The sequence below is a fragment of the Pseudoxanthomonas broegbernensis genome (assembly GCF_014202435.1).
Taxonomy (GTDB): Bacteria; Pseudomonadota; Gammaproteobacteria; order Xanthomonadales; family Xanthomonadaceae; genus Pseudoxanthomonas; species Pseudoxanthomonas broegbernensis.
Genome location: NZ_JACHGU010000002.1, coordinates 669949 through 725965 on the forward strand (window position 1 = coordinate 669949; position 56017 = coordinate 725965).

The following is a 56017-nucleotide window of genomic DNA, read 5'->3' on the forward strand; positions in this document are numbered from 1 at the left end:
GCAGCGCACCGTGGGCATCGGCGTGGTGACCCCGGAGCAGGCGCGTGCCTGGGGCATGACCGGAGTGATGCTGCGCGGCTCGGGCATCGCCTGGGACCTGCGCAAGAAGCAGCCCTACGCGAAGTACGGCGCGGTCGATTTCGACATCCCGGTGGGCACCGAGGGCGACTGCTACGACCGCTACCTGGTGCGCGTGGCCGAGATGCGCCAGTCCAACCGGATCGTCGCCCAGTGCGTGGCCTGGCTGAAGGCCAACCCCGGCCCGGTGATGGTGCAGAACTTCAAGGTCGCTCCTCCCTCGCGCGAGGAGATGAAGAACGACATGGAAGCGCTGATCCACCACTTCAAGCTGTTCTCCGAGGGCTATTGCGTGCCGGCCGGCGAGACCTACGCCGCGGTCGAGGCGCCCAAGGGCGAGTTCGGCTGCTACCTGGTCTCCGACGGAGCCAACAAGCCGTTCCGCGTGCACCTGCGCGCGCCCGGCTTCGCCCACCTGTCCTCGATGGACGCGATCGTGCGCGGCCACATGCTCTCCGACGTGGTGGCGATGATCGGTACCTATGATCTTGTATTCGGCGAGGTGGATCGATGAAGGCCACCGGTAATTTCGAGAACGCGCGCAACGTCGACCCGATGGTCGTCCTCAGCGACGGCACCCGCGCGCACATCGACCACTGGTTGACCAAGTTCCCGCCCGACCGCAAGCGGTCGGCGGTCATTCAGGGCCTGCACGCGGCCCAGGAGCAGAACAACGGCTGGCTGAGCGACGAGCTGATCGCCGCGGTGGCCAAGTACCTGGAAATCCCGCCGGTGTGGGCCTACGAGGTGGCGACCTTCTACTCGATGTTCGAGGTCCAGCAGGTCGGCCGCAACAACGTGGCCTTCTGCACCAACATCAGTTGCTGGCTCAACGGCGCGCAGGACCTGGTCGCGCACGCCGAGAAGAAGCTGGGCTGCAAGCTGGGCGAATCCACCGCCGACGGCCGCGTCTACCTCAAGCGCGAGGAAGAGTGCGTGGCCGCCTGCTGCGGCGCCCCGGTGGTCGTGATCAACGGCCATTACCACGAGAAGCTCACCGCCGAGAAGGTGGACGAGCTGCTCGACGGACTGAAGTGAGGCGGCGGCAGATGGCGCATCACACCCCCAAGGTTTCCCCGGGCTACGGCCCGGTCGGCCCGGCCCCGAAGGAGCACCAGGCGGTCTACACGACGCTGCACTTCGACAAGCCGTGGTCGTACGAGAACTACCTCAAGACCGGCGGCTACCAGGCGCTGCGCAGGATCCTCGCCGAGAAGATCCCGCCGGCCGACGTGGTCGAGATGGTCAAGCAGTCCGGCCTGCGCGGCCGCGGCGGCGCGGGCTTCCCGACCGGCCTGAAGTGGAGCTTCATGCCCAAGGGCGAGATGCAGAAGTACATCCTCTGCAACTCCGACGAGTCCGAGCCGGGCACCTGCAAGGACCGCGACATCCTGCGCTACAACCCGCACGCGGTGATCGAGGGCATGGCCATCGCCTGCTACGCCACCGGGTCGACCGTGGGCTACAACTACCTGCGCGGCGAGTTCCACCACGAGCCGTTCGAGCACCTGGAGGAGGCCACCGCCGAGGCCTACGCCAACGGCTGGCTGGGCAAGGACATCCTCGGCTCGGGCGTGGACATCGACATCCACAACGCGCTGGGCGCCGGCGCCTACATCTGCGGCGAAGAGACCGCGCTGATGGAGTCGCTGGAAGGCAAGAAGGGCCAGCCGCGCTACAAGCCGCCGTTCCCGGCCAACTTCGGCCTGTACGGCAAGCCGACCACGATCAACAACACCGAGACCTACGCCTCGGTGCCGGCGATCGTGCGCAACGGGGCGGAGTGGTTCATGAACCTGGGCAAGCCCAACAACGGCGGCTGCAAGATCTTCTCGGTGTCCGGGCACGTCAACCGCCCCGGCAACTACGAGGTGCGCCTGGGCACGCCGTTCGCCGAGCTGCTGGAGATGGCCGGCGGGATCCGCACCGGCAACCGCATCAAGGCGGTGATCCCGGGCGGCTCGTCGATGCCGGTGCTGCCGGGCGAGACCATGATGGGCCTGACCATGGACTACGACAGCATCCAGAAGGCCGGTTCCGGCCTGGGCTCGGGCGCGGTCATCGTCATGGACCACACCGCCTGCATGGTTCGCGCCTGCCAGCGCATCGCCCGCTTCTACTTCCAGGAAAGCTGCGGCCAGTGCACGCCGTGCCGCGAGGGCACCGGCTGGATGTACCGCATGATCACCCGCGTGGTCGAGCACAAGGCCACCGTGGAAGACCTGCACACCCTGCGCGCGGCGGCCGGCCAGATCGAGGGCCACACCATCTGTGCCTTCGGTGAGGCCGCCGCCTGGCCGGTGCAGGGCTTCCTGCGCCACTACTGGCACGAGTTCGAGTACGCCATCGTGAACAAGCGCTTCCTCGTCGACGACGAGCGTGCCGGCATCGTGGTGCGCCCGGGCGAGGAGGTGACCGCATGAGCGCGTCGCATTTCCAGCTCCCCGGGCACGCCCGCGCAGCACGCGTGCGCACCCAGCCCCTCGATTCGAGGGGCGATGTCGCCTTCATGAAGGGTGTCGCCGCATGAGCGCCCAACCAGTGAACCCGAACCTGCCGCCGGACCACGTCACCGTCTTCATCGACGGGGTGGAGCTGGCCGCGCCCAAGGGCTCGATGATCATCCAGGCCGCCGACAAGGCCGGCATCCCGATCCCGCGCTTCTGCTACCACGACAAGCTGGCGGTGGCGGCCAACTGCCGCATGTGCCTGGTCGATACCGAGGTCGGCGGGCGTTCGGCGCCCAAGCCTTCGCCGGCCTGCGCCACCCCGGTGATGGACGGGCTGAAGGTCTTCACCCGCAACGAGAAGGCGCTGAAGGCGCAGCGCAACGTGATGGAGTTCCTGCTGATCAACCATCCGCTGGACTGCCCGGTCTGCGACCAGGGCGGCGAGTGCGAGCTGCAGGACCTGTCGCTGGGCTATGGCCGCTCGGTCAGCCGTTTCGTCGAGCGCAAGCGCGTGGTGCCGGACGAGGACATCGGGCCGCTGGTGGCCACCGAGATGACCCGCTGCATCCACTGCACCCGCTGCATCCGCTTCACCGGCGAGATCGCGGGCACCTACGAACTGGGCGGCATGTACCGCGGCGAGAGCCTGCAGATCGGCACCTACGACGGCAAGCCGCTGACCACCGAGCTGTCGGGCAACGTCATCGACGTGTGCCCGGTGGGCGCGCTGACCAACAAGGTGTTCCAGTTCCGCGCCCGGCCGTGGGAGCTGATCGCCCGCGAATCCCTGGGCTACCACGACGCGATGGGTTCCAACCTGTTCCTGCATACCCGCCGCGGCGAAGTGCTGCGCACCGTGCCGCGCGAGAACGAGGCGGTCAACGAGTGCTGGCTGTCCGACCGCGACCGCTACTCGCACCAGGGCCTGGGGGCCGCCGACCGCGCCACCGCGCCGCTGCGCAAGGTGGACGGGCAATGGCGCGAGGTTTCCTGGAGCGAGGGCCTGGCCGCGGCCGCGCAGATCCTGCGCGCTCATCGCGGCGATGCGCTGGGCGTGCTGGCCCATCCGGCCACCTCCAACGAGGAAGGCGGGCTGCTGGCACTGCTGGCCGCCGAGCTGGGCAGCGGCAACATCGACCACCGCATCGGCAACCGCGACTTCTCCGACGCGGCCGTGGCCGAGCCGTTCGGGCTGCCGCTGGCCGAGATCGAGGACGCCGATGTCGTCGTCCTGGTCGGCAGCAACGTCCGCCACGAGCTGCCGCTGCTGCATGCACGGCTGCGCAAGGCCCAGGTCAATCGCAACGCCCGCATCCACGCGGTCAACCCGGTCGACTTCGACTTCACCTTCGCCCTGGCGGGCAAGCAGATCGTGCCGCCGTCCCGCTTGGCGCAGGCGCTGGGCGACACCTCGCTGCGCCAGGCCGCGCAGGAGGCGACCCGTGCGGTGGTGATCGTCGGCGCCATCGCCGAGAACCACCCGCAGGCCGCCGCGATCCGCGCCGCCGCGCGCGAGTTCGCGGTCGCCACCGGTGCGGCGCTGTGCCGCATCCCGCAGGGCGCCAATGCCGTGGGCCTGGCCCGCGCCGGCGTGCTGCCGGACGTGCGCGCGGCGGGTGGACGGGATGTCGCCGGCATGTTCGCCGAGCCGCGCAGCGCCTACGTGCTGTACGGCATCGAGCCGGGCCTGGATTTCGCCGACACCGCCGCGGCGCTGAAGGCGCTCGATGCGGCCCAGGTCGTGGCCTTCAGCCAGTTCGCCTGCGAATCCACCCGCGCGGTGGCCGACGTGATCCTGCCGATCGGCGCGTTGCCGGAAATCGAGGCCACGCTGACCAACCTCAACGGCATCGAGCAGGTCGCCCATGCCGCCGGCAAGCCGCCGGGCCAGGCCCGCGAGGGCTGGCGCGTGCTGCGCGCGCTGGGCGGGGAGCTGGAGCTGGCCGGCTTCGGGTTCACCGACCTGGCCGGTGCGCGCGCGCTGCTGGAAGGCGGGCGCAAGGTGCAGGTCAAGCCCGGCTCCGCCGGCGATGTGGGCCAGGGCGGTCTCGAACTGGCGCTGGTGCCGGCCATCTACCGCACCGACGCGGTGGTGCGCCGCGCCGCCGCGCTGCAGGCCCATCCCCTCAACCGCGCCGCGTGCATCGTGTTGAACCCGGCCGACGCCGCGGCCGCCGGCCTGGCCGATGGCGCGATGGCCAAGGCCAGGGGCGCCAGCGGCACCGCCGCGCTGCCGGTGGAAGTGGACGGGCGGGTGGCCGCGGGCGCGGCCTGGATCGAAGGCGGCCACGGCGCCACCGCGCCGCTGGGCGCGGGCCGGGTCGAGGTGGTGGCTGCATGAACGAACTGCTGATTCAAGCGATTGGCCCGCTGCGCGAATGGTTCTACGGCCTGGGCGAACTCGGCCCGGCGCTGTGGATCGTGCTCAAGATCCTCACCGTCGCCATGCCGGTGATCATCGCCGTGGCGTTCTACGTGGTCTGGGAGCGCAAGCTGATCGGCTGGATGCACGTGCGCCACGGGCCGATGTACGTGGGCATGGGCGTGTTCCAGGCCTTCGCCGACGTGTTCAAGCTGCTGTTCAAGGAAGTCATCCAGCCGGCCAGCGCGCACAAGGTGATGTACATCCTGGCGCCGCTGATCGTGCTGGCGCCTTCGTTCGCGGCCTGGGCGGTGGTGCCGTTCGACTACAGGCTGGTGCTGTCCAACGCCAATGCCGGCCTGCTGTACCTGCTGGCGATGACTTCGCTGGGCATCTACGGCGTGATCATCGCCGGCTGGGCCTCGAACTCCAAGTACGCGTTCCTGGGCGCCATGCGCTCGGCCGCGCAGATGGTCAGCTACGAGATCGCGATGGGTTTCGCCCTGGTCGGGGTGATGGTCGCCGCCGGCAGCCTCAACCTGACCGACATCGTGATGGCGCAGTCGGGCGACGCCGGCTTCTTCGAATGGTTCTGGCTGCCGCTGCTGCCGCTGTTCGTCGTGTACTGGGTGTCCGGCGTGGCCGAGACCAACCGCGCCCCGTTCGACGTGGTCGAGGGCGAGTCGGAGATCGTGGCCGGGCACATGGTGGAGTACTCCGGCTCGGCGTTCGCGCTGTTCTTCCTGGCCGAATACGCCAACATGATCCTGGTCAGCTTCCTGATCGCGCTGTTCTTCCTCGGCGGCTGGCTGAGCCCGATCCAGGGCTGGGTGGTCGCCGACGTGTCGCCGTGGGTGGACTGGATCTGGAAGGGCGGCTGGCCGTGGCTGCTGGCCAAGGTGTTCTTCTTCGCCAGCGGCTACATCTGGTTCCGCGCCACCTTCCCGCGCTACCGCTACGACCAGATCATGCGCCTGGGCTGGAAGGTGTTCATCCCGCTGACCATCCTGTGGATCGCGGTCACCGCGCTGATGGCGTTCTATGGCGTGTTCGAGAAGGGCGCCTGATCCGATGAACAAAGTCGTCCACTACCTCAAGAGCCTGATGCTGCTGGAGCTGCTCCAGGGCCTGGGCCTGACCCTGCGCTACCTGTTCCGTCCCAAGTACACGATGATGTACCCGATGGAGAAGTTCCCGCAGTCGCCGCGCTTCCGCGGCCTGCACGCGCTGCGCCGCTATCCCAACGGCGAGGAGCGCTGCATCGCCTGCAAGCTGTGCGAGGCGGTATGCCCCGCGCTGGCCATCACCATCGACTCGACCCGGCGCGAGGACGGCACCCGCCGCACCACGCGCTACGACATCGACCTGTTCAAGTGCATCTACTGCGGCTTCTGCGAGGAAAGCTGCCCGGTGGATTCGATCGTGGAGACGCACGTGCTGGAGTACCACTTCGAGAAGCGCGGCGAGAACATCGTCACCAAGCCGCAGTTGCTCGCGATCGGCGACCGCCTGGAGGCGGAGATCGCCGAGCGCCGCGCGGCCGACGCCGCCTACCGCTGAGGCCACGATGGACTGGATCAAGATCGCCTTCTACGCCTTCGCCGCCGTGGCCGTCGCCTCGGCCGGCGCCGTGATCAGCGTGCGCAACCCGGTCAACGCGGTGCTGTGCCTGATCCTGACCTTCTTCTCCATCGCCTGCACCTGGCTGCTGGTCGGCGCCGAGTTCCTCGGCGTGGCCCTGATCCTGGTGTACGTCGGCGCGGTGATGGTGCTGTTCCTGTTCGTGGTGATGATGCTGGACATCGACGTGGACGCGCTGCGCGAGGGCTGGGTGAAGTTCCTGCCGGTGGGCGTGGTGGTGGCGGTGGTGATGCTGGTGCAGATGCTGGCCCTGATCGGGGTCAAGGCGCGCTCGGCAATGCCGTTCCCGGACAATGCCGCCGCCGCGGCCGCCGACACGTCCAATACCCGCTGGCTGGCCGAGCGCCTGTTCACCGACTTCATCCTGCCGTTCGAATTCGCCGCGGTGATCCTGACCGTGGCGGTGATCGCGGCGGTGACGATCACCCTGCGCAAGCGCACCGGAATCAAGAGCCAGAACCCGTCCGAGCAGTCGCGGGTCAGGGCGGGCGACCGCCTGCGCATGGTCTCGATGCCGGCCGAGCGGCCGGCCACGGACGCGCCGCCCGCCGATGGGCCGGGCACGGACGCGCAGGCCGGAACCCGGGAGGGCGGCGCATGATCACCCTTGGACACCTGCTGGCGCTGGGCGCGGTGCTGTTCTGCATCAGCCTGGCCGGCATCTTCCTCAACCGCAAGAACGTCATCGTCCTGTTGATGTCCATCGAGCTGATGCTGCTGTCGGTGAACGTCAACTTCGTCGCGTTCTCGCGCGAGCTGGGCGACGCGGCCGGGCAGATCTTCGTCTTCTTCATCCTCACGGTGGCGGCGGCGGAGGCGGCCATCGGCCTGGCGATCCTGGTCGCGCTGTTCCGCACCCGCGGCACGATCAACGTCGGCGAGGTGGATTCGCTGAAGGGCTGAGCCCTCGCGAGCCACTGGCTCGCGTGGCCCAGCGCCCGGCCAGGAAGGCCGGGCGGGACTCTCCGGAGGCCGCGCGGTACCGCCATGGATGGCGGAAGACCAATGAATGCGCGGCGTCCTGTTTTCGAGGCGACGCGCCGGCGAGAGTTTGGAAGTTGCGGCATGCGCAGGCGAGGACCCCGGTCCGCGTCCGCACCGACAGGCACGTACTGGATTAGACGGCACACCATGATCATCTCCAAAACCCACCTGCTGCTGATCGTGCTCGCCCCGCTGCTGGGCAGCATCGTGGCTGGCCTGTTCGGGCGCCAGGTCGGCCGCAAGGGCGCGCAGTACGCGACCATCCTCGGCGTGGCGGCGAGTTGCGCGCTTTCGTGCTGGGTGCTGTACCAACTGGTGGCCGGCGGCGCGTCGCCGTTCAACCAGAACGTCTACACCTTCTTCGAGGTGGGTGGCTATTCGGCCCACGTCGGCTTCATGGTCGACCGCCTGACCGCGATGATGATGGTGGTGGTGACCTTCGTCTCGCTGCTGGTCCACGTCTACACCATCGGCTACATGGCCGACGACCCGGGCTACCAGCGCTTCTTCAGCTACATCTCGCTGTTCACCTTCAGCATGCTGATGCTGGTGATGAGCAACAACTTCCTGCAGTTGTTCTTCGGCTGGGAAGCGGTGGGCCTGGTCTCGTACCTGCTGATCGGCTTCTGGTTCAAGCGGCCCAGCGCGGTATTCGCCAACATGAAGGCGTTCCTGGTCAACCGGGTGGGCGACTTCGGCTTCGTGCTGGGCATCGCCGGGGTGATGCTGTGGTTCGGCACCCTGGACTACGCCACGGTGTTCGCCAACGCGCCGATGCTGCAGGGAGCGGAGGTGCAGATCTTCGAGGGGCACGCCTGGGGCGTGGCCACCATCATCTGCGTGTGCCTGTTCGTCGGTGCGATGGGCAAGTCGGCGCAGGTGCCGCTGCACGTGTGGCTGCCCGACTCGATGGAAGGCCCGACCCCGATCTCGGCGCTGATCCACGCCGCGACCATGGTGACCGCGGGCATCTTCATGGTGGCGCGCATGTCGCCGCTGTTCGAGCTGTCGCAGGCCGCGTTGAACTTCGTGCTGTTCATCGGCGCGACCACGGCCTTCTTCACCGGCCTGATCGGCATCGTCCAGAACGACATCAAGCGCGTGGTCGCATATTCCACCCTGTCGCAGCTCGGCTACATGACCGTGGCGCTGGGCGTGTCGGCGTACTCGGCCGCCGTGTTCCACCTGATGACCCACGCCTTCTTCAAGGCGCTGCTGTTCCTGGCGGCCGGCTCGGTGATCATCGGCATGCACCACGAGCAGGACATGCGCAAGATGGGCGGGCTGCGCAGGTACATGCCGGTCACCTACTGGACCAGCGTGATCGGCACCCTGGCCCTGGTCGGCACGCCGTTCTTCTCCGGCTTCTACTCCAAGGACACGATCATCGAGGCGGCCGCGCACCACGCGCACGAGTCCGGCCACTGGATCGCGACCTACGGCTACTGGGCGGTGCTGGGCGGGGTGATCGTCACCAGCTTCTACAGCTTCCGCCTGTTGTTCATGACCTTCCACGGGCAGGAGCGCTTCCGCCAGGCGCATGCCGGCGGCCACGGCAGCCATGCGCACGGTGCCCCCGCGGCCCATGCCGATGGCGCCGCCCCACCCGATGCGCATGCGCACGACGGGGACCATGGCCACGGCGCGCACGAGCCGCACGAATCGCCGTGGGTGGTGACCGTGCCGCTGATCCTGCTGGCGATCCCGTCGATCCTGGTCGGCTTCTTCACCATCGGTCCGATGCTGTTCGGCACCGGCTGGCGCGGCGACCACGCCGAGGCGCTGGTCCCGGGGCAGGCGGTGTCGTTCTTCACCGGCGCCATCGATTTCCTGGACCCGGCGCGCGACACCGTGGCCGCGGTCGGCCGCGAGTACTGGCACGGCGCAGTCGGCTACGCGCTGCACGGCATGACGATGCCGGCGTTCTGGCTAACCCTGGCCGGCCTGCTGCTGGCGGCCCTGCTGTACCTGTGGAGGCCGGAACTGGCCGCGCGCGCGCGCGGCGCGTTCGCACCGCTGGTGAGGATCCTCGAGGAGAAGTACGGCTTCGACCACCTGTGGATCAAGGGCCTGGCCGGCGGCAGCGTGGCGCTGGGCCGGATCTCGCGCTGGATCGACAGCAAGCTGATCGACGGCCTGGTGGTCAACGGCAGCGCCCGCGCGATCGGGCTGGCGGCGCTGCTCCTGCGCCGGACCCAGTCCGGCTACCTCTATCACTATGCCTTCGCCATGATCATCGGCCTGATCGCACTGCTGGCCGTGCTCATGCGTTTCTGGCGATGAACTGACTGCACGGAAGAACGAGACGTGTCGAACACGCACCTGTTGAGTGTCCTGATCTGGCTGCCGGTCGTCGGCGGCGCACTGGTCCTGCTCCTGGGCAACGCCCGGGCGTCGGCGGCGCGCTGGTCGTCGCTGGCGGTGGCGGTGGCCACGTTCCTGTTCAGCCTGCGGCTGCTGGCGGGGTTCGACTACGGCGAACCCGGCATGCAGTTCGTCGAGCGCTACGCCTGGATTCCGGCCTTCGACGTCCACTACAACCTGGGCGTGGACGGCATAGCGGTCGCGCTGATCCTGCTGACCACGCTGGTCGGGGTGCTGGCGCTGATCGGCGCCTGGGGCGTGGTGAACAAGCGGGTGCACCAGTACGTATCCGCGTTCCTGATCCTGGAGGGCGTGACGGTGGGCATCTTCTCGGCCACCGACGCGATCCTGTTCTACGTGTTCTTCGAGGCCATGCTGATCCCGATGTTCCTGATCATCGGCGTCTGGGGCGGGCCGCGGCGCATCTACGCGGCGATGAAGTTCTTCCTGTACACCTTCCTCGGCTCGGTGCTGATGCTGGTGGCGCTGGTCTACCTGTACCTGAAGGGCGGCAGCTTCCAGTTGGCCGACCTGTACGCGCTGCCGCTCACGGCCAAGGAGCAGACCTGGGTCTTCTTCGCCTTCATGATCGCCTTTGCGGTCAAGGTGCCGATGTTCCCGGTGCACACTTGGCTGCCGGACGCGCACGTGGAGGCGCCGACCGCCGGCTCGGTGATCCTGGCCGCCATCGCACTGAAGATCGGCGGCTACGGCTTCCTGCGCTTCAACCTGCCGATCACCCCGGACGCGGGCCACGAGTGGGCATGGCTGCTGATCGCCCTGTCGCTCATCGCGGTGGTCTACGTCGGCCTGGTGGCGCTGGTGCAGGACGACATGAAGAAGCTGGTGGCGTACTCGTCGGTGGCGCACATGGGTTTCGTCACCCTGGGCACCTTCATCGCCTTCACCCTGGTGCGCGACTTCGGCTCGGTCGACGCCGCGCGCCTGGGCCTGCAGGGCGCGATGGTGCAGATGATCTCGCACGGCTTCGTGTCGGGCGCCATGTTCACCTGCATAGGCATCCTCTACGACCGGATGCACACCCGGCGGATCGCCGACTACGGCGGCGTGGCCAACGTGATGCCGTGGTTCGCCGCGTTCTCGATGCTGTTCTACATGGCCAATGCGGGCCTGCCGGGCACCAGCGGCTTCGTCGGCGAGTTCATGATCATCCTGGCCAGCTTCCAGAAGCACCCGGTGATCGCGTTCCTGGCCGCCACCACCCTGGTGATCGGCGCGGGCTACACCCTGTGGCTGTACCGGCGCGTGTACTTCGGCGAGGTCGGCAACGCCCACGTGGCGCAGATGAAGGACATCGGCGGCCGCGAGGCGCTGGTGCTGGGCGTGTTCGCCGCCGGCGTACTGCTGCTGGGCGTGTGGCCCAAGCCGCTGACTGACCTGATGGAACCGACGATCGCGAACCTGGCGACCCAGATCGCCACCAGCAAGCTGTAAGGATTTCCCCAAGATGACCACATCCTACGCGATGCCGTCCGCCGCCGAACTGCTGCCGCTGCTGCCGGAGCTGGTGATGATCGGCGGCGCCTTCGCGCTGTTGATCGCCGACCTGTTCATCGGCGCGCGGCACAAGGTCTGGACCCACTTCCTGTCGATCCTGGTGATGGTGGTGACGCTGGCGCTGCTGGCCAGCGGGGTCGGCGGGCAGGGCGAGGTGTTCGGCGGCATGTTCGTGCGCGACACCGCGGCGGACACCATGAAGATGGCCCTGGTGCCCATCAGCGGCCTGACCCTGGTCTACGGCTGGAGCTACCTGCGCGAGCGCGGGCTGTACCAGGGCGAGGTCGCGGTGCTGATGCTGTTCGCCACCGCGGGCATGATGATGCTGGTCTCGGCCGGCAGCCTGGTCACGGTGTACCTGGGCCTGGAGCTGCTGGCGCTGTGTTCCTATGCGCTGGTGGCGATCGACCGCGACAACGGCCTGGCCACCGAGGCGGCGATGAAGTACATCGTGCTCGGCTCGCTGGCCTCGGGCCTGCTGCTGTACGGCATGTCGCTGGTCTACGGCGCCACCGGCACCCTGATGCTGGACGGCATCCACGCGGCCGTCGCCGTCTCCGACGAGCGCACGCTGCTGATCGCCGGCACGGTGTTCATGGTGGCCGGGGTGGCCTTCAAGCTGGGCGCGGCGCCGTTCCACATGTGGCTGCCGGACGTGTACCAGGGCGCAAGCGCGCCGATCGCGCTGTTCGTCAGTTCCGCGCCCAAGCTGGCCGCGTTCGGCATGGCCTGGCGCCTGCTGGAGATGGGCGTCGGCCCGCTGGCCCCGGAATGGAAGTGGCTGCTGGCCGGCCTGGCCGCGGTCTCGCTGGTGGTCGGCAACCTGATGGCCATCGCCCAGACCAACCTCAAGCGCATGCTCGCGTACTCCACCGTCTCGCACATCGGCTTCCTGCTGATGGGCCTGGCCGGGGGCGATGCGCGCGGCTACGTGGCGGCGCTGTTCTACGCCATCGTCTACGCGCTGATGTCCACGGCCGCGTTCGGCGCGATCATCGCGTTGTCGCGGCAGGGCTTCGAGGCGGAGAACATCGACGACTTCAAGGGCTTGAACGCGCGCAACCCGTGGATGGCCTTCCTGGTGGCGTGCATCATGTTCTCGCTGGCCGGCGTCCCGCCGCTCCTCGGGTTCTGGATCAAGCTGACGGTGCTGGACGCGGCGGTGCAGGGCGGCCTGCTGTGGCTGGCCCTGCTGGGCGTGGTCTGCGCGGTGGTGGGTGCGTTCTACTACCTGCGCGTGGTCAAGGTCATGTACTTCGACGAGCCGGTCGGCGCGCCGCTGGCCGCGCACGGCGACCGCGTGCTGGGCGTGGTGCTGGGCGTGAACTCGCTGGCCCTGCTGCTGCTGCCGCTGGGGCTGAACCCGCTCATGGCCTGGTGCCAGCGCGCGTTCATGTGAACCGCCCGCTCCGAGCCACGCATGCGTGCGGGGCGGAACCGGAACCCCCGGCGCCTCGGTGCCGGGGGTTTTCCTTTTGTGCCGATGGCGGCGATGCGAACGGAACGGCTGGCCCGGAGTAGGGGCGACTTGGGTGCGTCGGGGCGGCGGCGGCGTAGCCTCTTCCGCGGATCGGCGGCCTTTCCCTGGCGCCACGCTCCGTGCGAGTCATCGGGCGGCCACGCCTGCGGATTTGGGATCGTGAAGGGCGCGACGACCCGTCTCGGAAACAGCCGGAATGGCGGAGCCCAGGGGGAGCAGGCATCGATTCAGCGTTTTCGCACCGTTCGGCTTGCAATAAGTGCGGCGAATCACCATAATCCCGCTTCTGCTGCGGGGTGGAGCAGTCTGGCAGCTCGTCGGGCTCATAACCCGAAGGTCGCAGGTTCAAATCCTGCCCCCGCTACCAAGTTCCGAGGTTGCGTTTTTCCCGGTTCCACCGGGAGTTCCGGAATCTCGAGCTCGGGCTTGTGACGACGCATGTTCCCGTCGTCACACCGATTCCAGCTACATCGGATGGGAAGCCCGGAAGGGCTTCTTGACTGACAAGAGGCCCGGATGGGCCTCTTGTCGTTTCCGGGCCCGCAAACCGCCGTCCGGTCCGTTTCACGCGTTGGAGTAGCCGCCACTGATGAGCGAGAAGACCAGCGAAATCGCCGAGCTGCTGGGCCCGACCGTCGCGTCGCTGGGCCTGGAGCTGCTGGGCGTGGAATACCTGCCGGCGCCCGGTGGCGCGACCTTGCGCCTGTACATCGACGTACCGGGCGGCGAGGGCGCGGACCCGGCCGCCGGTATGGGCGCCGCCGGCACGGACGCGCGCGTGGTCACGATCGAGGACTGCGAATCGGTCAGCCGCGAGGTATCCGCGCAACTGGACGTGGCCGACCCGATTTCCGGCAACTACACCCTCGAGGTGTCCTCGCCGGGCCTGGACCGGCCGCTGTTCGTCCCCACCCATTTCGCGCGCTTCGCCGGCGAGCAGGCCAAGGTTGCGCTGAAGCTGCCGCAGGACGGCCGCCGCCGCCTGCAGGGCACGATCCTGCGGGTCGAGGACGGCACGGTGGTGTTCGCGCTGGATGGCGCCGAGTTCGCGGTGGCCGCCGACAACATCGACCGGGCACGGCTGGTGCCGGACTGGGCGGCACTGGGCCTTGCGCCCTCGAAGAATTCGCCTTCCAAGGGCAAGCCCGCGGGCAAGTCCGGCAAGGCAGGCAAGCACCCCTCCAACAAGCCGGCGGCCGGCGAGCCGCACGCGGAGTAAATTGATGAGCAAGGAACTTCTTCTGGTAGTGGATGCGGTCGCCAACGAGAAAGGCGTCACGCGCGAGGTGATCTTCGAGGCGCTGGAAGCCGCGCTGGCCTCGGCGGCCAAGAAGCGCTACATCGACCAGGATGTGGTCACCCGGGTGGCGATCGACCGCAAGGACGGCAGCTACGAGACCTTCCGCCGTTGGGAAGTGGTGGCCGACGACGTGGTCATGGAGTCGCCCGACCGCCAGTTGCGCCTGATGGACGCGATCGACGAGGCCGACGGCGTGGACGTGGGCGACTACATCGAAGAGCAGATCGAGAACCCCGAGTTCGGCCGCATCGCCGCCCAGGCCGCCAAGCAGGTGATCGTGCAGCGCGTGCGCGAGGCCGAGCGCCAGCAGGTGGTGGACGCCTGGAGCGACCGCGTCGGCGAGCTGGTGACCGGCGTGGTCAAGCGCGCCGAGCGCGGCAACATCTACGTGGACCTGGGCGGGAACGCGGAAGCCTTCATCCCCAAGGAAAAGGGCATCCCGCGCGACGTGCTGCGCACCGGCGACCGTGTGCGCGGCTACCTCTACGAGGTCCGCAGCGAGCCCCGCGGCCCGCAGTTGTTCATCAGCCGCGGCGCGCCTGAATTCATGATCGAGCTGTTCAAGCTCGAGGTGCCGGAGGTGGGCCAGGGCCTGGTCGAGATCAAGGCCTGCGCGCGCGACCCCGGCGACCGCGCCAAGATCGCGGTCATCGCCCACGACACCCGTACCGACCCGATCGGCGCCTGCATCGGCATGCGCGGTTCGCGCGTGCAGGCGGTGTCCAACGAGCTCAACGGCGAGCGCGTGGACATCGTGCTGTGGAACGAGAACCCGGCCAGCTTCGTCATCAATGCGATGGCGCCGGCCGAGGTGCAGTCGATCATCGTCGACGAAGAAAAGCACTCCATGGACCTGGCCGTGGCCGAGGACCGGCTGGCCCAGGCCATCGGCAAGGGCGGCCAGAACGTGCGCCTGGCCAGCCGCCTGACCGGCTGGCAGCTCAACGTCATGACCCAGGACCAGGTCGCGGCCAAGTCCGAGGCCGAGCAGGCCGTGGCCCGCCAACTGTTCCAGGAGAAGCTGGAAGTCGACGAGGAAATCGCCGGCATCCTGGTGGCCGAGGGCTTCAGCACGGTCGAGGAGATCGCCTACGTGCCGGTCGGCGAGCTGCTGGCGGTGGAGGGCTTCGACGAGGACATCGTCGAGGAGCTGCGCGCCCGCGCCCGCGACGCCCTGCTCAACGACGCCCTGGCGGTGGAGGAGGAGCAACTGGACGGGAGCCTGCCGACCGACGACCTGCTGGCCCTGGAGGGCATGGACGAGGAGACCGCCCACGCCCTGGCCGGGCACGGCGTGCGGACCAGCGAGGACCTGTCCGAGCTGGCCGCCGACGAGGTGGTCGAGTTCGGCATCGAGGGGCTGGACGAGGCCCGCGCCGCGGCCTTGATCCTGGCCGCCCGCGCCGAGGAGATCGCACGTCTGGAGCGTGGCGAATGAGCCAGCGATGAACGCCGCCCTGCACCGAACAGGGCTTAGAATCCGCGTTTCCCTTGCTCTGCGCGAGGGGGCGCCAAACTAGAGCATAGGATCCGAATGTCGCAGCAAACCACCATCCGCAAGCTCGCCGAGCTGGTCAACACCCCGGTCGAGAAGTTGCTGGAACAACTGGCCGAGGCCGGCATGAAGTTCGGCGGTCCCGACCAGGTCGTGACCAGCGCCGAGAAGATCAAGCTGCTCGGCTTCCTGCGCCGGACCCACGGCAAGGCCAGCCCGCAGGCCGAGGAAGTGGCCGCGCCGAAGAAGATCACCCTGGCCCGGCGCAAGGTCCAGGAGCTGACCGTCGGCGGCGGCCGCAGCAAGACCACGGTCAATGTCGAGGTGCGGCAGAAGCGCACCTACGTCAAGGCGGCCGAAGCGCCGCCGCCGGCCGTCGGGGAAATGGCCGACGGCGAGCGCGCGGAGGTGCTGCGCAAGCTGGAGGAATCGCGCCAGCGCAACCTGGCCGAGCAGCAGCGCCTGGCCGAGGCCGACCGCGCCCGCGCCGAGGACCTTGAGCGCAAGCGCCAGGAGGAAGAGACCCAGCGCCTGGCCGAGGAACAGCGCAAGGCCGAGGAGGACCAGCGTCAGAAGGGCGTCCCCGCCGCGCCGCAGGACGCCGCCGACGCGGCCCCGCGCGCGGCCCGCCCGGCCGCCCCGCACCATCGACCGGCGCCGGATCGCGTCGCCCCCGGGCACAAGCACAAGCCCCGTGGCTCGCACGCCATGGTGGCCGGCATCGAGGACGACGAGGCGGCCAGCCGCTTCGCTGGCCAGTTGCATCTGTCCGCAGCCGACCGCGCGCGCCGTTCCAGCGCCCGCCCGGGCAGCCGTTCCAAGCCGCGCCGCCAGGAAGTGCGGGGCGGGGCGGGCGGCGGGGCCGGCGGCTTCGAGCGTCCGACCGCGCCGGTGGTGCGCGAGGTGGCGGTAGGCGATTCGATCACCGTGGCCGACCTGGCGCAGAAGCTGGCACTCAAGGGGGGCGACGTGGTCAAGGCGATGTTCAAGATGGGCGTGATGGCCACCATCACCCAGACCATCGACCACGACACCGCGGTGCTGGTGGTCGAGGAACTGGGCCACAAGGCCGTGCGCGCCGACAGCGACGATGCCGAGACCGAGCTGCTGGCGCACGTGGAGCAGGCGCAGGGCGACCGGACCCCGCGTCCGCCCGTGGTGACCATCATGGGCCACGTCGACCACGGCAAGACCTCGCTGCTGGACTACCTGCGCCGCACCAAGGTGGCTACCGGCGAGGCCGGCGGCATCACCCAGCACATCGGCGCGTACCACGTGGAGACGCCCAAGGGCGTGATCAGCTTCCTCGACACCCCCGGCCACGCGGCCTTCACCTCGATGCGCGCGCGCGGCGCCAAGCTCACCGACATCGTGGTGCTGGTGGTGGCCGCCGATGACGGCGTCATGCCGCAGACCAAGGAAGCCATCCAGCACGCGCGCGCGGCCGGTGTGCCGCTGATCGTGGCGATCAACAAGATCGACAAGTCCACCGCCGACCCGCTGCGGGTCAAGAACGAGCTGCTCGCCGAGCAGGTGGTGGCCGAGGACTTCGGCGGCGACACCCAGATGGTGGAGCTGTCGGCCAAGGTCGGCACCGGCGTGGACGATCTGCTGGACGCCATCTCGCTGCAGGCCGAGGTGCTGGAACTGCGGGCGGTGTCCGAAGGCCGCGCCAGCGGCGTGGTCATCGAGTCGGCACTGGACAAGGGGCGCGGGCCGGTGGCCACGGTGCTGGTGCAGGAAGGCCGCCTGAAGAAGGGCGACTACCTGGTCTGCGGCGTGCAGTACGGCCGCGTGCGTGCGCTGTTCGACGAGACCGGGAGCCAGCCCGATTCGGCCGGCCCGTCGATCCCGGTGCAGGTCCTGGGCCTGTCCGGCGTGCCGGACGCCGGCGACGACTTCGTCGTGGTCAAGGACGAGCGCCTGGCCAAGGACGTTGCCCAGCAGCGCGATGCCAAGCGCCGCGAGTCGCGCCTGGTCCAGAGCGCGGGCAGCCGCATGGAAGACATCATGGCCCAGATGGGCAAGGGCGAGGGCCAGCAGGTCCTCAACCTGCTGGTCAAGGCCGACGTGCAGGGTTCGGTGGAGGCGCTGAAGCAGTCGCTGACCGCGCTGTCCAACGACCAGATCCGGATCAACGTGATCAGCTCGGGCGTGGGCGGCATCACCGAGTCCGACGCCAACGTGGCCGCCACCACCAAGGCCACGGTGATCGGCTTCAACGTCCGTGCGGATGCTTCGGCGCGCCGGATCATCGAGTCCAACGGCGTGGACCTGCGCTACTTCTCGATCATCTACGACGTGATCGACCAGGTGAAGCAGGTCGCTTCCGGGCTGCTGGGCGTGGAGATCCGCGAGGAGATCATCGGCATCGCCGAGGTCCGCGACGTGTTCCGCAGCTCCAAGTTCGGCGCGGTGGCCGGCTGCATGGTCGTGGAGGGCGTGGTCAAGCGCAACAAGCCGATCCGCGTGCTGCGCGACAACACGGTCGTCTTCGAGGGCGAGCTGGAATCACTGCGCCGCTTCAAGGAGAACGTGGAGGAAGTGCGCAACGGCACCGAGTGCGGCATCGGCGTGAAGGAATACAACGACGTCAAGCCGGGCGACCAGATCGAGTGCTTCGAGCGCATCGAGGTGCAGCGCACCCTGTAAGCCGCACCTGCGCCGCACGACAGGGGGAAGGCCGTCCGGCCGTCCCCCGCGTTTTCCGTCCCGTCGCGCGCCCGTCGCGGCGGGTACGCTACCGTTGCACTGCACCGGCCGGATGTCGGGCCGAGGAGTCGAGCCATGCCCACCAAATCCTTCCAACGTACCGACCGGGTGTCGGCGCAGTTGCGCCGGGAGCTGGGCACCCTGGTCCACGAGGCCGTGCGCGACCACGGCCTGCCGTCGGTCAGCGTCTCCGACGTGGAGGTCACCCGCGACCTGGCCCACGCCAAGGTCTTCGTCACCGCGCTGCTGCCGGAGCGCTCGGCCGAGGCGGTCAAGGCGCTGAAGGTGCTTGCCTACGAGATCCGCATGGAACTGGCGCGGCGGATCAAGCTGCGCCACGTGCCCGAGCTGCATTTCCGCTACGACGATTCGGTGGACCGCGGCGAACGCATCGACGAGTTGCTGAAGGACAACCTGCCTTCCGATTCCGAGCCGTAGGCGCCGGCATCGGCCGGCTCCGCGGCGGCCGTCTCGCTGTCCCGAATCCGACGTTCCCTCGCCCGGGCCGGCCGCAGCCGGGCCCGTGGCAACCCGCGGCCGTCGCCGGCCCTCCCCGTCCTTGGTATCCATGACCTCCACCGGCCGCAAGCGCCCCCTCGACGGCATCCTGCTGCTGGACAAGCCGGCCGGGATCAGTTCCAACGCCGCCCTGCAGAAGGCCCGGTGGCTGTTCCGCGCCGAGAAGGGCGGGCACACCGGCAGCCTGGACCCGCTGGCCACCGGCCTGCTGCCGCTGTGCTTCGGCGAGGCGACCAAGCTGGCAGGGCTGCTGCTCGGCTCGGACAAGGCCTACGAGGCCGGCATCGTGCTGGGCATCGCCACCGATACCGACGACGCCGACGGCCAGGTGCTGCGCCAGCGCCCGGTGCCGGCGCTGGACCGGGCCAGTCTGGAGGCGGCGCTGGCGCCGTTCACCGGCCTCCTGCGCCAGCGCGCGCCGGTGTACTCGGCACTCAAGCAGGGCGGGGAGCCGCTCTATGCGCGCGCGCGCCGCGGCGAGGCCATCGAGGCGCCGGTGCGCGAGGTGAAGGTCCATGCCATCGAACTGCTCGACCACCGGGCCGATGGCCTGCGCCTGCGCGTGACCTGCGGCTCGGGCACCTACATCCGCAGCCTGGCCCGCGACCTGGGCGAGGCACTGGGCTGCGGTGCGCACATCGGCGACCTGCGCCGGCTCTGGGTCGACCCGTTCCGCGAGCCGCGGATGTGGACGCTGGACGCGTTGCAGGCGCTGGCCGAGGCCGGCGGCGAAGCGGCGCTGGACGCCTGCCTGCTGCCGCTGGAGGCCGGACTGGCCGGTTTCCCCCGGGTCGAACTGGCCGACGCCGAGGCGGCGCGTTTCGCCCAGGGCCAGCGCCTGCGCGGCCCGTGGACGCCGGCCGACCCGGCCGCGGTCTTCGCCGATGGCGGCCGCGCACTGGGGCTGGCCTGGGTCGAGCCGGGCGGGCGGCTCTCGCCGCAGCGCCTGTTCCGCGCCGCGGGCGATGCCGTGCGCACCGGGCGATGACGCCGGGACAAAGCTAACGCCTTGTCCGCAAAGGTACCGGAAGGTACAATTCGCGCGCCTTTTTCGGCAAATCCTTCCGCCTTCGAGGCGGCCATCCGCAAGCGGCGGGTCAGGCGGTGCGCCCAGCGCGTTCCTGCCGGCTACGCATCGAGAGAACCCACATGTCCATCGACACCCAGAAAGTCATCGCCGACAACCAGCGCGGCACCAACGACACCGGCTCGCCGGAAGTCCAGGTGGCCCTGCTGACGGCGCGCATCGAGCAGTTGACCGAGCACTTCAAGACCCACAAGAAGGACCACCACAGCCGCCGCGGCCTGCTGCAACTGGTCAATCGCCGTCGCAGCCTGCTCGACTACCTCAAGCGCAAGGACAACGAGCGCTACAAGAGCCTGATCGAAAAGCTCGGCCTGCGTCGCTGATGCATCATCCCGCCGCGGCGCAGAAATGCGCCGCGGTTTGCATTTCGGGCGCCTGAAGATCGCAGGCCCCGGCTCCGGCACCGTGCCGGGGCGCGAGGTTCGCCAAGGGCCGGAGTCTCCGGCCACCCGGCGGCGGCAAGGGCCGCAACCGGTCAATCCGTAAGCGAGTCATTTCCCAAGGAACCGACGTGGCAAAAATCACCAAAACCTTCCAGTACGGCAAACATACCGTGACCCTGGAGACGGGCGAGGTCGCCCGCCAGGCCAGCGGCGCGGTCATCGTGAAGATGGACGACACCGTACTGCTGGTCTCCGCCGTCGCCGCCAAGAGCGCGCGCGAGGGCCAGGACTTCTTCCCGCTCACCGTGGACTACCAGGAGAAGTTCTACGCCGGAGGCCGCATCCCCGGCGGCTTCTTCAAGCGCGAGGGCCGGCCGACCGAGAAGGAAACGCTGATTTCGCGCCTGATCGACCGCCCGATCCGCCCGCTGTTCCCCGACAACTACAGGAACGAGATCCAGATCATCGCGACCGTGATGTCGCTGAATCCGGAGATCGACGGCGACATCCCGGCCCTGATCGGTGCCTCCGCCGCCCTGGCCCTGGCCGGCACCCCGTTCAAGGGCCCGATCGGCGCGGCCAAGGTCGGCTACAAGGACGGCCAGTACATCCTCAACCCGACCGCCGCCGAGCTGAAGGAATCGCAGTTGGAGCTGGTCGTGGCCGGTACCGCCAACGCGGTGCTGATGGTCGAGTCCGAAGCGGCGCTGCTGTCGGAGGAAGTGATGCTGGGCGCGGTCACCTTCGGCCACCGCGAGCTGCAGAAGGTGGTCGGCGCGATCAACGAGCTGGTCGCCGAGGCCGGCACCAGGCCGTCCGACTGGGCCGCTCCCGCCAGGAACGAGGCCCTGGTCGCGGCGCTGAAGGAAGCCGTCGGCGGCCGCCTGGCCGAGGCCTTCCAGGTGCGCGACAAGCTGCAGCGCCGCGACGCCATCGCCGCGATCAAGAAGGACGTCGCCGAAGCCCTGGCCGGCCGCGTCGCCGCCGAGGGCTGGAACCCCGCCGAGCTGTCCAAGGAGTTCGGCGAGCTCGAGTACCACACCCTGCGCGACTCGGTGCTGGATACCAAGGTCCGCATCGACGGCCGTGCCCTGGACACCGTGCGCCCGATCACCGTGAAGACCGGCGTGCTGCCGCGTACCCACGGCTCGGCCATGTTCACCCGCGGCGAGACCCAGGCCATCGTGGTCACCACGCTGGGCACCGCCCGCGACGGCCAGATCATCGATGCGGTCAGCGGCGAGTACAAGGACAACTTCCTGTTCCACTACAACTTCCCGCCGTACTCGGTGGGCGAGTGCGGCCGCTTCGGCGCGCCCAAGCGCCGCGAGATCGGCCACGGCCGCCTGGCAAAGCGCGGCGTGCTGGCGGTGATGCCGACCCTGGAATCGTTCCCCTACACGATCCGCGTGGTCTCGGAGATCACCGAGTCCAACGGTTCCTCGTCGATGGCCTCGGTCTGCGGCAGCTCGCTGGCGCTGATGGACGCCGGCGTGCCGGTGAAGTCGCCGGTCGCGGGCATCGCCATGGGCCTGGTGAAGGAGGGCGACCGCTTCGTGGTGCTGTCCGACATCCTCGGCGACGAGGACCACCTGGGCGACATGGACTTCAAGGTCGCCGGCACCGCCGAGGGCGTGTCCGCCCTGCAGATGGACATCAAGATCGAGGGCATCACCGAGGAGATCATGAAGCAGGCCCTGGAGCAGGCCAAGGCCGGCCGCCTGCACATCCTCGGCGAGATGGCCAAGGGCCTGACCGCGCCGCGCGCGGAGCTGTCCGAGTACGCCCCGCGCCTGCTGACCATCAAGATCCACCCGGACAAGATCCGCGAGGTCATCGGCAAGGGCGGCGCCACCATCCAGGGCATCACCAAGGAGACCGGCACCCAGATCGACATCCAGGACGACGGCACCATCGTCATCGCCTCGGTCAATGCCGCCGCCGCGCAGGCCGCCAAGGCCCGCATCGAGCAGATCACCTCGGACGTGGAGCCGGGCCGGATCTACGAGGGCAAGGTCGCCAAGATCATGGACTTCGGCGCGTTCGTGACCATCCTGCCGGGCAAGGACGGCCTGGTCCACGTCTCGCAGATCTCCAGCGAGCGGGTGGAGAAGGTCTCCGACAAGCTCAAGGAAGGCGACCTGGTCAAGGTCAAGGTGCTGGAAGTCGACAAGCAGGGTCGCATCCGCCTGTCGATCAAGGCCGTCGAGGAAGGCGAGGGCGTGACGGAGTAATCCGCCGGCGTTCGACGACGCGACGAAGAGGGCGGGCCATTGGCCCGCCTTCTTTTTTCCCGTTCACTTCACCTGCTGCTTGCCCAGCTTGCGCACCAGCGTGCGCCGGTGCATGCCCAGCCGGCGCGCGGTCTCGGAGACGTTGAAGCCGGTCTCGGCCAGCACCTCGTGGATGCGTTCCCATTCCAGCGTCTTGATCGAGGTCGGGCGCTCGCCCAGGGCTACCTTGGCGTTGCCCTCGGCGCGGCCGAAGGCGGCCTCGATGTCGTCGGTGTTGGAGGGCTTGGCCAGGTAGTGGCAGGCGCCCAGCTTGATCGCCTCCACCGCCGTGGCGATGCTGGCGTAGCCGGTGAGCACCACGATCAGCATGTCCGGGTCGTGCGCGTGCAGCGCCTGCACGCAGGCCAGGCCGGAGCTGCCGCCGGCCAGCTTCAGGTCCACCACGGCGTAGCCGGGCGCGTAGTCGCGCAGCAGCGGTTCCAGGTCGGCCTGGCTGGCGGCATGGCGCACCTCGTAGCCGCGCCGCTCGAAGGAGCGCCCCAGGGTACGCGCGAAGGCGGCGTCGTCCTCGACGATCAGCAGGCGGCGCGGCATGGCGGTGGGGTCATTCATCGGTCGGTTCGTCCGGTTCGCGTCCTTCCAGGGCCAGTGCGGACAGCGGCAGCTCCAGCACCACCTCGGCGCCACGCGGGTGGCGATTGGCCGCATGCAGGCGGCCGCCGAAGCTGCGCGCCACGTTCAGCGAGAGGAACAGGCCCAGGCCGCCGCCGGGGCGTCCCTTGCTGGAATTGTAGGGCTTGCCGAAGTTGGCCAGCGCTTGCTCGGTGAAGCCGGGGCCGGCGTCGCTGACCTTCAGCCGCAGCCGTTCGCCGTCCTGGCCCTCGCGCACGGCTTCCAGTCCCACCCAGTCCGGCGACGCTTCCAGCGCGTTGTCCAGGATGTTGCCGACCATCTGCTTGAGGCCCGAGTCGGACACGATCGGCACGTCGCCGTCGAGCCGGCGGCGGTAGTCGAGCCGGTTCACCGGACGGGTGGCGGACCATTCCTCGACCAGTTCGTCTAGGAACGCGGCCAGCGTGGTCTGCGCCGGTGCCTCGCCGCGCGCGTCGCCGGCCGACAGCAGGATGCCGGTGACGATGGCCTTGCAGCGGCCCAACTGGGTCTGCATCTCGTCCAGGTCCTGCTGCAGTTCGGGATGGCCCTCGAACGGCGCCATCCGCCGCCAGTCGCCCAGCAGCACCGACAGGGTGGCCAGCGGCGTGCCCAGTTCGTGCGCCGCGCCGGAGGCCAGCAGGCCCATGCGCACGATGTGCTCTTCCTCGACCGCCTGCTGGCGCAGGCCGGCCAGGCGCGCGTCGCGGTCGCGCAGGATGCGTGCGGTGCGGCCGATGAACACGGCGGCCAGCACCGCGGTCAGCGCGAAGCACACCAGCAGCCCCTGCACGTATGGGTCGGCGATGCCGCGCGCCGGCTCGGCGGCCAGGGTCACCGGGCCGGTGAACGCGACCAGGCCCAGCACCCCCGCGCAGCTCGCGGCCACCACCACCCAGCCGGCCCAGGCCGGCAGCAGCACCGCGCCCAGCGCCACCTGCAGCAGGTACAGGAACACGAACGGGTTGGTGATGCCGCCGCTCAGGTGCAACTGCGCGGTCAGCGCGGCCACGTCCACCAGCAGCGCGAACAACAGGGCCAGGTCGCCCACGTCCTGGCGCGACCGCCAGAACAGCAGGCTGGCCAGGTTGAACAGCGCCAGGTAGGCGACGATGCCCAGCATCGCCGCCAGCGGCAGGCGGATGTGCAGGGCGAAATGGACGAAGGCGATGGTTGCCACCTGGCCGACGATGGCGATCCAGCGCAACTGGATCAGTTGCTGCATGTTGCGCACGCCGGCGCCACGGGTGGTATCGGTGCGGGCCGATTCGATCGCCTGCCGCTTGTCCGTGCCGGTCGCCGGTGCGAGGGAGTGCATCGGGAAACTCCGTGTGGCCTGTCGGGGGCGGGGGCGGCGCCGCTTCGAGGCGGAACGCACGCCACCGCGGGCCACCGACCGGGCCGCGCGAAGAAAACGGCACGTCGCCCGGACGGTGGTCGCCAAACCGTACCACCGTCGGGCCGGTACCGGGCCCGGGCATGCGTGCGGTCCCGCGTGGGCCCACCATGGTCGCGCGGCCTGCCGCCGCCGGCCGCCGGCGCCTACACAAGAGGCGCCGCGCACCGGCAGAATGGCGTCTTTCCGGCAATCCCCGCGATGCGATGACGCTGCCCCCTCCTTCGAACCCGCCATCCGCCGCCGCCGACCTGCGCCGCATCCGCTGGCGCTGCCGCCGCGGCATGCGCGAGCTGGACCAGTTGTTCGAGCGCTGGCTGGCGCATGCGTATCCGTCCGCATCCGAGGCCGAGCGCGGGGTTTTCCTACGCCTGCTGGATTGCGAGGACGATAGGCTCTGGCGCTGGTTCATGGGCTACGAGGCCTGTCCGGATGCCGAACTGTCCGCACTCATCGTCCGCATCCGCACCCTGCCGGCTTGAATGGCGGCCTTCGCGCTGGCTGTTGGCGGGGCTGCTGGTCCTCTCCCTCCTCACGCCGATGGCGGTGCTGGCGTCGGACCTTCCGCGCGCCGGTGCCTGGCCGCTGGCGCTGGCCGCCTGCGCGCATGGCCTGTGGCAGGCGTGGCGTGAAGCGCGCCGGGCGCCGCGGTACCTGGTCCTGGCCGTCGCCGCGCAAGGCGCCGACACCCTCGATGGCCGCCCGCTCCAGGCCTGCGAGCTGGCATGGCGCGGGCCATTGGCCTTCGTGCGCGCGGTCGACGCCCAGGGCCGCGCCCAGCGCCTGGTGTGGTGGCCGGACACCCTGCCGCCGGCGCTGCGCCGTGAACTGCGGCTGGCCGTGCGTGCGCGGGCCGTTTCGCGCGGCCACCGGTCGATGGCACCATAGATGCCGACAATCGCCGGGATGCGCCGGCACGGGACATCCCTTCGACCCATGTTCACCCCCGTCTCCGTGGCCATCGGCCTGCGCTACCTGCGCGCCAAGCGCCGCAACGGCTTCATCTCCTTCATCTCGCTGGCCTCCATCCTCGGCATCGCCCTGGGCGTGGCCGTGCTCATCACCACCATGGCGGTGATGAGCGGCTTCCAGAAGGAGATCCGCGACCGCCTGCTGCAGTTCGCCGCCCACGCCACGGTGATCGCCGACGGCGTGCCGCTGCAGGACTGGCGGCATGCGCTGGACGTGGCGGCGCGCGACCCGCGCGTGGCCGGCGCCGCGCCCTACATCGAGACCGAGGCGCTGCTGTCCGGTCCGCGCCGGCAGCCGGCGATGGTGCGCGGCGTGGAACCCGGGCTCGAGGAGAACGTCTCGGTGCTGGCGCAGAAGATGACGCGCGGCTCGGCCGATTCGCTCGCCGCCGGCGGGTTCAACATCCTGCTGGGCCAGGAGCTGGCGCTGTGGCTGGGCGTGGACGTGGGCGATACGGTGCTGGTGATGCTGCCCGAATTCCAGGGCTCGCCGGTAGGCGCGATGCCGCGGGTCAAGCGCTTCACCGTCAGCGGCATCTTCTCGGCCGGGCACAACGAGGTCGACCGCGGCCTGGCCCTGGTGGAGATGACCGACCTGCAGCGGGTGCTGCGCATGGACGGGGTCACCGGCGTGCGCCTGAAGCTGCACGACATGAACCGTTCCTTCGAGGTGGCCCGTGACCTGGCCCTGCAGTTGCCCGGCTTCTACCGGGTCAGCGACTGGACCCAGGAGAACGCCAACCTCTACCACTCGCTGAAGATGGAAAAGACGGTGATGGGCATCCTGCTGTCGCTGATCATCCTGATGGGCGCTTTCACCCTGGTGAACTCGCAGGTGATGCTGGTGACCGACAAGCAGGCCGACATCGCCATCCTGCGCACCCTGGGCCTGACCCCGGGCGGGGTGATGCAGGTGTTCATGGTCCAGGGCACGCTGATCGGCATCATCGGCACCGTGCTCGGCTTCGTCGGCGGGGTGGCCCTGACCTGGAACCTGGAGCGCATCCTGGACGGCATCGAGGCGCTGTTCGACATCACCCTGCTGCCGGAGGACGTGTACTACATCACCGGCCTGCCCACCGACATGCAGACCGGCGACGTGGTCACCACCCTGGTGATCGCCTTGCTGATGAGCTTCCTGGCCACCCTGTATCCGGCCTGGCGCGCCTCGCGCACCCCGCCGGCGGAGGCGTTGCGCTATGAGTGACGACCGGGACCGTCCGCCCGCGGCCGCGCAGGCGCGCGACGGCGAGGTGCTGCGCGCCGAGGCGCTGGGCAAGACCTACGCCGAGGGCAAGATGAAGACCCCGGTGTTCGACGGGCTGGACCTGCAGGTGGCCGCCGGCGAGACGGTGGCCATCGTCGGCGCGTCGGGCGCGGGCAAGAGCACCCTGCTGCACCTGCTCGGCGGGCTGGACACGCCCACCGCGGGCGAGGTGTACGTGGCCGGGCAGAAGATGTCGGCGCTGTCCGACGCCCAGCGCGGGCGCCTGCGCAATGGCGCGCTGGGCTTCGTCTACCAGTTCCACCACCTGCTGCCCGAGTTCACCGCGCTGGAGAACGCGATGATGCCGGTGCTGCTGGCCGGCGGCGGGGTGGCCGAGGCGACCCGGCGCGCCACCGGGCTGCTGGAGTCGGTGGGCCTGGGCCACCGACTGGCGCACAAGCCGGGCGAACTGTCCGGCGGCGAGCGCCAGCGCGCGGCCGTGGCCCGCGCCCTGGTCAACCGTCCGGCCTGCGTGCTGGGCGACGAGCCCACCGGCAACCTGGACGAGAAGACCGCCGCGCACGTGTTCGAGCTGATGCTGGAGCTCAACCGCGCCCAGCGCACCAGCCTGGTCCTGGTCACCCACGACCGCCGCCTGGCGCATCGCCTGGACCGCGTGCTGGAGCTGCATGCGGGCAAGCTGCGCCAGGTCGCCGCGTAGGAACGACGCGACCGCGCTGCGGCCGGCCTCTTGCAGGAGCCGTGTGCAGCCGGCGGCCGCCCGGCGGACCTGCCGGCTCTCTCCGTCCGCCTCAACGCATTGCCGATCGACGCCGGTGCCTACGGCAGGCGGATGTCGACCAGCCGCCAGCGCAGCCCCTGGCGCCGGAGCACGAACACGGTGCGGCGGCCATCGTCGTGCTCGACCGTGGCGGTGAAGCGCGACAGGGACTGGTAGCGAAGCTGCGCGCCCCGCAGGGGCCGGGCCGGTTCGGTGGCGGCCCAGGCATCGCCGCCGACGGTGCGCCCGCGGGCGCGCTGCCAGACCGCGTGACCCTGCAGCAGCGCGGCGATGCCGGCCGGCGTGGCCAGCGTATCCACGGCCATGCCGCCCGCGCCGCCGAGCGCCACCAGCGCCAGCGCGCCCAGCGGACTGGCGGCCGTGTCCTCGCCCGCGGCGCGCACCAGGCGGTCGTCCAGTTGGGCCTTGAGGTTGGCGCGCAGGCGCGGGAAATCGACGTGGCGCTGCAGCGCGGAGGCATCGCGGCGTTCCAGTGCGCGCTCGATGCCGCGCACCGCCAGCCACGGCCCGGCGGCGATCCAGGCCGCCAGCGCCAGTGCCAACAGGAGCGCGACGACGCCGACGCCGCGCAGCGTCCGCAGGCGCCCGGCCGGGGCGGGGTGCGTGTGCATGGGGTCAGAACTCCAGGTCCAGGGCCGCGCACAGATAGTCCACGAACGGGGCCAGCGCCACCAGGTCGGCCTCCACCGACTTGCGCAGCCCCGGGCGGGTCATGGCCGCATCGTCCAGCGGCCGCAGCAAGACCCAGTTGCGGTGCCGCAGGTCGTCGATGAACGCGAAGTCCGCCGGGAATCCGCGCGGCGGGCGCACCAGCATGTCGCCATCGTCCAGGGAATAGCGCCGGCGCAGCGCCGGGGCGTGCGCGGCCTTCCTCCAGGTGCCCGGGTTGTCGAGGATGAACTGGCGCACACGGCGCTGGGTGGGCGGTTCCGGGTGCCACAGGCCGGCGCCGACGAAGCTGTTGCCGGGCTGCAGGTGCAGGTAGAAGGAGGGCGCCGGCACCTCGCGGCGGCGCTCGTGGAACAGGCGCGCGCCCTGCCAGGGCTTGTAGGGCGACTTGTCGCCGGAATAGCGCACGTCGCGGTGGATGCGAAACAGCGAGCCGCCGACGAGGCGCGGGTCGGCCCGGTAGTGCGGGCTGACCGCCGCCAGCGCCGGCTGCAGGTCGGCGATCAGGCGCAGGAACGGCTGGCGCACGTGCGTTTCGTAGTCCTGGCGGTGTGCCTGGAACCAGGCCTTGTCGTTGTGCCGGGCCAGGCCGCGCAGGAACTTGAAGCTGGCGTCGCTGAAATGGCTTTTCATAGTCCGTCGCGCAGGTCCCGCCCCCAGTGTTCCAGCCGGTCCAGCAGCGCCAGCTTCGTCCCGTCGCCGGCATGGGCGGCGCGCAGGGCCTCGATCTGGGCGAAGTAGCCGGCGAAGGAATATTCGGACAGGCCGCTCTCCTCCACAAGGCGTTGGCGGCGGTAGGCGTCCCAGCGCTCGCGCTCGGCCGGCGACAGCGCCTGCGGCCAGTTGCGGGCGCGGTAGCGGAACAGCAACTCGGGCAGGCGCGCATCGCGGAAGTCGAAGCCGCGCGTGCCCAGCTCCGACGCCGTGGTGGCGCGCACCTGCGCGCACAGGCGGCGGTCGCCGTCGCCGCAGAAGCCGGCGTAGAGCGAACCGTCCACGTCGCCTTGCGCATGCTCGCGGCCGCCGGCGAACACCTGGCGCGCCTTCTCGGCCAGGGCGGGACCGTGCGCGCGCAGGCGCTGCACGCCGGCCAGCAGCGCATCGGCGTCCAGGCCCAGGCGCTGCAGGTCGCCGGCGCGCAGGTGCGCCCAGGGCACCAGCATCGGCGAGCGGTTCAGGTGCACTTCCTTCAGCGGCACGCGCGATACGCCCGGCGGCAGGTCCGCCACCGGGGTGTAGAGCCGGTCGGCGATGCCGGCCGCGTCCTGCTCCAGCAGCGCCTCCACGTCGCCGTCCAGGTCGAACACGATCACCCGGTTGGAGATGGACGGATGCGCGGCCAGCGGCAGCACCGCCGCCGCGCACATGCGGCTGGCCGGGTAGCGCTGGGACACGTGCAGCACCGGCTGCATGGCCATGGGGTCCAGCAGCGTGGCGGCGTGGCGCTTGTCGCGCAGTTTCAGGGCGTAGTCCCACAGCCGGGGCTGGGCCTGGCGCAGCAGCCGGGCCAGGCCGAGGGTGGCGTATACGTCCGACAGGGCCTCGTGCGCGTCGCCCTGGCGCACGCCGTTGGCCAGGGCCAGGTGTTCGAGCTTGAACGAGGGCGCGCCGTCCTCGCGCCGGGGCCAGGCCAGGCCGTCCGGGCGCAGGGCATGGGCCAGGCGCAGCACGTCCAGCAGGTCCCAGCGCGAGTTGCCGCCGCGCCATTCGCGCTCGTAGGGGTCGAAGAAGTTGCGGAACAGGGTGTGGCGGACGAACTCGTCGTCGAAGCGCAGCGAGTTGTAGCCCAGGGTGCAGGTGCCCGGCCGGGCCATCTCCTCGACGATGCGCGAGGCCGCCTCCGCCTCGATCATGCCCTCGCGCAGCGCCTGTTGCGGGGCGATGCCGGTGATCGTGCTGGCGATGGGCGAGGGCAGCAGGTCGTCGGCCGGCTGCACGAAGAAGCTGAGCGGTTCCTCGACCTGGTTCAGTTCCGCATCCGTGCGCACCGCCGCGAACTGGGCGATGCGGGTGCGCCGGGGATCGGCGCCGAAGGTCTCCAGGTCGTAGAACAGGAAGCTGTCGCTCATGGCAATCGCATCGTTCCGTGCATCGGAAAGGGGGGAGGATGCCCGCATGTGCCGGCCGCGCCGCGCCGCCCGCCGCGCATGCAGCGTCTCACCGCGCCTGCGCCAGCATCGGCAGGCGCGCATGGACGGTTGCGGCCAGCGCCTCCCAATCGATGCCGGCCAGGTCGTGGCGTCCGCGCGTGGCCTCCACCAGGATCTCGCGCTGGACCTCGCTGCGCTGCAGCGCCACCGCGTAGGGAATGCGCATGAACGTGACCATGGCGTAGTGGGGCACGAAACGCTGCGGATGGCGTTCCTGGAGCGCACGTTCCAGCTCGCGCTGCAGCAGGAAGTCCGGATCGTCCACCCGGTCGCGCATCTCCACGTAGTTCTCCAGCGCCATGGACTGGATCGCCGCGGCATTGGGCTTGCGCTCGGCCTCGAACGCGGCGAAGGCCCGCTCCAGCGCGCGGCGTGCCAGGCCGGGCGGCACCGAAGGCGGCACATGCCGGTCCAGCGCCTCGGCCAGCGCCACGCAATCCTCGAAGGCGCAGTTCATGCCCTGGCCGTGGAACGGCACCATGGCGTGCGCGGCATCGCCCAGCAGCACCGCGCGCCCGTCCAGGTGCCAGCGGTCCAGGTACAGGGTGCCGAGCAGGCCGGGCGGGTGGCGTTCCCAGTCCCGCTCCAGGTCCGGGATCAGCGGCAGGGCATCGGCGAAGTCGCGCGCGAACAGGGCATGCACCTCCCGGCCGCTGCGCACGCTGGCGAAGCTGGGGTCGTCCGTGCCGGGCACCGGGTGGTTGGGCAGGAACACGGTGACGGTGAAGGTGCCCTCGTCGTTGGGCAGCGCGATGCACATGTAGCGCCCGCGCGGCCAGATGTGCAGCGCGTTGGCTTCGATCCTGAAGCCGCCGTCCGCGCCGGGCGGGATGGTCAGCTCCTTGTAGGAGTGGTCCAGGAAGTCGGTGCGCTCGCCGAAGCCGGCCTTGCGCACCATCTCCGCGCGCAGCGCCGAGCCGGCGCCGTCGCTGCCGACCAGGGTGGAGAAGCGGATGTCCTCGGGCTGGTCGTCGCGGTCGTCGATCAGGCGCGCGGTGCCGGCGTCGAAGTCCACCGTGTGCAGGCGCCGGTGGAAATGGATCGTGGCGCCGGCGCGCTGAGCCGCCTCCAGCAGGGCGACATTGAGGTCGGCGCGGTGCACTGACCAGATCGCCTCCGAGTCGTCGCGGCCGTAGCGCTGCAACTGCAGCGAGCCGTCCAGGCCGTGGATCATGCGCCCGCGCATCATCACCGCCTGGCGCATCACCGCCTCCTCCACGCCGGCCACGCGCAGCGCGTGGCGCCCGCGCTCGGCCAGGGCCAGGTTGATCGAGCGGCCGGACTCGTAGCCCTTCACCCGCGGGTCGCCGCGGCGCTCGTAGACGGTGATCCTCCAGCCGCGCCGGGACAGCAGGATGGCCAGCAGCGAGCCGGCCAGGCCGGCGCCGATCAGGGTCAGTTCGCGCTTGTCGTGATTGCTCAACGCCGTGATTCCGCCATCGTCATTGCGTCGCCCCCGCGAAGGCGGGACTACACCCCACGCCAGTGCTCCACTTCCTCGACGAAGCGCAGCACGTCGCTGTAGCGGTTGTACAGCGGCACCGGCGCGATGCGGATCACGTCCGGCTCGCGCCAGTCGCCGAGGATGCCGGCGTCGCGCAGGTAGTCGAACAGTTCGCGCCCGCGGCCGGCCGCGGACCCGCCGCCGGTCACGCGCAGCGAGAGCTGGCAGCCGCGGCGCGCGGGCTCGGCCGGGGTGAGGATTTCGAGCGTGTCGCCCAGGCGCTGGCGTACCAGAGTGTCGAGGAAGCCGGTGAGCCTTTCCGACTTGGCGCGCAGCGCGGCCATGCCGCCGGCGCGCTCGAACTGGTCCAGGCTGGCGCGCAGCGGCGCCAGCGCCAGCACCGGCGGGTTGGAAAGCTGCCAGCCCTCGGCGCCGGCCGCCGGCACGAACTGCGGCGCCATGCGGAAGCGGGTGGCCGCCTCGTGCCCCCACCAGCCGGCCAGCCGCGGCAGGCCGGCATCGCCGTGGCGTTCGTGGACGAAGCAGCCGGCCACCGCGCCGGGGCCGGCGTTGACGTACTTGTAGTGGCACCACACCGCGAAGTCGGCGCCGGCGTCGTGCAGCGCCAGCGGCAGGTTGCCCACCGCGTGGGCCAGGTCGAAGCCGGCCGCCGCGCCCTGGGCATGCGCCAGCCGGCTGATGTCCGCCAGGTCGAAGGCCTGGCCGGTGCGGTACTGCACGCCCGGCCACAGCACCAGCGCCAGCCGCGGGCCGTACTCGGCGATGGCGCGCTCGATCGCGGCCATCGACACGGTGCCGCCGGGTTCGTCGGCCTCGACCTCGACCAGCGCGGTGGCCGGGTCCAGGCCGTGCAGGCGGATCTGCGACTCCACCGCGTGGCGGTCGGAGGGGAAGGCGCCGGCTTCCATCAGCACCGCCGGGCGCTCGCGCGTGGGCCGGTAGAAGCTGGCCAGCATCAGGTGCAGGTTCACCGTCAGCGTGTTCATCGCCACCACCTCGGCCGGCCGCGCGCCGACCAGCCGCGCCAGCGGCTCGCGCACCAGGGCGTGGTAGTCCATCCAGCGGGTATCGCCGCCGAAGTGCCCCTCGACCCCCTCGGCGCCCCACTTGTCCAGCACCTCCAGCACCTGCGCGCGCGCGCCGCGCGGCTGCAGGCCCAGGGAGTTGCCGACGAAGTACGTCCGCTCGCCATCGCGGTGCCTGGGGATCATGAACTCGCCGCGGAACGGGCGCAGCGGGTCGGCGGCGTCCAGGGCCAGGGCGTGGGTGCGAGCGTTGCTCATGGCGCGGCGGTGCCTCGTGCGCTCAGGTGACGTCGGCCAGCGAGTCCGGGCGGGGCTCGTAGCGTTCCGGGCGCGGGTTGAGGTGGCCGCAGTGGCCGCAGGTGCGGTGCTCGACGGAGCGGTAGAAGCGCTCGAACACCGGCGGCAGGTCGCGCTCGATGTCGTGCAGGTGGAAGTATTCCTCGTACAGCTTGTGGTTGCAGCGCTCGCAGTACCACAGCAGGCCGTCGTCCTCGTGCGCCAGGCGCCGGCGCTCGACCACCAGGCCGACGCTGCCGGGCATGCGCTGCGGCGAGTGCGGCACGCGCGGCGGCAGCAGGAAGACCTGGCCGGCGGGGATGGGGATGTCGCGCACCGCGCCCGGGCCGCCGTCGCGGTGCTCCTGTACGCGCAGCACCATCTCGCCCTCGAGCTGGTAGAACCACTCCGGGCCTTCGTCCCAGTGGAAGTCGGTGCGCGAGTTCGGCCCGCCGACCACCATCACGATGAAGTCGCCGTCGTAGATGCACTTGTTGCCCACCGGCGGTTCGAGCAGGTGGCGGTGTTCCTCGATCCAGGCGTGCAGGTCGAGCGGGGCGGGCAGGCTCATGGGCGATTTCCTCGTGGTTCCCGGAAGGCGTGCGGCTCAGCGCTCCCCGCCGTCGTCCTGGCAGATCCGCGCCAGCGCGGCCCGGTACCGCTCGGGCAGGGTGTCGAGCGAATCCACGTCGATGCCCAGGTCGTGGACCCGGCCGTCGCTCAGGCCGTAGACCCAGCCGTGCACGGCCAGCTTCTGGCCGCGCGCCCAGGCGTCGCGGATGATGGTGGTACGGCTGAGGTTGATCACCTGCTCCAGCACGTTCAATTCGCATAGGCGCGAGTGCTGGGCGTGGATGTCGCCGGCGGCGTGCAGGCAGCCGGCGTGGCGCTCGGCCACGTCGCCGACGTGGCGTATCCAGTTGTCCACCAGGCCCAGGCGCTGGTTGGTCAGCGCGGCCTGGACGCCGCCGCAGCCGTAGTGGCCGACCACCAGGATGTGCTTGACCTGCAGCACGTCCACCGCGTACTGCACCACCGACAGGCAGTTGAGGTCGGTGTGCACCACCACGTTGGCCACGTTGCGGTGGACGAATACCTCGCCCGGCGCCATGTCGATGATCTGGTTGGCCGGCACGCGCGAGTCCGAGCAGCCGATCCACAGGTACTCGGGCGCCTGCTGCTGCGAAAGCTGGGAGAAGAAATCCGGGTCCTCGGCGCGGAGGCGCTCGGACCAGGCCTGGTTGCGTCGGATCAGCTCGTTCAGGGTATGGGGCATGTGGGTATTGTCGCAGGTGGGGAAGGGCGCCGCGGGGCGGCGGGCGGGATCGGGGGGGCTCAGCCGTCGCGGCGCCCGGCCAGGCGCGCGGCCATCAGGTCGGCGATGCCGGCGGCGTTCTCGCCGGGAAGCCGGCGCAGGCCGGCGATGGCTCCGGCGATGTTGGCGGGCGGGTGGTTCTGGTTGAGCTTGAACTTCAGCTCGGTCCGTTCGGCCCGGAAGCGGAAGCCGACGATGCCGCGCAACTGGCCGCGCTCGCGCGGGTCGTCGTGCGCGTAGCGCCACCGGCCCCCCGCATCGGGTTCGAAGCGTTCCGCCAGGCGGGAGACGACCGAGGCCAGCGCGTCCTCGTCGTCCAGCGGCTCCAGTACGCCGTACAGGTGGGCGACGGCGTAGTTCCAGGTCGGCACGCGGGCCGCATTGCTCTTGTCCGGGTACCACCCGGGGGAGACGTAGTGGTGCGGGCCGTGCACGATCGCCAGGGCGCGGCCAGCATGCGCGGCCTGCGGATTGGGCCTGGCCCAGTGGCCTTCCAGGCGCACGCATCCGTCCTGGCGCGCGTACAGCACCGGCAGGTGGCTGGCGAAGGGCAGGCCGTCGCCGTCGCACGTGACCAGGGTGACGAACGGGTCGCGCGCGAGCAGCCAGTCCAACCCGCGGGGGTCGTCCTCGGCGAAGGCGCGCGGCAGGTACACCGTCAGGCCTGCTTGCCCAGGCTCACGGACATCAGGCCAACCAGTTCGGCGTCGCTGCCGGCGCGGGGCGGAGCGACCTCGTCCAGCGAGAAGCCGCGCTCCAGCGCGTCGTCCTCGTCCAGCCCGTCGAACTGGACGTAGCCGGCGTCCATCAGCATCGAGCGTGCGGTGTCCAGGCTGTCGTAGGCGTGGTAGCTGCCGTCGTGGTCCAGCACCTCGGCGGTGCCGGCCTCGCGTTCTTCCAGGCGGGCCCAGTGCAGGGTGCGGCCGAGCGTGGCCAGCCACCATGAGCGGTCGAGGCGGGCAGACGTCATCGCAGCACCTCCGAGGCCAGCCAGAGCGAACCGGACACGGCCAGGCCCAGGGCCATGGTGACCAGCGCCACCCGCGCCGGCGTGGCCAGCCCGGTGAGCGCCACGTCGCCGGTGGCGCGATAGCCGCCGCCCAGCAGCCAGCGCAGCGCGGCCGGGGCGAGGAAGGCGCCGGGGCCGAAGTCGGCGGCGGTGCCGGCATGGCGGTCGCGCACGTGGATCAGGGTCAGCGGCCAGAAGATGGCGAACGCGCTGAACCCGGCGATGGCCACGCCGAAGAAGCACAGGGCGAAGAACAGGATCATGCCGGGTCCTCCCTACTCGACACGCTCAGAACTCGGCATTGCCCGGCGCGCGCGGGTAGGCGATGGCATCGCGGATGTTGCTCAGGCCGCACACGTACACCACCAGGCGCTCGAAGCCCAGGCCGAAGCCGGCGTGCGGCACGCTGCCGTAGCGGCGGAAGTCGCGGTACCAGTCGTACAGTTCCGGGTCCAGCCCGAACTGGGCCATGCGTGCGTCCAGCACGTCCAGGCGCTCCTCGCGCTGGCTGCCGCCGATGATCTCGCCGATGCCCGGGGCCAGCACGTCCATCGCCGCCACGGTCCTGCCATCGTCGTTCAGGCGCATGTAGAAGGCCTTGATGTGCTCGGGGTAGTTCATCACCACCACCGGGCGGCCGACGTGCTCCTCGGTCAGCCAGCGCTCGTGCTCGGTCTGCAGGTCCAGGCCCCATTCGACCGGGAAGTCGAATTTCCGGCCGGACTTCTGCAGCAGGGCGATGGCGTCGGTGTAGTCGATCCGCTCGAACGGCGCGTTGACGAACGCCTCCAGCTTGCTGACCGCGTCCTTCTGCACTCGCTCGGCGATGAAGGCCATGTCGTCGGCGCGCTCGGCCAGCACCGCGCGGAACAGGTACTTGAGGAAGTCCTCGGCCAGGTCGGCGTCGGCGGCCAGGTCGGCGAAGGCGATCTCCGGCTCGATCATCCAGAACTCGGCCAGGTGCCGGGTGGTGTTGGAGTTTTCGGCGCGGAAGGTGGGGCCGAAGGTGTAGACCTTGCTCAGTGCCAGGCAGTAGGCCTCCACGTTGAGCTGGCCGGAGACGGTGAGGAAGGTCTCCTTGCCGAAGAAGTCGCGCGCGAAGTCCACCTCGCCGTCCTTGCCGCGCGGCAGGTTGGCCAGGTCCAGGGTGGAGACCCGGAACATCTGCCCGGCGCCCTCGGCGTCGGAGGTGGTGATGATGGGCGTGCTGATCCAGTAGAAACCGCGCTCGTGGAAGAAGCGGTGCACCGCCTGGGCCAGGCAGTGGCGGATGCGGGCGACCGCGCCGAACAGGTTGGTGCGCGGGCGCAGGTGGGCGAACTCGCGCAGGTATTCCAGCGAGTGCTGCTTGGGCTGCATGGGGTAGGTGAGCGGGTCCTCGACCCAGCCCACGACCTCGACCTTCGAGGCCTGGATCTCGAACGCCTGGCCCTGGCCCTGCGACGGCACCAGGGTGCCGGTGGCGACGACCGAGCACCCGGCGGTGAGGTGCTTGACCTCCGACTCGTAGTTGCCCAGCGACGCGGGGGCCACCACCTGGATCGGGGCGAAGCACGAGCCGTCGCTCACGTTGACGAAGCTCAGCCCGGCCTTGGAGTCGCGCCGGGTCCGTACCCAGCCGCGCACCGTGACCTCGCCGCCGGCGGGGATCCTGCCCGCGAGCGCATGTTCGACGCTGACCAACGTCATGGCTTGAATCCTTCTGGCGTGAGGCCCATGTTAAGGCCCATAGGGAGAATGGGCGGAAGTGTAGCGGCTGCGGCCGCGTGGGCGCGAGGCGCATGGCCGCCGGCCGTCGCCACGCGCCTGCCTGAACACCCGCCGCGGCGACGCCGGCGCGGCGTCCCGGCACGCCTATAATCGCCTTGCAACCGCGGAGGTTTTCCCATGGCCGTCACCCTCACTCCCGTCGCCCTGGACCGTGTGCAGCGTTTCCTGCAGCGCGACCCGGCCGCGCTGGGCCTGCGCTTCGGCGTGACCCGCACCGGCTGCTCCGGCTGGGGCCACGTGGCCGACCTGGCGCGCGACCGCCGCGACGACGATGCGGTGTTCGAGCAGGACGGCGTGCGCATCTACGTCGACGCGGGCAGCCTGCCGCTGGTGGACGGCACCGAGATCGACTTCGCTCGCCAGGGGCTGAGCGAGACCTTCGTGTTCAGGAATCCCAACGCCAGCGCCGAATGCGGCTGCGGCGAGAGTTTTACGACGAACGAAACACATCGCCCGGCAGAGTCGGGTGTTGTGTAACTCTTTGATTGTCCCTTCGCAATCAGTCTTTTGAGATCATCTTTTCCTGCTCAAAGTCGACGGGCGAGATGAACTCGCTGCCGTTGTCGGTCTGGAGGCGTTGTGACAGGCCACGCGGGTGCCTTAGCCGTTCCATGACCGCCACGACGTCCTCACCCTTGAGCTGCTGGTCGACCTCGATGGCCAGGCTCTCCTTGGTGAAGTTGTCCACGACCGTCAGGGCCCGGAAGCGGCGACCGTCGAACAGGGCGTCGGCCACGAAGTCCATGCTCCGGGCCTGGTTGGGCGCCGTCAGCACGGCGCGCTCCAGGCGATGGGCCGCGGCCTTGCGCCGACGAGGCCGCTTGCGCCGCAGGTTGAGTCCGGCCTGGCAGTACAGCCGGTACACGTGCTTGTGGTTGGCCCTCCAGCCTTCCCGGCGCAGCAGCACGAAGATCCGGCGGAAGCCGTAGCGGACCCGTGTGGCGGCGATCTCCTCGATCCGTCGAAGCAGGGGCGCATCATCATTCTCCCGGGGTTGGTAGTACCACGCCGAACGGCTCTGCCTGACGACCTCGCAGGCACGGCGCACGCCGATGCGGTACCGGTCGAGCAGATGGCGCACGAGCGTCTTGCGCTGCGTGGGCCTCAGAGCTTTTTTGACGAGGCATCCTGCAACATGACCTTGTCCAGGCTCAAATCGGCGACCTGGGCCTGCTTCAGGGCGAACGCGATCTGCTCTTCGGTGAACTTCGACTTCTTCATGGCGACGGGCCTCCTCGGGGCCTGAGTGTCGCCGAATCCTCTATTTCTGGATGGTCCAAATTACAGGGAGGAGATCACATGGCGTCGGCTGTGGTCGCGGCACCCCATGAGCGTTAACAATTCACTCGGGCCGACGCCGCTTCGCGGCGTGGCTTAGTTCAGGCGTGGCCCGTGTCCGCTTCTGGCCGATGGCTGCCGTAGGCTCGTGTATTTACACAGCTAGCCTTTAAGTCGCCCAACGTTGCGAGCAACACCATCGAATCGAGTGGCGACGGCTCGAAACCCACTTGCCGATAGAACGCTGCAGCGTCTTCGGATAGCGCGTGCACAAGCATTCCGCGTATGCCGATGGTTTCCGCGGCTTGCAGCACGCGCAAGCCGGCATCACGCACCAAGGCTCGGCCAATGCTTTGCCCCTGCAGAGACTTGTCCACCGCAAGGCGGCCCAATACGACAACTGGAATCGGGTCCGGCATGTTGCGCCGGAAACGTCCCGTTGCTGCATCCACGGCAACGGCGCTCGATGCCAGCGCGTAATACGCCAGGACGCGGCGCGCATCGCAAGCAACGAATGTCCGCGATGCGCCGCTGACCTGATTCTTCAACGCATGCCGATGCAGCCATCGATCCAAGCTCTCAACGCCAGAGTCAAATGCGTCCAACTCGTGGCTTGGCATCAGCGGCTCAGGGGCCGCAAGGCTCACTTCCGTTCCCAGGGGGGCGGTGTTTGCATCGTCTTGTGCAGCTTGGCATTCGGCTCGGGTGGCATGTCCAAACGGGCCAAGAAACTTGCATAAGCTTTGGGGTTGACCAGAAAGTTCGTCTGATCGAGCAGGGCATCCTCGGCCGCGGCCCGTGCAGCCGCCAGCACGAAATCAGTACGATTCTTGCCTAGCGCTTTGGCGGCACGATCGATCAAGCCGCGATCTTCAGGCTTGATCCGCAGGTTCAAGGTGTCGCGTTTGGTTGGGATGGTCTGGGCGGCCGACATGATCCTGCTCCCTGTGTGATGGGTAAATAGAGCCTAGCACACCTGTAATGACGCCGTCATTACAGGTGTGTATCTTGGCGGTGGTGAGTCAAGGGGTTCTGAATTCGTCATGTACCCCCAACCAGAGATGCGTCAATGACGTAAGGGGGTACCGCTCGGGGTATCTACTAGATGGGCCTGGGCTAACTTGTTGATTCTATGGTTATAAATGAATCGGTGTTGAAGTGGCGAGAGCTTCACCACCGGCCCGACCTGAGCCGCCATCCGTGCAACGGGCATCCCGCAGGAGCGGCGCCGGCCGCGCTCGTCCGCCCCCGGGAACGAACGGGGACTTCCGGCACGCTTGCCTTATGGCGAACCGCGCTAGGCTTGCGCTTCAGGCCCTTTCGGAGTCCTCCCATGCGCCGTGCCGTGCTGATCGCCGTCCTGGCCGCCTGCTGTTGCCTGGCACCCTCGGCCCTGGCCGCCGCCGGGCCGCCCGCTTCCGGGGCCGTCCGCGACGAAGCGGCCGCCGCATTGCACCGCCTGTTCGAGGCCGAATGGGAACGCGGCCTGCGCGAATCGCCGGAGAACGCGGCCTACCAGGGCGATCATCGCTTCGACGACCGCTGGACCGACATGAGCCTGGAGGCCATCGCCCGGCGCGAGGCTGCCGACCGCCAGGCGCTGGCCGCGCTCGGGCGGATCGATCGCGCCGCGCTGTCGTCGGCCGACCGGCTCGACTACGACACCTTCGCCTGGCTGCAGGAACGCACGGTCGCGCGCCAGCGCTTCCGCGAGTACCTGCAGCCGGTCGGCCACCAGGGCGGGGTACAGACCGCCGACGGCATTGCCGAGATCCTGCCGTTCGCCAGCGCCCGGGACTACCGCCACTGGATCGCGCGGCTGCAGGCGCTGCCGGTGCTGCTGGAGCAGACCGCCGCCCTGATGCGCGCGGGCATGGAGGCCGGCCGCGTGCCGCCGAAGGTGCTGATGCAGCGGGTGCCGGCGCAGATCCGGGCGCAGGTGGTGGACGACCCGCAGGCCAGCCCGTTCTACAGGCCGTTCCTGAAGATGCCCGATGCCATCCCCGCCGCCGAGCGGGAAGCGCTGCGCCGGCAGGGGCGCGAGGCCATCGCCGCGCGGGTGGTGCCGGCCTACCGCGACTTCGGCCGCTTCTTCGAGCGGGACTACCTGCCCAGGACCCGCGACAGCATCGCCGCCACCGACCTGCCCGACGGCGATGCGCATTACGACTTCCTCGCCGGCTGGTACACCACCACCGACCTGAGCGCCGAGCAGATCCACCGGATCGGCCTGGAGGAGGTCGCGCGCATCCGTGCGCAGATGGAGAAGATCCGCGCGGAGGTCGGCTTCGAGGGCGACCTGCACGCGTTCTTCCAGCACCTGCGTACCGATCCGAAGTTCTTCTACGCCGACCCGGCCGACCTGCTGGAGGCCTACCAGGCCCTGTCCAAGCGGGTCGACCCGGAGCTGGTGAAGGTGTTCCGCACCCTGCCGCGCCTGCCCTACGGGGTGCGCCCGATCCCGGACAACATCGCCCCGGACACCACCACCGCCTACTACCAGCCCGGCGCGGTGGACGGCAGCCGCGCCGGCTACTACTACGTCAACCTGTACAAGCCGCAGGTGCGGCCGAAGTGGGAGATGCTGGCCCTGACCCTGCACGAGGCCGTGCCCGGGCACCACTTCCAGTTCGCCCGCGGCGCAGAGCTGCCGGACCTGCCGCTGTTCCGCCGCACCGCCTACTTCGTGGCCTACGGCGAAGGCTGGGGCCTGTACGCCGAGCGCCTGGGCTACGACATGGGCCTGTACGAGGACCCCTACGACCGCATGGGCCAACTGGCCTACGACATGTGGCGGGCGGTGCGGCTGGTGGTGGATACCGGCATGCACGCCAAGGGCTGGAGCCGGCAGCAGGCGATCGACTACTTCATGGACAACTCGCCCAAGACCGAGCAGGACGTGGTCAACGAGATCGACCGCTACATCGCCTGGCCCGGGCAGGCGCTGGCCTACAAGATCGGCCAGTTGCGGATCTCGGCGCTGCGCGAGGAGGCGGCCCGCGAGCTGGGGCCGGCCTTCGACCTGCGCGATTTCCACGACGCGGTGCTGGAAACCGGCTCGGTGCCGCTGGAGACGCTGGAGACCCACGTCCGCGCCTGGATCGCGGAACGGAAGGAGAAGGCGGCCGGATGAGGGTTCCGGGCTCTGTCGCCGGCTGAAGTCGGCGACCGCCATGCGGCCGCGCCCAGCGCCTCGCGGTCCCAGGCGGCTTCGCCCCGCAAGCCGCCGCCCGCGCCAGACCGGGCCCTCGCAGGCCGCCGCCCAGGCACCGGTCGACCTGCCTCCGCCCGGCTCCCGTCCGGCGGATTTGCGCCCCGGCCCCGCGCCCTGCATAATTTCCGGCTTCCTGCGCCTTTCCGGCGTCGGAAGACCTTGCCCCACCGCTTCCGTTCCGGTCGACGGGGGGCTGCCTGGCCCGCAAGGGCCCGCATCCACGAGGAAAGACAATGCGCCATTACGAAGTCGTGTTCCTGGTCCACCCGGACCAGAGCGAGCAGGTGCCGGCCATGATCGAGCGCTACAAGTTGCTCATCGAGAACGCCAGCGGCACCATCCACCGCCTGGAAGACTGGGGCCGCCGCCAGTTGGCCTACCCGATCCAGAACCTGGTCAAGGCCCACTACGTGCTGTTCAACGCCGAGGTCGGCCAGGCCGCCATCGACGAGCTGGTCGAGACCTTCCGCTTCAACGACGCGATCCTGCGCCACCTGGTCATCCGCCGCGACGGCCCGGATACCGAGCAGTCGCTGATCATGAAGAGCAAGGACGAGAAGGCCGACAAGCCCGAGCGTGGCGAGCGCCGCCGCCGCGACGAGGAAGGCGAGGGCAATGCCGCTCCTGCCGCCGACAACGACGGCGACAACGCCGAAGCCGCCGAAGCCGCCTAAGGAGCGCACCCATGTCCAAGTTCTTCCGCCGCCGCAAGTTCTGCAAGTTCACCGCCGAGGGCGTCAAGGAGATCGACTACAAGGATCTCAACACCCTGCGCCAGTACCTGACCGAGAACGGCAAGATCGTGCCGAGCCGCGTCACCGGCACCAAGTCGCGCTACCAGCGCCAGTTGTCGACCGCGATCAAGCGCGCCCGCTTCCTGGCCCTGATCCCCTACACCGACAACCACGACGTGTGATCGAGGCGGGTCCTCCCGCGAACCGCCCGGACGTCCGGGCGCGGGTGTTCGACGGAGGCCCCTCGGTCCTGCGACCGGCAGTCGAAACAAGAACGTCCGATCCGGACAGCAATCGTTGCGGCGCCTGGCATGGCGCCGCTAACGGATAGAGGAGCAACACGATGGAACTGATCCTTCTGCAGAAGGTCACCAACCTGGGCAACCTGGGCGACAAGGTCAGCGTGAAGCCCGGCTACGGCCGCAACTTCCTGGTCCCGCAGGGCAAGGCCGTGCCGGCCACCGCCGCCAACCTGGCCGAGTTCGAGGCCAAGCGCGCCGAGTACGAGGCCAAGGCCCAGGCCCAGCTCGACGAGGCCGGCGGCCGTCTGGGCAAGTTCGAGGGCGCCAGCGTCACGGTCAAGGCGAACGCTTCCACCGAAGGCAAGCTGTACGGTTCGGTCGGCCCGCGCGACATCGCCGACGCCTTCACCGCCGCCGGCCTGCCGGTGGAGAAGAGCGAGGTGGTCATGGGCGAAGGCCCGATCCGCCACGTAGGCGAGTTCGAGGTGCTGCTGCACCTGCACGCCGACGTGCAGACCACGGTCAAGGTGGTGGTCGAGCCGGAAGCCTGACCGGCCGCGCCGTGCTGGGCAGCGAGGGGCGCCGGGAGGCGCCCTTCGCTTTTTCCGGCGGGCGGCGCGTCGTCTCAGCCGGTGGGATGCGCACCGGTTATGCACAGGCCATGCACAGGTCGTGCATAGACCTGTCTGCAACGCCCGTCCGTCCGCGCCGACTACGATGGGCGGGCCCGCCGGTCCATCGCCCGCGCCCGTCTCCCCAGGAGCCTCCGTACCATGTCCGCCGTTCCCGGCTTCCGCAACGAACGCAGCAGCGATGCCCGCATCGAACAGCTCCGGGTGCCGCCGCATTCGGTGGAGGCCGAGCAGGCGGTGCTGGGCGGGCTGATGCTGGCCCCGGAGGCCTACGACACCGTCGGCGACGTGCTGGTGCAGGGCGACTTCTACCGCCGCGACCACCAGCTCATCTATCGCGCCATCCGCGAGCTGGCCGAGAAGAGCCGCCCGTTCGACGCGGTGACTCTGGGCGAATGGTTCGACTCGCAGGGCTTCTCCGAGCAGATCGGCGGCGGCGCCTACCTGGTCGAGCTGGCCACCACCACGCCCTCGGCGGCCAACATCCGCGCCTACGCCGAGATCGTGCGCGACAAGGCGGTGCTGCGGCAGCTCATCGAGGTCGGCACCGGCATCGTCAACGACGGCTTCCAGACCGAGGGGCGCGACAGCGCCGCGCTGCTGGCCAAGGCCGAGCAGGAGGTGTTCGCCATCGCCGAGGCCGGTTCGCGCGGGCGCCAGGACTTCGTCCCGGTCAACCGCGCCCTGACCGAGGCCTTCGAGGTGCTGCAGAGCCGCTACAACAGCGGCGGCGGCGTCACCGGCCTGCCTACCGGCTATACCGATTTCGACGAGATGACCGCCGGCCTGCAGCCGACCGACCTGATCATCCTGGCCGCGCGTCCGGCGATGGGCAAGACCACCCTGGCGCTGAACATGGCCGAGTACGCGGCCATGAAGTCGAAGAAGCCGGTGGCGGTGTTCTCGATGGAGATGTCGGCCTCGCAACTGGCCCTGCGCCTGATCTCCTCGCTGGGCCGGGTCAACGCCACCCGCCTGCGCACCGGCCAGTTGGAGGACGAGGACTGGAGCCGGGTGACCAGCGCGATCAAGATGCTGCGCGACGCCAAGATCTTCATCGACGACACCCCGGCGCTGTCGCCGGACGTGCTGCGCTCCAAGGCCCGCCGGCTCAAGCGCGAGCACGGCCTGGGCCTGATCGTGATCGACTACCTGCAGTTGATGCAGGTGCCGGGCAACAGCGAGAACCGCGCCACCGAGATCTCCGAGATCAGCCGTTCGCTCAAGGCCCTGGCCAAGGAGCTGAACGTGCCGGTGATCGCCCTGTCCCAGCTCAACCGCTCGCTGGAGACGCGCACCGACAAGCGCCCGGTGATGGCTGACCTGCGCGAGTCCGGCGCCATCGAGCAGGACGCGGACGTGATCGTCTTCATCTACCGCGACGACTACTACAACCGCGAGAACTCGCCGGACAAGGGCCTGGCCGAGGTGATCATCGGCAAGCAGCGCAACGGCCCCACCGGGGCGGTGAAGCTGAAGTTCTTCGGCGAGTACACCCGCTTCGACAACCTGGCCAACGACGCGATCGGCGTATTCGAGTAGGGCGCGGGGGAAACATCCTGCGTTCACGTACCTCCGGCTAGCATCCCGGCGTCCGCGAAAGACGCCATCGCGCCGCGGCCCGTCCATGCAAAGGAGCCTGTCATGAAGATCCGCAAGCAGACAACGATACTGCTGGCCGCCGCCGCGCTGGCCGCGATGCTGGCCGCCGGCTGCCAGACCACCGACCCCTACACCGGCCAGGGCCAGATGAACCGCACCAGCAAGGGCGCGCTGATCGGCGCCGGCATCGGCGTGGCCGCCGGCCTGCTGACCGGCGACAGCGCGGTCGAGCGCCGCCAGCACGCGCTGATCGGTGCCGGCATCGGCGGCCTGGCGGGCGGCGCGGTGGGCAACTACCAGGACCGCCAGCAGGCGGCGCTGCGCGACAAGCTGCAGGGCACCGGCGTCGGGGTCAACCGCAACGGCGACAACATCACCCTCAACATGCCCGGCAACGTCACCTTCGCCTTCAACAGCGCCAACCTGGACCCGCAGTTCTACCCGGTGCTCAGCGGCGTGGCCGACGTGCTCAAGGAGTACGACAAGACCGTGGTCGAGGTTGCCGGCCACACCGACAGCATCGGCAGCGACGAGGTCAACCAGCGCCTGTCCGAGCAGCGCGCCAACGCGGTGACCCAGTTCCTGGTGGCGCAGAACATCAATCCCCAGCGCTTCATCACGGTCGGCGCCGGCAAGCGCTACCCGATCGCCGGCAACGACACCGAGGCCGGCCGCGCGGCCAACCGCCGGGTCGAGATCACCCTGGTGCCGGTGCGCTCCTGAGCCTGCCCGGCAGGCCGGGCGCATCGCATGCAGCGGGCCGCGGAAGCGGCCCGCCTGCGTTGGGGAGGCCGGGGGCCGCCGCTCAGGCCGCCTCCGGCTCCAGGATGCGCGGTTCCTCGCGCATCGCGCCGTTCTGGCCGGTCCTGGCCGGCGATGCCGCCGCATGCGCGCCATCGGCGCCCTTGCCGGCGGTGGCCGCGCCGCTGCACATCGACGGGCAGTGCACCATCATGTAGTCGGCGTTGGAGCTGAGCCGCTCGAGCAGGAAATCGACGAACGCGCGCACCTTGGGCGAGGCCACCCGGCCGCGCGGGAACACCGCGTTGAAGTCCACCTCCGGCCCGGTCCAGCCGGCCAGCACCCTCCGCAGCGCGCCCGATTCGACGTAGGGCTTGGCGCCCACGTCGGTGGCCAGGGTTAGCCCTTCGCCGCACAGTACCGCGCCGATCAGCGCGGCCGGGTCGTTGGCCACCATCAGCGGGTTGATCGGGTAGTCCACGGTGTGGCTGCCGTCGTTCAACGGCCAGGCGATGCGCGAAGGGTGGGTGTGGTGGTGCTTGCGCACCGCGACGATGCGATGGTGCTGCAGTTCCTCCGGGTGCTGCGGTTCGCCGTGGCGCTCGATGTAGCCCGGGCTGGCGAACACCTGGGTGCGGAAGCTGGCGAGCCGGCGCGCGACCAGGGTGGAGTCGGGCAGCGCGCCGGCACGCAGGGCCACGTCGATCTCGCTGCCGATCAGGTCCACCGGCTCGTTGCTCATGTGCATGTCCAGGCGGATGTCCGGATATTGCGCATGGAACTGGCCCAGCAACGGCGAGATCCAGGAAAGGCCGATCGAGTAGGGCACGCTGAAGCGCAGCCAGCCGCGCGGGCCGCCCTGCAACTGGCCGACCGCGCTCTCGGCCTCCTCCAGCTCCTGGGCGATGCGCTGGCAATGCTCGTAGTACACGCCGCCGGCCTCGGTCATGCCGAGGCGGCGGGTGGTCCGGTGCAGCAACTGCGCGCCCAGGCGCGTCTCCAGTTCCTGCACCTTGCGGCTGACGGTGGTCTTGGGCAGGCCCAGCGAGCGGGCCGCGGCGATGAAGCTGCCCTGTTCGACCACCTTGACGAAGACGAGGGTGTCGTTGAGGTCGTGTGCCATGGGGGATACCAGTCGGGAAGCGGTAGGAAGGAAGCGGGCGGGGAGGGCGGAAATGGATTGGCCCTGCTGCGGGATGATTATTCCCTTAAATCAGGACTAATCAAGTCCTTTTTAAGCGCGTAACGTGGCCGCCTCGCTCCTGTGATGGACCACCGCCCATGTTGATTCCGCAACCGATCCTGCGCCTGTTCGAATCCGCGACGGGCAGCGACGACGATGCTTTCCGCCTGCCGAAACTCGGCGCGGGCCGGCCCACCGGGCATTTTCGCCAGTTCGCGGCATCGCGTCGCCTGCAGCGGAGCGGGGCGTGGCTGCCGGGATCGCGCAGCTTGGCCCGGCGTTTTTCCGGCGGGATCGTCCCGCATGCGGGAGAAAATATCCCGTAAGCGGGATATTCGCCCGCCAGGCGCGGTGCCGGGCGCCGTCGTCCGGCCGTCGCCGGCGTCCCTGCCGCGCCGCTCCGTAAGCGGCGGCCCGGGGCCGGCGAAGCCGCCCGGCGGTCGCGCCGGATCGCCTTCCGGCGCATGCGGCCCCGCGCGGCGGTTCCGGTCCGATGTATCGGATTTGATTTGATTTTCGCCCCCGGTCCACGGGCCTGCCCGCCGCGCGGGGCGCCCATCGCTTCTTTCGATTTCCTCCACGAGGTCGTGCCATGAACATTCCATCCCGATTTCCCGCCCGGTCGCGCCACCTGCTGGTTCCGCTCGCGGCCGGCCTGCTCGCCGCCGCGGCCCTGGCCGGCTGCAGCGGCCAGGCCAGCGAGAACGCACCGCCGCCGCCGCAGGTCGGCGTGGCCGAGGTGCCGGTGCGCGCGGTCAGCCAGTGGGACGAGTTCAGCGGCCGGGTCGAGGCGGTCCAGAGCGTCGCCTTGCGCCCGCGCGTCTCCGGCTACATCGAGCAGGTGAACTACCGCGAGGGCCAGGAGGTGAAGAAGGGCGACGTCCTGTTCACCATCGACGCGCGCAACTACCGCGCCGGGCTGGACCGCGCCGAGGCCGCGCTGGCGCGTGCGCGTGCGCAGGCGACGCTGGCGCGCAGCGAGGCCGACCGCGCCGGCCGCCTGTCCGAACAGAAGGTCATCTCGGTGGAGAGCTGGGAACAGCGCCGTGCCGCGGCCGACCAGGCCCATGCCGACCTGGCCGCGGCGCAGGCCGCCGTGGACACCGCCCGGCTGGAACTGGAATGGACCCGGGTACGCGCGCCGATCGACGGCCGCGCCGGGCGCGCGCTGGTCACCGCCGGCAATCTGGTCGGCGCCGGCGATGCGGCCAGCGTGCTGACCACCATCGTCTCGCTGGACAAAGTGCACGTGCACTTCGACGCGGACGAGGCCAGCTTCCTGCGCTATGCCGGGCTGGCGCGCAGCGGCCAGCGCGCCAGCGAGCGCGACGGCGGGCTGCCGGTGCAGGTCGCGCTGGCCGACGAGGCGGGCTTCCCGCACGCGGGCACGGTCGATTTCCTCGACAACCAGGTCGACAGCGGCACCGGCACCATCCGCGTCCGCGCGCTGCTGGACAACGCCGAGCGCCGCTTCACCCCGGGCCTGTACGCGCGGGTGCGGCTGCCGGGCAGCGGCGAGTTCCAGGCCGCGCTGGTGGACGACAAGGCGGTGCTCACCGACCAGGACCGCAAGTACGTCTACGTGGTGGATGCCGACGGCAAGGCCCAGCGCCGCGACATCGAGATCGGGCGCCTGGCCGACCTGTCCGGATCGCCGCAAGGGCCGGCGCTGCGCATCGTCGAGCAGGGCCTGGCCGCCGGCGACAAGGTGATCGTCAGCGGCGTGCAGAAGGTGTTCTTCCCCGGCATGCCGGTGCAGGCGCGCGCGGTGGCGATGGGCGCCGCCGGCGAGACCGCCGCCGCGGTCGCCGCCCGATGAACGCCGCCCGATGAACGCCGCCCGATGAGGTGACCCGGCCGCCGCGCAGGACGCGCGCCGGCCCCGCTCATGCCCGTCCTCCTCCGCTCCCTCTCCCGCTTCCCCCGCGGGGGAGGGCGGGTCCTTCCTTTCCCGAAATCCCGGACATTCCCATGGACTTCTCCCGCTTCTTCATCGATCGGCCGATCTTCGCCGCGGTGCTGTCGATCGTGATCTTCGCCGCCGGCCTGATCGCGATCCCGCTGCTGCCGGTCGGCGAATACCCCGACGTGGTGCCGCCCTCGGTGGTGGTGCGCACGGTCTATCCCGGCGCCAACCCCAAGGTGATCTCCGAGACCGTGGCCACGCCGCTGGAGGAGGCGATCAACGGCGTGGAGGACATGATGTACCTCAAGTCCGTCGCCGGCTCCGACGGCGTGCTGCAATTGACCGCGACCTTCCGCCCGGGCACCGACCCGGACGAGGCCGCGGTGCGGGTGCAGAACCGCGTGGCCCAGGCCCAGGCGCGGCTGCCCGAGGACGTGCGCCGCCAGGGCGTGACCACCCAGAAGCAGTCGCCGGTGTTCCTGATGGTGGTGCACCTGACCTCGTCCGACGGCAAGTACGACTCGCTGTACCTGCGCAACTACATGCGCCTGCACGTCAAGGACGAGCTGGCCAAGATCCCCGGGGTGGGCGACGCCCAACTGTTCGGCGGCGGCGACTACGCCATGCGCCTGTGGCTGGACCCGGACAAGGTCGCCGCCCGCGGCCTGACCGCCGGCGACGTGCTGGCCGCGGTGCGCGAGCAGAACGTTCAGGTCTCCGCCGGCCAGCTCGGCGCCGAGCCGATGCCCAACGGCAGCGACTTCCTGCTGCCGATCAACGCCCGCGGACGCCTGGAGAGCGTGGAGGAGTTCGGCGGCATCGTGCTAAAGAGCGGCGCCGACGGCCAGGTGGTGCGCCTGGCGGACGTGGCCCGGATCGAGCTGGCCGCCGGCGACTACACCCTGCGCGCGCGCCTGGACGGCAAGAACGCGGCGGCCATCGGCATCTTCCAGGCCCCGGGTGCCAACGCGCTGGACATCCGCGACGCGGTGGTCGGCAAGATGGCGCAGATCCGCCAGGCCCTGCCCCCGGGCGTGGAAATCCAGTCGATCTACGACACCACGGTGTTCGTGCGCGACTCGATCGCGTCGGTGATCAGCACCCTGCTGGAGGCCACCTTGCTGGTGGTGCTGGTGGTGATCCTGTTCCTGCAGACCTGGCGCGCCTCGATCATCCCGCTGCTGGCGGTGCCGGTGTCGGTGGTGGGCACCTTCGCGGTGCTGTACCTGCTGGGCTATTCGATCAACACCCTGACCCTGTTCGGCCTGGTCCTGGCCATCGGCATCGTGGTCGACGACGCCATTGTGGTGGTGGAGAACGTGGAGCGCCACATCGAGGCCGGCGCCAGCCCGCTGGAAGCGGCGCACCTGGCCATGCGCGAGGTGAGCGGGCCGATCGTCGCCATCGCCCTGGTGCTGTGCGCGGTGTTCGTGCCGATGGCGTTCCTGACCGGCGTCACCGGCCAGTTCTACCAGCAGTTCGCGGTGACCATCGCCATCTCCACGGTGATCTCGGCGATCAACTCGCTGACCCTGTCGCCGGCGCTGGCGGCCAAGCTGCTGCAGCCGCACGGTGCGGCCAAGGACCGCCCGGCGCGGATCATCGACCGCCTGTTCGGCTGGGCGTTCCGTCCGTTCAACCGCTTCTTCAAGCGCGGCTCGGTGCGCTACGAGGGCGCGGTGTCGCGGGCGCTGGGCCGGCGCGGTGCGGTGTTCGCGGTGTACGCGCTGCTGCTGGTCGGCGCCGGGGTGATGTTCAAGGCGGTGCCGGCCGGCTTCATCCCGGTGCAGGACAAGCTGTACGTCATCGCCGGGGTGAAGATGCCCGAGGGCGCCTCGATCGAGCGCACCGACGCGGTGCTGAAGAAGATGGCGGCGATGGCCATGGAGGTCGAGGGCGTGGAGCACGAGGTCGCGTTCCCGGGCCTGAACCCCCTGCAGTTCACCAACACCCCGAACAACGGCGTGGTGTTCTTCACCCTGGCCCCGTTCGGCGAGCGCACCGCCAGCGCCGAGGCGATCACCGCGCAGCTCAACGCCCGCTTCTCGGCCATCGAGGAGGGCTTCACCTTCGCCTTCATGCCGCCGGCGATCCAGGGGCTGGGCAACGGTTCGGGCTGGTCGCTGTTCGTCGAGGACCGCACCCGGCTGGGCTACGGCGAGCTGCAGAACGCGGTCCAGGCCTTCCAGGGCGCCGCCTCGCAGGTGCCGGGCATGGGCTTCCCGATCTCCAGCTACCAGGCCAACGTGCCGCAACTGGACGCGGAGGTGGACCGGGTCAAGGCCAAGGCCCAGGGCGTGCCGCTGACCGGGCTGTTCGAGACCCTGCAGACCTACCTGGGCTCGGCCTACGTCAACGACTTCAACCTGTTCGGCCGCACCTGGCAGGTGATCGCCCAGGCCGACGCGCCGTTCCGCGACGAGGTCACCGACATCGCCAACCTGCGCACCCGCAACGCGGCCGGGGAGATGGTGCCGGTCGGTTCGATGGTGAGCATCCGCCAGACCTACGGCCCGGACCCGGTGATCCGCTTCAACGGCTACCCGGCCGCGGACCTGATGGGCGACGCCGACCCGCGGGTGCTGTCCTCCGGCGAGGCGATGGCCAAGGTGACCGAGCTGGCCCGGCAGGTGCTGCCGCCGGGCATGGGCATCGACTGGAGCGACCTGAGCTACCAGCAGGCCACCCAGGGCAGGGCGGCGCTGGTGGTGTTCCCGCTGGCGGTGCTGCTGGCCTTCCTGGTCCTGGCCGCGCTGTACGAGAGCTGGACCCTGCCGCTGGCGGTGATCCTGATCGTGCCGATGACCCTGCTGTCGGCGCTGCTGGGCGTGTGGCTGACCGGCGGCGACAACAACGTGTTCGTCCAGGTCGGGCTGGTGGTGCTGATGGGCCTGGCCTGCAAGAACGCGATCCTGATCGTGGAGTTCGCGCGCGAGCTGGAACTGCAGGGCAAGGGCATCGTCGAGTCGGCGCTGGAGGCCTGCCGCCTGCGCCTGCGCCCGATCGTGATGACCTCGGTGGCGTTCATCGCCGGCACCGTGCCGCTGGTGCTCTCGCACGGCGCCGGCGCCGAGGTGCGCTCGGTCACCGGCGTGACCGTGTTCGCCGGCATGCTCGGGGTGACCGTGTTCGGCCTGTTCCTGACCCCGGTGTTCTACGTGGCCCTGCGCAAGCTGGCCAACCGCCCGCTGGTCTCGCATGCGCCGGCGGCCGATGCGGCCTCCGTGCACGCCTGATCCTTCATCCCCCAAGGAATCCGATCCATGAACGCATCGCAGAAGATCGCCCTGGTCACCGGCGCCACCCGCGGCATCGGCCGGCAGACCGTGCGCCAACTGGCGCAGGCAGGCGTGCATACCCTGCTGGCCGGCCGCAACCGCGAGCGCGCGGTCGAGGCCACGCTGGAACTGCAGGCCCTGGGCCTGCCCGTGGAAGCCATCGCCCTGGACGTCGCCGACGCGGCCTCCATCGCCGCCGCCGCGCGCGAGGTGGAGCGGCGCCACGGCCGCCTCGACATCCTGGTCAACAACGCCGGGATCCTGCTCGACGAGGTCGGCAAGGCGCCCTCGGAGCAGTCGCTGGAGACCTGGCGCCGCACCTTCGACACCAACCTGTTCGGCCTGGTCGCCACCACCCAGGCGTTCCTGCCCCTGCTGCAGCGCGCGCCGGCCGGGCGGATCGTCAACGTCTCCAGCGTGCTGGGTTCCATCGCCCTGCACCTGGACCCGTCGTCCTTCATCTACGACTTCAAGCTGCCGGCCTACAACGTCTCCAAGAGCGCGGTGAACGCGTGGACGGCGCAACTGGCCTACGAGCTGCGCGGCAGCCGGATCAAGGTCAACACCATCCATCCCGGCTACGTGAAGACCGACATGAACGGCGGCGAAGGCGAGATCGGCGTCGCCGAGGGCGCCCGCACCAGCGTGCGCCTGGCCCTGGTCGACGATGACGGCCCGCAGGGCGGCTTCTTCCATCAGGAGCAGGTGCTGCCATGGTGATCCGGATCCTTTCCGTGGCGCTGGCCACGGCGCTGCTGTCGGCCTGCGCGGTCGGCCCGGACTACCGCGCCGCCGCCCCGGCACCGGTGCAACTGCACAACGCGCAGGCGCCGGGCACGGTGGCCGACTCGCCGGTGGCGCAGTGGTGGCGCCAGTTCGACGACCCGGTGCTGGAGCGGCTGGTCGCCGACGCGCTGCTGGCCAACCCCGACCTGCGCATCGCCATGACCCGGGTACGGGCCGCGCGCGCGGTGTTCGGCGAGCGCCGGCTGGAACCGTGGCCGCACGTGAGCGCCGGCGCCGCCGGCGAGCGCACCCGGCCGCCGGATGCGGCCGGCGGCGGGATCGACGAGGTCTACAGCCTGGGCTTCGACGCGGCCTGGGAACTGGACCTGTTCGGCCGCCTGCGCCGCGGCGCGCAGGCCGCGCGCGCCGACCTGCAGGCCGAGCAGGCCGGGCTGGAGGACGTGCAGGTCAGCGTCGCCGCCGAGGTCGCGCGCAACTACTTCCTGCTGCGCGGCACCCAGAAGCGGATCGAGGTGGCCGAGCGCACTCTGTCCAACCTCGGCCAGACCCAGCGGTTGACCGAGACCCGGGAAGAACTCGGCGCCGGCAGCGCGCTGGACGTGCACAGCAGCCGTGCGCGGCTGAAGGCGATCGAGGCCGGCATCCCGCTGCTGCGCTCCACCGAGGCGGCCGCGCGCTATCGGCTGGCGGTGCTGCTGGGCCTGCGGCCGGGCGCGCTGGACGTACACCTGGCACCGCGCCCGGCGCCGGCCTACGCCCGGCCGCTGCCGCTGGGCGATACCCGCGAGTTGCTGCGGCAGCGCCCCGACGTGCGCGCGGCCGAGCGCCGCCTGGCCGCGGCCACCGCCCAGGTCGGCGTGGCCACCGCCGACCTGTTCCCGCGGATCGGCATCCGCGGCTTCGCCGGCTTCCTGTCCGGCGACTTCTCCGGGCTGGTGGCCGGGCGCAACGAGGCCTGGTCGGTGGCGCCGTCGATCAGTTGGGCCGCGTTCGACATGGGCAGCGTGCGCGCCCGCCTGCGCGCGGTCGAGGCCGGCGCCGATGGCGCGGCGGTGCAGTACGAGAAGACCGTGCTGCTGGCCCTGGAGGACGCCGAGAACGCGCTGCAGGGCTATGCCCGCCAGCAGGAGCGGCTGCGGATCGTGGTCGAGCAGGCGGCGTCGGCGCGCGAGGCCGAGCGCCTGGCCGCGGCCGGCTACCGCGAGGGCGCCTCCGACTTCCTGGTCCTGCTCGATGCGCAGCGCAGCCAGTTGGCGGCCGACGACGCCCTGGCCGAGGCCGAGGCGGCGGTGAACATCGCCGCGGTCGCGGTGTACAAGGCGCTCGGCGGGGCCGGCACCGACACCCGGCAGGGGATCGCCGCGGCGGAGCTGCCGCCGCGCGGCTGAGGCCGCGGCAGGCGGCGGCCTTCACGGCATATCGGCGGCGGCCGGACCAAGGTGCCGGCATCTCCTTCATCGGCGCCGGCACCATCTTCGCCCGCCGCGGCGGGCGCGGGGTGGAAGGCATCACCACCGCCGCCTCGCTGCTGGCGGTGGCGGCGATCGGGATCACCGTCGGCTTCCGCTACCACGTCCTGGCCGCGGCGGTCACCGCGCTGACCCTGGCGGTGCTGACCGTGCTGCGCTGGTTCGAACGGCGCAAGACGGCCGGCACGGGTGCCAGGCCGTAGGAGCCGGCGTGGCGAAGGAGATCCGCTGCGGGCGACGGGCGGCGATCCGGCCGTCAGACCCGGTCCTCGATGCCCTGCACGCCGGCATGGCCGGCGCAGTGCGCGCAGCAGAAGAAACGTCCGTCGTGCTCGGCGCCATGGCCGACGATCCGGCAGCCGCAATGCTCGCAGACCGGCGCGAGCGCGTGGATCGCGCATTCGAACGAGTCGAAGGTACCGCGGCTGCCGTCGGACTGGATCAGTTGGAAGGCCTTGTCGTAGTCGTTGCCGCAGACGTCGCAACGGGCCATGAGCGTGCTCCTGTCGTGGGGTGCGTGCCATTGCAGCGCGGTCGCCGTGAACGGACGGCGATTGCGCTCGTCCCCTTCGCGTCGTCCTGCGTCGCTTGCGGGTGCTGGGCTTGCCCGCCGCCGCCATGCATGGGCCGCCTGCCGGCGATCCGCCAGCCATGGCGGCCGGCGGCAAGAACGGCTCCCGCAGGTGGCACCGGCCGGGGAGGTCTGCCCGGCCGGATGCCATCTCCGCGGCCTCAGCCTGCGCTGCGCGGCCCGCGCCCGTGCAGCCAGCGGTACAGCACCGGCAGCACCACCAGGGTCAGCAGGGTCGAGGAGACGATGCCGCCGATCACCACCGTGGCCAGCGGCCGCTGCACCTCCGAGCCGGCGCCCACGTTCAGCGCCATCGGCAGGAAACCCAGCGAGGCCACCAGCGCGGTCATCAGCACCGGCCGCAGCCGGCCCAGGGCGCCGTCGCGCACCGCCGGCTCCAGCGCCCGGCCGCCGGCGCGCAGGCGGCGGATCGCGCCGATCATCACCAGCCCGTTGAGCACCGCCACCCCGGACAGGGCGATGAAGCCCACGCCGGCGGAGATCGACAGCGGGATCCCGCGCAGCGCCAGCGCGGCCACGCCGCCGGTCAGGGCCAGCGGCACCCCGGTGAAGACGATGGCTGCGTCCTTGATCGAGCCGAACGCCCAGAACAGCAGGGCCAGGATCAGCAGCAGGGTCAGCGGCACCACTACCGCCAGGCGTCGGCCGGCGGAGATGAGCTGCTCGAAGGTGCCGCCGTAGTCGAGCCAGTATCCGCTCGGCAACTCCAGCTCCGCCGCCATCCGCGCCTGCAGTTCGGCGACGAAGCCGCCGAGGTCGCGGCCGCGCACGTTGGCGGTGACCACCACCCGGCGCTTGCCGTTCTCGCGGTTGACCTGGTTGGGCCCGAGCACGGTCTCGATCCGCGCCACCTCGCGCAGCGGCACCGTGCGCGGCGCGCCACCGGCCCAGGATGCGCCGCGCTCGGACTCGTCCGGACTGGCGTTGCCGCGCAGCGGCACCGGCAGGTCGGCCAGCGCGGCCGGGTCCTGGCGCAGCGGCTCGGGCAGGCGCACGACGATGTCGAAGCGGCGGTCGCCCTCGAACAACCGGCCGGCGACTTCGCCGCCCACCGCCAGGGCCACGATGTCCTGCACGTCGCCCGGG

The 56017-nt window shown here is 70.1% G+C and carries 53 protein-coding genes, 1 tRNA gene and 1 pseudogene (2 of these 55 running past the window's edge); 36 read left to right on the top strand and 19 right to left on the bottom strand.

Features of this window, described 5'->3' with window-relative positions:
* From HNR76_RS06645 to pnp, 19 genes are all read left to right on the top strand, one after another.
* On the top strand, window positions 1-592 hold the end of the coding sequence (locus tag HNR76_RS06645; RefSeq protein ID WP_162310078.1) for an NADH-quinone oxidoreductase subunit D. The gene continues 725 nt to the left of window position 1, outside the view; 592 of the gene's 1317 nt are visible here — the last part of the coding sequence; the start codon falls outside the window, past its left edge; its stop codon occupies window positions 590-592.
* Window positions 589-1116 carry an NADH-quinone oxidoreductase subunit NuoE gene (nuoE, locus tag HNR76_RS06650; RefSeq protein ID WP_162310079.1) on the top strand — a complete coding sequence of 176 codons (528 nt, stop codon included), beginning with the start codon at window positions 589-591 and terminating at the stop codon, window positions 1114-1116. Before HNR76_RS06645 ends, nuoE begins: the two co-directional genes overlap by 4 nt.
* 11 nt (window positions 1117-1127) lie before the next feature.
* The gene (gene nuoF / locus HNR76_RS06655) at window positions 1128-2501 is read left to right on the top strand and encodes an NADH-quinone oxidoreductase subunit NuoF (RefSeq protein ID WP_162310080.1); all 1374 of its coding nucleotides are present in this window, start codon (window positions 1128-1130) and stop codon (window positions 2499-2501) included.
* A 103-nt stretch (window positions 2502-2604) separates the two neighbouring features.
* A complete protein-coding gene (gene nuoG / locus HNR76_RS06660) occupies window positions 2605-4869 on the top strand; it encodes an NADH-quinone oxidoreductase subunit NuoG (protein ID WP_162310081.1) in 2265 nt (754 codons plus the stop codon).
* Entirely contained in the window at window positions 4866-5957 is a 1092-nt protein-coding gene (nuoH, locus tag HNR76_RS06665) for an NADH-quinone oxidoreductase subunit NuoH (RefSeq protein ID WP_162310082.1), read from the top strand. The genes nuoG and nuoH overlap by 4 nt, the downstream gene beginning before the upstream one ends.
* 4 nt (window positions 5958-5961) lie before the next feature.
* Complete coding sequence (gene nuoI, locus HNR76_RS06670; RefSeq protein ID WP_162310083.1) at window positions 5962-6450, top strand: NADH-quinone oxidoreductase subunit NuoI; 489 nt, start codon at window positions 5962-5964, stop codon at window positions 6448-6450.
* A 7-nt stretch (window positions 6451-6457) separates the two neighbouring features.
* Window positions 6458-7132 carry an NADH-quinone oxidoreductase subunit J gene (locus tag HNR76_RS06675; protein ID WP_162310084.1) on the top strand — a complete coding sequence of 225 codons (675 nt, stop codon included), beginning with the start codon at window positions 6458-6460 and terminating at the stop codon, window positions 7130-7132.
* Window positions 7129-7434: an NADH-quinone oxidoreductase subunit NuoK gene (gene nuoK / locus HNR76_RS06680; protein ID WP_162310085.1), complete on the top strand. Its 306-nt coding sequence runs from the start codon at window positions 7129-7131 to the stop codon at window positions 7432-7434. Before HNR76_RS06675 ends, nuoK begins: the two co-directional genes overlap by 4 nt.
* 228 nt (window positions 7435-7662) lie before the next feature.
* Entirely contained in the window at window positions 7663-9798 is a 2136-nt protein-coding gene (gene nuoL / locus HNR76_RS06685) for an NADH-quinone oxidoreductase subunit L (protein WP_162310086.1), read from the top strand.
* Window positions 9799-9822: 24 nt separating this feature from the next.
* The gene (locus HNR76_RS06690; protein WP_162310087.1) at window positions 9823-11334 is read left to right on the top strand and encodes an NADH-quinone oxidoreductase subunit M; all 1512 of its coding nucleotides are present in this window, start codon (window positions 9823-9825) and stop codon (window positions 11332-11334) included.
* A gap of 13 nt (window positions 11335-11347) precedes the next feature.
* A complete protein-coding gene (gene nuoN / locus HNR76_RS06695) occupies window positions 11348-12796 on the top strand; it encodes an NADH-quinone oxidoreductase subunit NuoN (protein WP_162310088.1) in 1449 nt (482 codons plus the stop codon).
* Window positions 12797-13167: 371 nt separating this feature from the next.
* Window positions 13168-13244, top strand: a tRNA-Met gene (locus HNR76_RS06700).
* A 222-nt stretch (window positions 13245-13466) separates the two neighbouring features.
* Complete coding sequence (locus HNR76_RS06705; RefSeq protein WP_162310089.1) at window positions 13467-14096, top strand: ribosome maturation factor RimP; 630 nt, start codon at window positions 13467-13469, stop codon at window positions 14094-14096.
* 4 nt (window positions 14097-14100) lie between these two features.
* Window positions 14101-15615, top strand: a complete 1515-nt coding sequence (gene nusA / locus HNR76_RS06710; protein WP_162310090.1) for a transcription termination factor NusA — start codon at window positions 14101-14103, stop codon at window positions 15613-15615.
* 96 nt (window positions 15616-15711) lie between these two features.
* Entirely contained in the window at window positions 15712-18324 is a 2613-nt protein-coding gene (gene infB / locus HNR76_RS06715; protein ID WP_162310091.1) for a translation initiation factor IF-2, read from the top strand.
* A gap of 135 nt (window positions 18325-18459) precedes the next feature.
* Window positions 18460-18822, top strand: a complete 363-nt coding sequence (gene rbfA, locus HNR76_RS06720; protein WP_162310092.1) for a 30S ribosome-binding factor RbfA — start codon at window positions 18460-18462, stop codon at window positions 18820-18822.
* A gap of 130 nt (window positions 18823-18952) precedes the next feature.
* Window positions 18953-19891 carry a tRNA pseudouridine(55) synthase TruB gene (truB, locus tag HNR76_RS06725; protein ID WP_162310093.1) on the top strand — a complete coding sequence of 313 codons (939 nt, stop codon included), beginning with the start codon at window positions 18953-18955 and terminating at the stop codon, window positions 19889-19891.
* Between the two features lie 161 nt (window positions 19892-20052).
* Entirely contained in the window at window positions 20053-20313 is a 261-nt protein-coding gene (gene rpsO, locus HNR76_RS06730) for a 30S ribosomal protein S15 (RefSeq protein ID WP_162310094.1), read from the top strand.
* Window positions 20314-20501: 188 nt separating this feature from the next.
* Entirely contained in the window at window positions 20502-22607 is a 2106-nt protein-coding gene (pnp, locus tag HNR76_RS06735; RefSeq protein WP_162310095.1) for a polyribonucleotide nucleotidyltransferase, read from the top strand.
* A 63-nt stretch (window positions 22608-22670) separates the two neighbouring features.
* On the opposite strand, the gene HNR76_RS06740 is transcribed toward pnp, so the two are convergent.
* Both HNR76_RS06740 and HNR76_RS06745 read right to left on the bottom strand, forming a co-directional pair.
* Window positions 22671-23219, bottom strand: a complete 549-nt coding sequence (locus tag HNR76_RS06740) for a response regulator transcription factor (RefSeq protein ID WP_162310096.1) — start codon at window positions 23217-23219, stop codon at window positions 22671-22673.
* Entirely contained in the window at window positions 23212-24576 is a 1365-nt protein-coding gene (locus HNR76_RS06745) for an ATP-binding protein (RefSeq protein ID WP_162310097.1), read from the bottom strand. Before HNR76_RS06745 ends, HNR76_RS06740 begins: the two co-directional genes overlap by 8 nt.
* Window positions 24577-24860: 284 nt before the next feature.
* Between HNR76_RS06745 and HNR76_RS06750 the strand changes: the two genes are divergently transcribed.
* From HNR76_RS06750 to lolD, 4 genes are read left to right on the top strand one after another with little or no spacing between them, the layout of a single operon-like run.
* A complete protein-coding gene (locus HNR76_RS06750) occupies window positions 24861-25136 on the top strand; it encodes an FAD assembly factor SdhE (RefSeq protein WP_162310098.1) in 276 nt (91 codons plus the stop codon).
* A 22-nt stretch (window positions 25137-25158) separates the two neighbouring features.
* Window positions 25159-25542: a hypothetical protein gene (locus HNR76_RS06755; protein WP_246429019.1), complete on the top strand. Its 384-nt coding sequence runs from the start codon at window positions 25159-25161 to the stop codon at window positions 25540-25542.
* A gap of 48 nt (window positions 25543-25590) precedes the next feature.
* Complete coding sequence (locus tag HNR76_RS06760) at window positions 25591-26832, top strand: lipoprotein-releasing ABC transporter permease subunit (protein WP_162310100.1); 1242 nt, start codon at window positions 25591-25593, stop codon at window positions 26830-26832.
* A complete protein-coding gene (lolD, locus tag HNR76_RS06765; RefSeq protein ID WP_162310101.1) occupies window positions 26825-27553 on the top strand; it encodes a lipoprotein-releasing ABC transporter ATP-binding protein LolD in 729 nt (242 codons plus the stop codon). The genes HNR76_RS06760 and lolD overlap by 8 nt, the downstream gene beginning before the upstream one ends.
* 119 nt (window positions 27554-27672) lie before the next feature.
* Here the strand turns inward: lolD and HNR76_RS06770 are convergent, their stop codons facing one another.
* The 11 genes from HNR76_RS06770 to asnS all read right to left on the bottom strand — a co-directional run bounded on the left by HNR76_RS06770 (window position 27673) and on the right by asnS (window position 37232).
* Window positions 27673-28245 (bottom strand): DUF2939 domain-containing protein, encoded by a 573-nt coding sequence (locus tag HNR76_RS06770; RefSeq protein ID WP_162310102.1) that lies wholly within the window; start codon window positions 28243-28245, stop codon window positions 27673-27675.
* Window positions 28246-28249: 4 nt separating this feature from the next.
* On the bottom strand, window positions 28250-28936 hold the full coding sequence (locus HNR76_RS06775; protein WP_162310103.1) for a DUF2461 domain-containing protein: 687 nt from the start codon (window positions 28934-28936) through the stop codon (window positions 28250-28252).
* Window positions 28933-30372 (bottom strand): exodeoxyribonuclease I, encoded by a 1440-nt coding sequence (gene sbcB, locus HNR76_RS06780; RefSeq protein WP_162310104.1) that lies wholly within the window; start codon window positions 30370-30372, stop codon window positions 28933-28935. Before sbcB ends, HNR76_RS06775 begins: the two co-directional genes overlap by 4 nt.
* An 88-nt stretch (window positions 30373-30460) precedes the next feature.
* Window positions 30461-31876, bottom strand: coding sequence for an FAD-dependent oxidoreductase (locus HNR76_RS06785; RefSeq protein ID WP_246429020.1), 1416 nt, complete (start codon window positions 31874-31876; stop codon window positions 30461-30463).
* A 47-nt stretch (window positions 31877-31923) separates the two neighbouring features.
* Window positions 31924-33201, bottom strand: a complete 1278-nt coding sequence (gene kynU / locus HNR76_RS06790) for a kynureninase (protein WP_162310105.1) — start codon at window positions 33199-33201, stop codon at window positions 31924-31926.
* A 22-nt stretch (window positions 33202-33223) separates the two neighbouring features.
* Entirely contained in the window at window positions 33224-33790 is a 567-nt protein-coding gene (locus tag HNR76_RS06795; protein WP_162310106.1) for a 3-hydroxyanthranilate 3,4-dioxygenase, read from the bottom strand.
* A 36-nt stretch (window positions 33791-33826) separates the two neighbouring features.
* Window positions 33827-34495: a carbonate dehydratase gene (gene can / locus HNR76_RS06800; RefSeq protein WP_162310107.1), complete on the bottom strand. Its 669-nt coding sequence runs from the start codon at window positions 34493-34495 to the stop codon at window positions 33827-33829.
* 59 nt (window positions 34496-34554) lie between these two features.
* The gene (locus HNR76_RS06805; protein WP_183982164.1) at window positions 34555-35190 is read right to left on the bottom strand and encodes an FMN-binding negative transcriptional regulator; all 636 of its coding nucleotides are present in this window, start codon (window positions 35188-35190) and stop codon (window positions 34555-34557) included.
* Window positions 35191-35192: 2 nt separating this feature from the next.
* Window positions 35193-35504 carry a hypothetical protein gene (locus HNR76_RS06810; protein WP_162312095.1) on the bottom strand — a complete coding sequence of 104 codons (312 nt, stop codon included), beginning with the start codon at window positions 35502-35504 and terminating at the stop codon, window positions 35193-35195.
* Entirely contained in the window at window positions 35501-35806 is a 306-nt protein-coding gene (locus HNR76_RS06815) for a hypothetical protein (RefSeq protein ID WP_162312094.1), read from the bottom strand. The genes HNR76_RS06810 and HNR76_RS06815 overlap by 4 nt, the downstream gene beginning before the upstream one ends.
* Window positions 35807-35831: 25 nt before the next feature.
* Window positions 35832-37232, bottom strand: a complete 1401-nt coding sequence (gene asnS / locus HNR76_RS06820) for an asparagine--tRNA ligase (RefSeq protein WP_162312093.1) — start codon at window positions 37230-37232, stop codon at window positions 35832-35834.
* 198 nt (window positions 37233-37430) lie between these two features.
* Between asnS and HNR76_RS06825 the strand changes: the two genes are divergently transcribed.
* Window positions 37431-37790, top strand: coding sequence for a HesB/IscA family protein (locus HNR76_RS06825; protein WP_162312092.1), 360 nt, complete (start codon window positions 37431-37433; stop codon window positions 37788-37790).
* Window positions 37791-37854: 64 nt separating this feature from the next.
* Here HNR76_RS06825 and HNR76_RS06830 read toward each other — a convergent pair.
* The 3 genes and pseudogenes from HNR76_RS06830 to HNR76_RS06840 all read right to left on the bottom strand — a co-directional run.
* Window positions 37855-38534 (bottom strand): annotated as a pseudogene (locus HNR76_RS06830) (DDE-type integrase/transposase/recombinase); the annotation flags it as partial.
* A gap of 158 nt (window positions 38535-38692) precedes the next feature.
* Complete coding sequence (locus tag HNR76_RS06835) at window positions 38693-39211, bottom strand: GNAT family N-acetyltransferase (RefSeq protein ID WP_211373196.1); 519 nt, start codon at window positions 39209-39211, stop codon at window positions 38693-38695.
* Window positions 39212-39234: 23 nt separating this feature from the next.
* Window positions 39235-39525 (bottom strand): type II toxin-antitoxin system TacA family antitoxin, encoded by a 291-nt coding sequence (locus tag HNR76_RS06840; RefSeq protein ID WP_162312089.1) that lies wholly within the window; start codon window positions 39523-39525, stop codon window positions 39235-39237.
* 399 nt (window positions 39526-39924) lie between these two features.
* Between HNR76_RS06840 and HNR76_RS06845 the strand changes: the two genes are divergently transcribed.
* The 6 genes from HNR76_RS06845 to HNR76_RS06870 all read left to right on the top strand — a co-directional run bounded on the left by HNR76_RS06845 (window position 39925) and on the right by HNR76_RS06870 (window position 45738).
* Entirely contained in the window at window positions 39925-41724 is a 1800-nt protein-coding gene (locus HNR76_RS06845) for a DUF885 domain-containing protein (protein WP_162312088.1), read from the top strand.
* A 314-nt stretch (window positions 41725-42038) separates the two neighbouring features.
* Entirely contained in the window at window positions 42039-42479 is a 441-nt protein-coding gene (gene rpsF / locus HNR76_RS06850) for a 30S ribosomal protein S6 (RefSeq protein ID WP_162312087.1), read from the top strand.
* Window positions 42480-42490: 11 nt separating this feature from the next.
* Window positions 42491-42721 (top strand): 30S ribosomal protein S18, encoded by a 231-nt coding sequence (gene rpsR / locus HNR76_RS06855; protein ID WP_052633502.1) that lies wholly within the window; start codon window positions 42491-42493, stop codon window positions 42719-42721.
* A 161-nt stretch (window positions 42722-42882) separates the two neighbouring features.
* Complete coding sequence (rplI, locus tag HNR76_RS06860) at window positions 42883-43332, top strand: 50S ribosomal protein L9 (protein WP_162312086.1); 450 nt, start codon at window positions 42883-42885, stop codon at window positions 43330-43332.
* A 222-nt stretch (window positions 43333-43554) separates the two neighbouring features.
* Window positions 43555-44955 carry a replicative DNA helicase gene (locus HNR76_RS06865; RefSeq protein ID WP_162312085.1) on the top strand — a complete coding sequence of 467 codons (1401 nt, stop codon included), beginning with the start codon at window positions 43555-43557 and terminating at the stop codon, window positions 44953-44955.
* A gap of 108 nt (window positions 44956-45063) precedes the next feature.
* Complete coding sequence (locus HNR76_RS06870) at window positions 45064-45738, top strand: YiaD family glycine zipper/OmpA-like lipoprotein (protein ID WP_425501830.1); 675 nt, start codon at window positions 45064-45066, stop codon at window positions 45736-45738.
* Between the two features lie 82 nt (window positions 45739-45820).
* On the opposite strand, the gene HNR76_RS06875 is transcribed toward HNR76_RS06870, so the two are convergent.
* Window positions 45821-46879 carry a LysR family transcriptional regulator gene (locus tag HNR76_RS06875; RefSeq protein WP_162312083.1) on the bottom strand — a complete coding sequence of 353 codons (1059 nt, stop codon included), beginning with the start codon at window positions 46877-46879 and terminating at the stop codon, window positions 45821-45823.
* Window positions 46880-47037: 158 nt separating this feature from the next.
* Here HNR76_RS06875 and HNR76_RS06880 point away from each other — a divergent pair, with 158 nt between their 5' ends.
* The 6 genes from HNR76_RS06880 to HNR76_RS06905 all read left to right on the top strand — a co-directional run bounded on the left by HNR76_RS06880 (window position 47038) and on the right by HNR76_RS06905 (window position 54542).
* The gene (locus tag HNR76_RS06880) at window positions 47038-47265 is read left to right on the top strand and encodes a hypothetical protein (RefSeq protein ID WP_162312082.1); all 228 of its coding nucleotides are present in this window, start codon (window positions 47038-47040) and stop codon (window positions 47263-47265) included.
* A 266-nt stretch (window positions 47266-47531) separates the two neighbouring features.
* On the top strand, window positions 47532-48758 hold the full coding sequence (locus HNR76_RS06885) for an efflux RND transporter periplasmic adaptor subunit (protein WP_162312081.1): 1227 nt from the start codon (window positions 47532-47534) through the stop codon (window positions 48756-48758).
* A 152-nt stretch (window positions 48759-48910) separates the two neighbouring features.
* Window positions 48911-52081, top strand: a complete 3171-nt coding sequence (locus HNR76_RS06890; RefSeq protein WP_162312080.1) for an efflux RND transporter permease subunit — start codon at window positions 48911-48913, stop codon at window positions 52079-52081.
* Window positions 52082-52108: 27 nt separating this feature from the next.
* Window positions 52109-52843, top strand: coding sequence for an SDR family oxidoreductase (locus HNR76_RS06895; protein ID WP_162312079.1), 735 nt, complete (start codon window positions 52109-52111; stop codon window positions 52841-52843).
* Window positions 52837-54258: an efflux transporter outer membrane subunit gene (locus HNR76_RS06900; RefSeq protein WP_162312078.1), complete on the top strand. Its 1422-nt coding sequence runs from the start codon at window positions 52837-52839 to the stop codon at window positions 54256-54258. The genes HNR76_RS06895 and HNR76_RS06900 overlap by 7 nt, the downstream gene beginning before the upstream one ends.
* A 59-nt stretch (window positions 54259-54317) precedes the next feature.
* Complete coding sequence (locus HNR76_RS06905) at window positions 54318-54542, top strand: MgtC/SapB family protein (protein ID WP_343059267.1); 225 nt, start codon at window positions 54318-54320, stop codon at window positions 54540-54542.
* Between the two features lie 53 nt (window positions 54543-54595).
* Here HNR76_RS06905 and HNR76_RS06910 read toward each other — a convergent pair whose 3' ends face one another.
* Window positions 54596-54832: a hypothetical protein gene (locus HNR76_RS06910; protein WP_162312077.1), complete on the bottom strand. Its 237-nt coding sequence runs from the start codon at window positions 54830-54832 to the stop codon at window positions 54596-54598.
* A gap of 239 nt (window positions 54833-55071) precedes the next feature.
* A protein-coding gene (locus tag HNR76_RS06915; protein ID WP_162312076.1) for an efflux RND transporter permease subunit crosses the window boundary here: on the bottom strand, window positions 55072-56017 show its final stretch. Its footprint extends 2225 nt past the window's final position; only the last 946 of its 3171 coding nucleotides appear in the window; the start codon falls outside the window, past its right edge — the gene reads right to left on this strand; the stop codon is at window positions 55072-55074.

Bases quoted from the DNA above. Each gene is read 5' to 3' on its own strand.
- nuoE (WP_162310079.1), top strand. From the start codon at position 589: ATGAAGGCCACCGGTAATTTCGAGAACGCGCGCAACGTCGACCCGATG.
- nuoF (WP_162310080.1), top strand. From the start codon at position 1,128: ATGGCGCATCACACCCCCAAGGTTTCCCCGGGCTACGGCCCGGTCGGC.
- nuoG (WP_162310081.1), top strand. From the start codon at position 2,605: ATGAGCGCCCAACCAGTGAACCCGAACCTGCCGCCGGACCACGTCACC.
- nuoH (WP_162310082.1), top strand. From the start codon at position 4,866: ATGAACGAACTGCTGATTCAAGCGATTGGCCCGCTGCGCGAATGGTTC.
- nuoI (WP_162310083.1), top strand. From the start codon at position 5,962: ATGAACAAAGTCGTCCACTACCTCAAGAGCCTGATGCTGCTGGAGCTG.
- HNR76_RS06675 (WP_162310084.1), top strand. From the start codon at position 6,458: ATGGACTGGATCAAGATCGCCTTCTACGCCTTCGCCGCCGTGGCCGTC.
- nuoK (WP_162310085.1), top strand. From the start codon at position 7,129: ATGATCACCCTTGGACACCTGCTGGCGCTGGGCGCGGTGCTGTTCTGC.
- nuoL (WP_162310086.1), top strand. From the start codon at position 7,663: ATGATCATCTCCAAAACCCACCTGCTGCTGATCGTGCTCGCCCCGCTG.
- nuoN (WP_162310088.1), top strand. From the start codon at position 11,348: ATGACCACATCCTACGCGATGCCGTCCGCCGCCGAACTGCTGCCGCTG.
- HNR76_RS06705 (WP_162310089.1), top strand. From the start codon at position 13,467: ATGAGCGAGAAGACCAGCGAAATCGCCGAGCTGCTGGGCCCGACCGTC.
- nusA (WP_162310090.1), top strand. From the start codon at position 14,101: ATGAGCAAGGAACTTCTTCTGGTAGTGGATGCGGTCGCCAACGAGAAA.
- infB (WP_162310091.1), top strand. From the start codon at position 15,712: ATGTCGCAGCAAACCACCATCCGCAAGCTCGCCGAGCTGGTCAACACC.
- rbfA (WP_162310092.1), top strand. From the start codon at position 18,460: ATGCCCACCAAATCCTTCCAACGTACCGACCGGGTGTCGGCGCAGTTG.
- truB (WP_162310093.1), top strand. From the start codon at position 18,953: ATGACCTCCACCGGCCGCAAGCGCCCCCTCGACGGCATCCTGCTGCTG.
- rpsO (WP_162310094.1), top strand. From the start codon at position 20,053: ATGTCCATCGACACCCAGAAAGTCATCGCCGACAACCAGCGCGGCACC.
- HNR76_RS06740 (WP_162310096.1), bottom strand. From the start codon at position 23,219: ATGAATGACCCCACCGCCATGCCGCGCCGCCTGCTGATCGTCGAGGAC.
- HNR76_RS06745 (WP_162310097.1), bottom strand. From the start codon at position 24,576: ATGCACTCCCTCGCACCGGCGACCGGCACGGACAAGCGGCAGGCGATC.
- HNR76_RS06750 (WP_162310098.1), top strand. From the start codon at position 24,861: ATGACGCTGCCCCCTCCTTCGAACCCGCCATCCGCCGCCGCCGACCTG.
- HNR76_RS06760 (WP_162310100.1), top strand. From the start codon at position 25,591: ATGTTCACCCCCGTCTCCGTGGCCATCGGCCTGCGCTACCTGCGCGCC.
- lolD (WP_162310101.1), top strand. From the start codon at position 26,825: ATGAGTGACGACCGGGACCGTCCGCCCGCGGCCGCGCAGGCGCGCGAC.
- HNR76_RS06770 (WP_162310102.1), bottom strand. From the start codon at position 28,245: ATGCACACGCACCCCGCCCCGGCCGGGCGCCTGCGGACGCTGCGCGGC.
- HNR76_RS06775 (WP_162310103.1), bottom strand. From the start codon at position 28,936: ATGAAAAGCCATTTCAGCGACGCCAGCTTCAAGTTCCTGCGCGGCCTG.
- sbcB (WP_162310104.1), bottom strand. From the start codon at position 30,372: ATGAGCGACAGCTTCCTGTTCTACGACCTGGAGACCTTCGGCGCCGAT.
- kynU (WP_162310105.1), bottom strand. From the start codon at position 33,201: ATGAGCAACGCTCGCACCCACGCCCTGGCCCTGGACGCCGCCGACCCG.
- HNR76_RS06795 (WP_162310106.1), bottom strand. From the start codon at position 33,790: ATGAGCCTGCCCGCCCCGCTCGACCTGCACGCCTGGATCGAGGAACAC.
- can (WP_162310107.1), bottom strand. From the start codon at position 34,495: ATGCCCCATACCCTGAACGAGCTGATCCGACGCAACCAGGCCTGGTCC.
- HNR76_RS06810 (WP_162312095.1), bottom strand. From the start codon at position 35,504: ATGACGTCTGCCCGCCTCGACCGCTCATGGTGGCTGGCCACGCTCGGC.
- HNR76_RS06815 (WP_162312094.1), bottom strand. From the start codon at position 35,806: ATGATCCTGTTCTTCGCCCTGTGCTTCTTCGGCGTGGCCATCGCCGGG.
- asnS (WP_162312093.1), bottom strand. From the start codon at position 37,232: ATGACGTTGGTCAGCGTCGAACATGCGCTCGCGGGCAGGATCCCCGCC.
- HNR76_RS06825 (WP_162312092.1), top strand. From the start codon at position 37,431: ATGGCCGTCACCCTCACTCCCGTCGCCCTGGACCGTGTGCAGCGTTTC.
- HNR76_RS06835 (WP_211373196.1), bottom strand. From the start codon at position 39,211: ATGCCAAGCCACGAGTTGGACGCATTTGACTCTGGCGTTGAGAGCTTG.
- HNR76_RS06840 (WP_162312089.1), bottom strand. From the start codon at position 39,525: ATGTCGGCCGCCCAGACCATCCCAACCAAACGCGACACCTTGAACCTG.
- HNR76_RS06845 (WP_162312088.1), top strand. From the start codon at position 39,925: ATGCGCCGTGCCGTGCTGATCGCCGTCCTGGCCGCCTGCTGTTGCCTG.
- rpsF (WP_162312087.1), top strand. From the start codon at position 42,039: ATGCGCCATTACGAAGTCGTGTTCCTGGTCCACCCGGACCAGAGCGAG.
- rpsR (WP_052633502.1), top strand. From the start codon at position 42,491: ATGTCCAAGTTCTTCCGCCGCCGCAAGTTCTGCAAGTTCACCGCCGAG.
- rplI (WP_162312086.1), top strand. From the start codon at position 42,883: ATGGAACTGATCCTTCTGCAGAAGGTCACCAACCTGGGCAACCTGGGC.
- HNR76_RS06865 (WP_162312085.1), top strand. From the start codon at position 43,555: ATGTCCGCCGTTCCCGGCTTCCGCAACGAACGCAGCAGCGATGCCCGC.
- HNR76_RS06875 (WP_162312083.1), bottom strand. From the start codon at position 46,879: ATGGCACACGACCTCAACGACACCCTCGTCTTCGTCAAGGTGGTCGAA.
- HNR76_RS06880 (WP_162312082.1), top strand. From the start codon at position 47,038: ATGTTGATTCCGCAACCGATCCTGCGCCTGTTCGAATCCGCGACGGGC.
- HNR76_RS06885 (WP_162312081.1), top strand. From the start codon at position 47,532: ATGAACATTCCATCCCGATTTCCCGCCCGGTCGCGCCACCTGCTGGTT.
- HNR76_RS06890 (WP_162312080.1), top strand. From the start codon at position 48,911: ATGGACTTCTCCCGCTTCTTCATCGATCGGCCGATCTTCGCCGCGGTG.
- HNR76_RS06895 (WP_162312079.1), top strand. From the start codon at position 52,109: ATGAACGCATCGCAGAAGATCGCCCTGGTCACCGGCGCCACCCGCGGC.
- HNR76_RS06900 (WP_162312078.1), top strand. From the start codon at position 52,837: ATGGTGATCCGGATCCTTTCCGTGGCGCTGGCCACGGCGCTGCTGTCG.
- HNR76_RS06910 (WP_162312077.1), bottom strand. From the start codon at position 54,832: ATGGCCCGTTGCGACGTCTGCGGCAACGACTACGACAAGGCCTTCCAA.